The following is a 56,216-nucleotide window of genomic DNA, read 5'->3' as shown; positions in this document are numbered from 1 at the left end:
GCGGCAAGACGGTCTTCGTGATCGCGAACCACTTCGCGTCCAAGGGCGGCGACCAGTCGCTGCACGCGCAGTTCCAGCCGCCGGCGCGCAGCTCGGAGACCCAGCGGCACCTCCAGGCGACCGCCGTGAACACGTTCGTCAAGGAGATCCTGGCGACCCAGAAGAACGCGGATGTCATCGCCCTCGGCGACATCAACGACTTCGAGTTCTCCGACACCGCGAAGCTGCTCGAGGACGACGGCGTGCTGTGGTCGGCGGTCAAGTCGCTGCCGAAGAGCGAGCGTTACTCGTACGTCTACCAGGGCAACGCCCAGGTCCTGGACCAGATCCTGGTCAGCCCGTCGATCCGGCGCTCCTGCGAGTTCACGTACGACAGCGTGCACATCAACGCGGAGTTCAACGACCAGATCAGCGACCACGACCCGTCGGTCCTGCGGTTCCGCCCGTAACACCTGATCACGACCGGGCCCGGCCCTCCCCCGGAAGGCCGGGCCCGGTCGTGCGTCCCCTTGCCGGGCTCAGTCGGGAACTAGGCCGAGGGCGTAGTCGTACCGGCTGCCCGTGAAGGCCTTCAGCCCGGGGAAGGCCTTGACGCGCTCCCAAGCTGGTGTCGGCGTCTGATCGGCGATGGCCACGTCGTACGACTCCGGGCTCTCCCACTCGGCGTAGTTCAGGACGTGGGTGCCGTCCTTGCCGAGATGGAAGTGCGCGGAGATGAGGCCGCGGTCGCTCTCCACGTCCTCGGTACCGGCGTCCATCACGAGATCGACCCACTCCCGCCGCCGGTCGGCGGCGCCGCCCTCGAAGTCGACCCGGACGGTGACGATCAGCCCGGGCACCCGCTCGTCACCGGCGGCCCGCTCACGGCTGCGGTAACGCGTGTAGTGATCGAGCGCCACCCGCTCGATGCCCGGCACGGCGATGTCGATCTCGTCGACACGCTCCTGCCGCCGGGTCTTCACGAACGCCGCGTAGTCCTGCTCACCGGCCCACTGGGCATGATGCAGCAGGGTCGTTCCGTCATGTCCCGTGTAGACGTAGTAGCCGAGGCCGCCGGCCGCGGGCCAGTCCCGACGCTGCCACACGCCGGCGATGGCCTCGACGGCCGCCCGCTGCCGCTCGGGCGTACCGACCCGCCACGTGCTGAAGGAGGGTGCCCGGACCTCGGCCCGGGTGAGGTCGGGGTGGATATCCGTACGACGGGTCATCAGTTCCTCCGGGGTTGGCGGTGGTTGCGAACGACCCAACCCTCCAACCTCAACCAAACTTCAGGTCAACCCGCGCACCCCACACCGCCAACCTCGTAGCAAAGCTCACGCATACCTCGTAGAAAATTTAAGTGGAGCTTCACCATCGGCCGGTCGAGACTACCCCCATGACGACATACGCACCGCCCCGCCCCGCCCCCTTCGGCCGTGCCCTCTGCGCGATGATCACCCCCTTCACCGACTCCGGCGCCCTCGACCTCGACGGCGCCCAGCGGCTGGCCGACCGGCTGGTGACGGAGGGCTGCGACGGGCTGGTGCTGTCGGGGACGACGGGCGAGTCGCCCACGACCTCGGACGCGGAGAAGGCGGAACTGATCCGCGCGGTCCGGGCGGCGGTCGGCGAGCGGGCCGTGATCGTGGCGGGCGTGGGCACCGCCGACACCCTGCACACCGTGCGGCTGGCGCTCGCGGCGGAGAAGGCGGGCGCGGACGGGCTGCTGGCGGTCACGCCGTACTACAGCAGGCCTCCGCAGGACGCGGTCGAGGCGCACTTCCGCGAACTGGCCGACGCCTGCGGACTGCCGATCGCCCTGTACGACATCCCGGGCCGCACCGGCACCCGCATCGAACCGGACACGATGATCCGCCTCGCCGAGCATCCCCGGATCGTCGCGGTCAAGGACTGCTCCTACGACTTCCTCGCGGCCCAGAAGGTGCTCGCCCGCACGGACCTGGCGTACTACGCGGGCTGCGACGAACACATTCTCGCCCTGTACGCGGTGGGCGGCGCCGGTTACGTGAGCACGGTCGCGAACGTCGTCCCCGCGCGACTCCGGGCGGTCCTGGACGCGTTCGAGGCGGGCGACACCCCCGTGTCCGCCCGCCTCCAGCAACGCGCCACCCCGCTCATCGAGTCGATGACGGCCGCGGGGCTGCCCGGTACGGTCACCGCCAAGGCCCTCCTCAACAGGCTCGGCCTGCCCGCGGGCCCGGTCCGCGCCCCGCTGCGGCCCGCCGACCGTGAGACGACCGACGGGCTGCTGAGGGCTTACGAGGAACTGGTCGGCTCCTGCGTCCGGCCGGAGGGGGCGGTCAGCTCCAGCGTTGGGTGAACACCGGGTTCCAGCGACCGGGGTACTCGGCCGAGGCCTTACGGAACCCGCTGAGCTGGATGACCTTGTCGCTGCCGACGGTGAGGAGGATGAGCTGGTTGTGGAACTCACCCTTGCCACTGCACCTCTTGGGGTCGCAGCCCCAGGCGATGATCCGCTCGTCGTCCGCCCAGGCGAGGAGTTGCTGGCCCGGCACGGTCGTGACCCTCTCGCCGGTGCGCGAGTCGACGATCTCGGAGGAGACCTTGCCACCGTGACCGGAGAAGTCGCCCCCGATCAGCTTCCCGTCGGGTGACAGACCGGCTTCCGCATTGCTGACGTACTTCTCGGACGCAGGGATGTCGATCTTGTCGCCGTTCAGGTCGTAGTACTGCCGGAACGGCTCGTCCCCGATGTCCGAGGAGACGGACCGGCCGTCCTTGCTCCACTCCAGGTCGTCCCGGCTGTTGAAGAGGAAGCCCGACTCGTCCTTCCACTGCGGTGCCTTGTGCCAGTTCTCCTCGCCCGAGCCCAGGTCCACGACGGAGAACCCGGTCCTGCTGGGGACGGGGCCCGGCACCACCTTGCCATTGACGTTCTGCGGGTGATCGGCGAAGTCCCGATCGGGGTTCTTGGAGTAGGTCGTCGCGAGGAGCTTGGTGCCGTCCGGGGAGAACTCGACGGACGCGACGCCGTGGTCCACCGGGATCCAGCGCTCCACCTTGCCCGTGATCATGTCGAGCAAGCCGATTCGCTTGGCGGGCAGGTCGCCCTCCAGCACGGCCGCGGTGCGCATACCTGGTGCGACGTCCAGGAACGCCCACTTGGTCTTGCGGTACGCGGCCGTCTTCTGGTCGAGAAGGCCGTAGACGCGGGTGTTGACGATGTCCCCGCCCGGCTGCTTGACCGCCTTGCGCACAAAGAACGCGGAGAGCGCGGTGTCACCCGCGGCGATCATGTTCCTCGGCGGTGACTGGTCGGGGTGCGCGATGATGTCGCTCTTGTTCATCTCGCTGGCGGGCCGCACCTCGTCCCCGCCGCCGGTCAGTGCGGGCACGCCCACCGCGACAGCCACGACCGCAGCCGTGGCGGCGGCGGTGCACGCGATCGTGCGGTTCCTGCGGCCCCGCCGGACCGCCAGCACCCGGTCCGCGAAGCCCGGCTCCAGGGGCGTCTGTTCGGCGGCCTGCTCCCGCAGGGAGTCACGCACCAGTTCATCGACGTTCACGGACGCACCTCCACGGGCGAGAAGTCACGGGACGGAGCATGTTCGGCGGCGGCGGGACCGAGCGTGGCCAGCTCGGGCGCGAGTTCGCGCAGGCGGGCCAGCGAGCGGTGGGTCGTGGACCGGACGGTCCCGACGGAGCACCCGAGGATCCGGGCCACCTCGCCCTCGGGCAGATCCTCGAAGTAGCGGAGCACCAGCACGGTTCGCTGCCGGGCGGTGAGCCGGGCCAGCGCCCCGCGCATCACCAGCCGCAGCTCCACCCCGGCCGCCCCGTCGGCGGCGCCGCTCTCGGGCGGCTCGGCGACGGTCAGCTCCCGGCGCCGCCACTTCAGCCGCCACCGGCTGACCTGCTGCCGGTAGAGGATCCGCCGTACGTACGCCTCCGGCTCGTCGATCCGCTGCCAACGGCCGGCGACCTTGATCAGCGCGTTCTGCAGCAGATCCTCGGCGGCGTGCCGGTCCCCGCCGCTCAGCAGCACGGCGGTCTTCAGCAGCGCCGACGACCGTCCGGCCACGAATTCCCGGAAGCTCTCCTGCCCCGCGGCATCCATCGTCACCTTCTCTTCCCTGGCGGGCCCTGTGTCCCGCCCCTGTGCTCTGTGTGACGCGCGGACCCGCGCCCGGCTATGTCACCCCGGAGAAGAAAGTCGTGGGAGGGGACCGTGGACGGGCGGAGAAAGGTGCGGGCCCGTACGCGCGTGTGCGCGTACGGGCCCAAATTCCCGACGACGGCCGGGTCAGCCCCAGCGGTACCCGTCACCGAACAGCAGCGTGTGCTCCAGCACGTCCTCCATCGGGTCGTCGACCTGGCCGACGTTGACGAGCCCGATGCGGGGGCCGTTGTGCGAGGAGGTGTTGGTCTCGTCCGCGTACGCGGCCCCGGCCGGAAGCCAGCACAGCGTCGCCCCGGCCAGCACCCCCGTGACCACGCGCGCCACGCCCCTCGCCCGGTCGTTCCTCATCCCTCGGCCCCTCATCTCGTCGGCCCCTCATTTCGTCGGCTCGGCAGCTGATCGGACTCCGTGTCCGCCCGTTCATCTGCCTGGACCGCGCGAAGGTCACGCCGAGTAACCCGTACGTGGGGCCTTGATGATCAGTTGTGGCTGTGGAGGATCTCGTTCAGGCCGCCCCAGACCGCGTTGTTCGGGCGGGCCTCGACGACGCCGGTGACCGAGTTGCGGCGGAAGAGGATGTTCGAGGCGCCGGAGAGGTCGCGGGCCTTGACGACCTGGCCGTCGGGCATGGTGACCCGGGTGCCGGCGGTGACGTAGAGGCCGGCCTCGACGACGCACTCGTCGCCCAGCGCGATGCCGACGCCCGCCTCGGCGCCGATCAGGCAGCGCTCGCCGATGGAGATGATGACGTTGCCGCCGCCGGAGAGCGTGCCCATCGTGGAGGCGCCGCCACCGATGTCCGAGCCGTCGCCGACGACGACGCCGGCGGAGATCCGGCCCTCGACCATGGACGTGCCGAGGGTGCCCGCGTTGAAGTTGACGAAGCCCTCGTGCATGACCGTGGTGCCCTCGGCGAGGTGCGCGCCGAGGCGGACGCGGTCGGCGTCGGCGATCCGGACGCCCTTGGGGGCGACGTAGTCCGTCATGCGCGGGAACTTGTCGATCGAGGTGACCTGGAGGTGCAGGCCCTCGGCGCGGGCGTTGAGGCGCACCTTCTCGATGTCGTCGACGGCGACGGGGCCGAGGGAGGTCCAGGCGACGTTGGCGAGGAGGCCGAAGACGCCGTCCAGGCTCTGGCCGTGCGGCTTGACCAGGCGGTGGGAGAGCAGGTGGAGGCGGAGGTAGGCGTCGTGCGTGTCGCTCGGCTTCTCGTCGAGCGAGGAGATGACCGTGCGGACCGCGACGACCTCGACGCCCCGGCGCGAGTCCTGACCGAGCGCGGCGGTCGCGCCACCGCCCAGCAGCTCCGCGGCCCGCTCGGCGGACAGCCGCTCGGTGCCGGCCGGGCCGGGCTCGGCGACCAGCTCGGGCGCGGGGAACCAGGTGTCGAGAACGGTGCCGTCGGCGGCGATCGTGGCGAGGCCGGCGGCCACGGCGCCGGTGGTGCGAGGAGCAGTCGTGTCGGTCATGAGGGCAACCTAACTGTCCGGGGGCTGTGCGGGCCAACCCGCGCCGGGGGCGTCTCAGGGGCCGGGCACTTTACGGACATACGGTGCCGGGCGGCCCGCCCACCCCCGTGGGACGGGCCGCCCGGCGTCAGGGGCCGAGGTCAGTCGCGCTCGCCCGCCTTGTCCACGACGGCTCTGCTGATGAGCGAGTTGCCGCCGATCACCTTGCCGCCCCGGATGTGCTGCGTACCGAGAACGTCGTACGTCTCCGGGTCGATCAGCCAGTACCGGTCGGCGGCCGTGCCCTCGCTCAACGCGATGACCCGCCGCCCCGTGGCGTCCTTGACGAGGTGGTCGACCAGGGAGAGGTCGGGCAGGGTGGCCAGGGCCCGGTAGAGGCCGGCCAGGCCTTTGGACGGCTTGATGTCGGCGTCGAGGAGGGCGGAGATCTCGACGGCGTCCTGCTCGGCCTGTGTGCTCCCCTCCTCCGCGGGGATGGCGTCCTCCTCGCGGATGGCCTCCAGCGCTCCCTCGCCGTCGGACGGCAGGGTGGTCAGGAAGCGGTACAGCTCCTGCGGGGAACGGTCGTCACCCTCGGCAGGGCTCCCCGGCTTCGTCTCCGTGATGCGGAGCTTGATATCGCCGTCCTTCGTGGAACGCCACCCGTGGGCCGTCGCCCCACCGTCGTAGCGCGTCCAGATCTCCTGCGCGAACGGCGCCGTACCGACGACTTGCACCTCCTCCTCGTCCGGTGCCTCCAGCGTCGACTTGGTGTAGATCCACTGCTTGGCCCTCGGCTCCGGAACCGTCGGCTGCCCCTCCACCGCCTTCGCCGCCCGCTCCAGCAGCTCGGCCGCGCTCATCCCCGACAGGTCGGCATTGGTCAGCGCCGCAGGTGACACCTGCTCTCGGGTGTGGTCCCCTCCCGCCAGAAGCGACGCGGTCACCGCCACCGCGGTCACCGTCGCCACGACCCCGACGATCGCCAGCTGGGGCCGCGCCCACACCCGACGCCGTCGCTCCCCGGCCCGCACCGCGTCCAGCAGCAGGGTGCGGCCGGGCGCCAGCCGGGCCCGGTCGGGGGTCTGTGCCCCGGAGCGCAACTGCCGTACCTCGGTCAACTCGTCCACGTCAGACCACCTCCGCAGTGTTACCGACGAACGCCGGGTCGGCTCCCAGCGCCGTACGCACCTTGCGCCGCGCGCGGTTGAGCCGCGAGCGGACCGTCCCGACCGGGATGTCCAGGGCCTGGGCGACCTCCTGGTAGCCGAGGTCGGCCCAGGCGACGAGCAACAGCACGTGCCGGTCCCCCGACGACAGCGCCGCCAGCGCTCCGGCGAGCGGTCCCTGCGCGGCCACCCTGCTGTCGGTCTGCTCGACCCAGGTCTCGCTCCAGGACGCCGCGACCGGGTCGTGGCCGGTGCGCGCCAGCGCCTTGAGGGCCCGCACCTCGGTACGGCGGTGCTTGCCGATGAGGTTGCCCGCGATGCCGTACAGCCAGGGGCGGGCGTTGGCGTGGTTCCGGTCGTAGCGGCCGCGGATGCGGAACGCCGTGAGGAAGGTGTCGGCGGTGATGTCGTCGGCCATGCCGTCGCCGAGTCGCCGGGCCACGTAGCGGTGGATGTCCGGCGCGTAGCGGTCGTAGAGCCGTGCGAACAGCTCCGGCTGTTCCAGCGACTGGGCGACGACCTCTGCGTCGTCCTCTAACTGCGCCTGCGGTGGTCCGCTCACCAGGTTCTCCCCCTGCTCGTCACAAGCCCGCCCTCTGCTTTCGCCGTGTTCCTGTCACCCCCTGTTCCCCGATGGGCGGAAGAAGGTTCACGACTCGCGCCGAGGGGTTCCTCGGGGAATCACCCGCGCCAGTACCTCCCGCGCGTACTCCTCGTCGTAGGGCGCCCCCGTCAGCAGCACCTGCAGACAGATGCCGTCGATCAGCGCGACCAGCGCCCGCGCGGTCACCGGGTCGGTGCGGCGGGCGAGCGAGTCGGCGAAGGCCCGGCCCCACTCGTCGGCCACGGGCCGCAGGGCGGGCCTGCGCAGAGCGGCGAGGTAGAGCTCGTACTCCACCTCCAGGCCCGTGCGGTCACCGGCGAACCATTCACCGCCCAGTGCGGCCAGTTCGGCGGCGAGGTCGGTGCCGGGGTCCCGCAGGGCGTCGCGCGCTGCGACGGATTTCGCGAAACCCTCGTTGGCCTGTCGCAGCGCGGCGACCATGAGCTCGTCCAGGGTGGTGAAGTGGTACGTCGTCGAGCCGAGCGGTACGTCCGCCTCGGCCGCGACAGCGCGGTGGCTCAGCCCGGCGATGCCCTTCTCGCCCACCACCCGGATCGCCGCGTCGATGATCCGCTGTCGCCGCTCGGGGTCGTACCGACGGGCCATCAGTGGGCACCTCCCAGGTTCAGCACCACCACTCCGGCGATGATCAGCGCTATTCCGGCGACCTTGGCGAGGCCCAGGGACTCACCGAAGAGCACCAGCCCGATCACGGCGACGGTCGCGGTGCCGGCGCCGGACCAGATGGCGTAGGCCGTGCCGATCGACATGGACTTCAGCGCCTGGGCGAGCAGCACGAACGAGACGAGGTAGCCGAGGCCGGTCACCACCGAGGGCCACAGCCGGCTGAAGCCCTCGCTGTACTTCATGGCGGTGGTGGCGGCGACCTCGGCGGCGATGGCTCCGGCGAGCAGTAGATATCCCATGTGTACGATCGTACACATCGATGCGTACGTCCGTACACATGACGCGCGTAGGCCGCGTACGCGACCACGTCCGCACGGATCGCGCCGTAACGCCACATTCGGACGCGGCGGTCCGTACCAAGACCCCCTCCAGGCCCCAAGAGCCCCTGCTTTCGGGGCCGTTCCGTTATGGAAGCACTCACTCAAAGACCACTTGGTCCACTACTGTTTCAACGGTCAATCTTCCGGATCTGTGACGACCGCCAAGGTCTCGCATACCGGTGACACCGCTCATCCCCTGTCGAACCCGCAGGACGAATTCGCGCCCGCCCCGAGCGGCGCCAAGGGAACCGCGCATGCCACCAAAGAAATCCGGACCTGCTCCGGACCAGTCAACTCCCCAGCTCCCCGCGCCCAGACCCGCGAAGGTCTGGGAGACCGGCGAGGCTCCGGACGAAGGCCGAATACCCGGCACCCGTCGGCTCTGGCTGGCCGGTGCGCTGGCCCTGGCTGTCGTCTCCTCCTGTGTGACCGCGCTCGTCATGCAGAACAGCGAGAGCGACGACAAGTCAAGGGAGCGCACGGGCCGGACCACTTCGGCCGGTGACGCCGTGACCCCCGGCATCACGCTGCCCGCGTCCCCGACGTCGGCGCCGGACGGCAAGAGTGGTCTGTCGAAGCCGCAGAGCGAGAAGGAGTCCTCGAAGGGCAAGTCGGACGACGCCAAGGGCTCGGACGACGACTCGGACTCCTCGTCCGAGAGCCAAGAGGGCGGCAGCAAGCCGGACCCGAAGCCGTCGAAGTCCTCAGGGTCGTCGGGGTCCTCGGGCTCGAACAAGCCGCCCTCCTCCTCGACGTCCTCGTCGCGGAAATCCGTACAGGCCGTCAATTACCCGGACCGGTACTGGCACTTGAGCGGCGGAGCGATCCGGCTCGACCAGGTGAGCTCCCACAGCGGGAGCGAGACCAGGGAGGACTCGTCCTTCGCGGTGGTCTCCGGGCTCGCGGACTCCTCCTGCTACTCCTTCCGCATGGAGGACGGCCGTTACGTCCGCCACCAGAACTTCCGCCTTCGCGTCAGTGGCAACGACGGTTCGAACCTCTTCAAGCAGGACGCCACGTTCTGCCCGATGCGGTCGCCGTACTCGGACGCCGTCATGCTCAAGTCGGTGAACTATCCCGACCGCTTCCTGCGGCACGAGAACTTCGAGCTGGTCCTGGACCCGTACGGCTACAACACGACCGGCCGTCAGGACTTCTTCTTCCGTCTTGTGAAGGGTTTCGGCTGAGCGGCGTCGCCCCGGTAGTACGCAGTGTGGCCCCCCGGCTTCTGCCGGGGGGCCACACGTGTCAGTTCCTCAGACGTTGAACCCGAGCGCCCGGAGCTGCTCGCGGCCGTCGTCCGTGATCTTGTCGGGGCCCCACGGGGGCATCCAGACCCAGTTGATACGGAGTTCGTTGACGAGGCCGTCCGTGGCGGACTTGGCCTGGTCCTCGATGACATCCGTCAGCGGGCAGGCCGCCGAGGTCAGAGTCATGTCGATCGTCGCGATGTTCGCGTCGTCGATGTGAATGCCGTAGATGAGGCCGAGGTTGACGACGTCGATGCCCAACTCGGGGTCGACGACGTCGTACAGGGCTTCCCGGAGTTCTTCCTCCGAGGCCGGCTTCATCTCCACGGTCTCGCTCATGCCGTCTTCCTTTCGGCGTCGGCTCCGCCCAGGGCCTGGGCCGTCGCGTCCTTCCACGCCATCCAGCTCAGGAGGGCGCACTTGACCCGTGCCGGGTACTTGGAGACACCGGCGAACGCGACCGCGTCCTCCAGCACCTCCTCCATCGCGTCGTCCGGTTCGATCTTCCCCTTGGACTGCATCAGCTCCAGGAAGGTCTCCTGGATCTTCTGCGCCTCGGCGAGGTCCTTGCCGACCAGGAGATCGTTCAGCACGGAGGCCGAGGCCTGGCTGATCGAGCAGCCCTGGCCCTCGTACGAGACGTCCTCGATCTTCGTGCCGTCGTACTTCACGCGCAGAGTGATCTCGTCACCGCAGGTCGGGTTGACGTGGTGCACCTCGGCGTCGCCGTCCCGAAGACCACGCCCGTGCGGGTGCTTGTAGTGGTCCAGGATGACTTCCTGGTACATCGAATCCAGCTTCACGGTCTCAGCTCACGTCCCTCAGCCGAAGAAGTTCCGAACGTGCTCCAGGCCGTCGACCAGAGCGTCGATCTCGGCCGGCGTGGAGTACAGATAGAACGACGCTCGCGTGGTCGCGGGAATTCCGTACCGCAGGCACACGGGGCGGGCGCAGTGGTGGCCGACCCGGACCGCGATGCCCTGCTCGTCCAGTACCTGGCCCACGTCGTGCGGGTGGATGTCACCGAGCGTGAAGGAGATCGCCGCGCCCCGGTCCTCGGCCGTCGTCGGGCCGATGATCCGCAGGTCGGGGACCTCCGCCAGCCGCTTCACCGCGTACTCGGTGAGCGCGTGCTCATGGGCGAGGATCTTGTCCATGCCGATCGCGTTCAGGTAGTCGATCGCCGCGCCCAGACCGACCGCCTGCGCGATCGGCGGGGTGCCCGCCTCGAACTTGTGCGGGGCGGGGGCGTACGTCGACGAGTGCATCGACACCGTCTCGATCATCTCGCCGCCGCCCAGGAACGGAGGCAGGTCCTCCAGCAGCTCCTGGCGGCCCCAGAGGACACCGATGCCCGTCGGGCCACACATCTTGTGGCCGGTGAAGGCCACGAAGTCGGCCTGGAGGGCCTGCACGTCCAGCGGCATGTGCGGCGCGGCCTGCGAGGCGTCGATGCAGACCAGGGCGCCTACCTCCTGCGCCCGGCGCACTATCGCCTCGACCGGGTTCACCGTGCCGAGGATGTTCGACACCAGCACGAAGGAGACGATCTTCGTCTTCTCCGTGATGATCTCGTCGATGTTCGAGAGGTCGAGACGGCCGTCGTCCGTCAGGCCGAACCACTTCAGCTTCGCGCCCGTGCGCTGCGAGAGCAGCTGCCACGGCACGATGTTGGAGTGGTGCTCCATCTCAGTGATCACGATCTCGGTCTCGGAGTCCACGCGGTAGGGCTCGTCGGCCCAGCCCAGCATGTTCGCCACGAGGTTGAGCGACTCGGAGGCGTTCTTGGTGAATATCACCTCGTCGCGGCTCGGCGCGTTGATGAACGCGGCGACCTTGTCGCGCGCACCCTCGTACAGCGCCGTGGCCTCCTCCGCGAGCACATGCACACCGCGGTGGACGTTGGCGTTGTAGCACTCGTAGTACTCGTTCAGGGCGTCCAGGACCTGGCGCGGCTTCTGCGAGGTCGCCGCGTTGTCCAGGTAGACGAGCTTCTTGCCGTCGTGGATCACTCGGTCCAGGACGGGGAAGTCCTTGCGGAGCGCCTCGGTGTCGAGGAGGCCCGGCAGCTGTGTCACGCGGATGCGCCACCCTTCGTGTAAGCCTCGTAGCCCTCGTTCTCCAGCTTGTCGGCGAGCTCGGGGCCACCCGACTCGACGATCCGGCCGCCGGAGAAGACGTGCACGTGGTCGGGCTTGATGTAGCGCAGGATGCGCGTGTAGTGGGTGATCAGCAGGGTGCCGACCTCGCCCGTCTCACGGACCCGGTTCACACCCTCCGACACGATCCGGAGGGCGTCGACGTCCAGACCGGAGTCCGTCTCGTCGAGGATCGCGACCTTCGGCTTGAGCAGTTCGAGCTGGAGGATCTCGTGGCGCTTCTTCTCACCGCCGGAGAAGCCCTCGTTGACGTTGCGCTCGGCGAAGGAGGGGTCCATGTTGAGGCGCTGCATGGCCTCCTTGACCTCCTTCACCCAGGTGCGCAGCTTGGGGGCCTCGCCGCGGATGGCGGTGGCGGAGGTGCGCAGGAAGTTGGAGACCGAGACACCGGGGACCTCGACCGGGTACTGCATCGCGAGGAACAGGCCGGCACGGGCGCGCTCGTCGACGGACATCTCCAGGACGTCCTCGCCGTCGAGCAGCACGGTGCCGCCGGTGATCGTGTACTTCGGGTGACCCGCGAGGGAGTAGGCGAGGGTCGACTTGCCGGAGCCGTTGGGGCCCATGATGGCGTGCGTCTCGCCCTGCTTCACGGTGAGGTCGACGCCCTTGAGGATCTCCTTCGTGGCGTTGTCGGCCTCGACGGTGACGTGCAGGTCGTGGATTTCAAGCGTTGCCATGGGTTCCTCAGGACTCCTGGGTGAGGGAGACGAGCACGTCGTCCCCTTCGATCTTTACGGGGTATACGGGGACGGGGCGCGTCGCGGGAAGGCCGGACGGCTTGCCGGTGCGGAGGTCGAAGCTGGAGCCGTGCAGCCAGCACTCGATCTGACAGTCCTCCACCTCGCCCTCGGAGAGCGAGACGTTCGCGTGCGAGCAGATGTCGTGGATGGCGAACACCTCCCCCTCGGTCTGCACGACCGAGACCGGCGTGCCGTCGAGTTCCACCCGCTTCGGGGTGTCCTCCTCCAGCTCGCTCAGCCCACAGGCCCGGACGAAACGGGCACGGTCGAAGGTGGTCATCAGACCGACGCCTCCAGCTCCTCGTCGATCTTCACGAGAAGGCGCTCTTCGATGTCGTCGACGCCGATCTGCTGGACGAGCTCGGCGAAGAAGCCGCGGACCACCAGGCGACGGGCCTCGTCGGCCGGGATGCCGCGGGCCATCAGGTAGAAAAGCTGCTCGTCGTCGAAGCGGCCGGTGGCGCTGGCGTGCCCGGCGCCGACGATCTCGCCGGTCTCGATCTCCAGGTTCGGCACCGAGTCGACCCGGGCGCCGTCCGTGAGGACGAGGTTCCGGTTCATCTCGTAGGTGTCGGTGCCCTCGGCCTTGGCCTCGATCAGCACGTCGCCGATCCACACCGCGTGGGCGCCGTCACCCTGGAGCGCGCCCTTGTACATGACGTTGGACTTGCAGTGCGGGGTGTTGTGGTCGACGAGGAGGCGGTGCTCCTGGTGCTGGCCCGCGTCCGTGAAGTACAGGCCGAACAGCTCGGCCTCGCCGCCGGTGCCGGCGTAGGCGACGCGCGGGTGGAGGCGTACGACGTCGCCGCCGAAGGTGACCACGAACGACTTGAAGGTGGCGTCCCGGCCGATCAGCGCGTTGTGCTGGGCCACGTGCACGGCCTTGTCGTCCCAGTCCTGGACCGAGACGACGGTCAGCTTGGCGCCGTCGCCCAGGATGTAGTCGATGTTGGCGGCGAGCACCGCGTCACCGGTGTGGTCGATGACGACGACGGCCTCGGCGAAGGCGCCCAGCTCGATCACCTGGTGGCCGAAGGCGACCCCGCCCTCGCCCTGCACCGCGATCCGGATGGGCTCGGTGAGCACCGTCTCCTTGGGGACGGTGACCACGCCGGCCTTCTCGAACGCGGAGTACGCCTGGGCGGCGATGCGGTCCACCGGGGTGCCGGCCTTGCCGAGGCGCGCGTCGTCACGGCCGACGGCCTCGACGATGACGCCCTCGGGGGCCTGGACGTCGACCTTCACGCCCTCGCCGGTGGCGACGGCGGTGCCGTCGTGCAGCCCGCGCAGCCGCTCCAGCGGGGTGAACCGCCATTCCTCCTCGCGGCCGTGCGGGACCGGGAAGTCCGCCACGTCGAACGAGGGGGGCGCGCTCATGCGCGTGGCGACGGTCGACTCGGCGGCCACCGCGATCGAGCCGGCGGTGGTGGACCCCACCGGGATGTTCTGAGCCTCAGCCATGGCTGTCGGTCTGCTCTCTTTCCTGCGTCAGATTTCGCTAGCTGTTGTCCGGAGTGCGGGTCTTAACCGACCGCGCCTTCCATCTGCAGCTCGATCAGCCGGTTGAGCTCGAGGGCGTACTCCATGGGCAGCTCCTTCGCGATGGGCTCGACGAAGCCGCGCACGATCATGGCCATCGCCTCGAACTCGCTCAGACCACGGCTCATCAGGTAGAAGAGCTGGTCCTCGGAGACCTTGGAGACGGTCGCCTCGTGGCCCATGGACACGTCGTCCTCGCGGACGTCCACGTAGGGGTACGTGTCGGAGCGGGAGATGGTGTCGACGAGCAGCGCGTCGCACAGCACGTTCGACTTGGAGCCGTGGGCGCCCTCGCCGATCTCGACGAGACCGCGGTAGGACGTACGACCGCCACCGCGCGCCACCGACTTGGAGACGATGTTGGAGGAGGTGTTCGGTGCCATGTGGACCATCTTGGAGCCGGCGTCCTGGTGCTGCCCCTCGCCCGCGAAGGCGATGGAGAGGGTCTCGCCCTTGGCGTGCTCGCCCATCAGGTAGACGGCCGGGTACTTCATGGTGACCTTGGAGCCGATGTTGCCGTCGATCCACTCCATGGTCGCGCCCTCGTACGCCACGGCGCGCTTGGTGACCAGGTTGTAGACGTTGTTCGACCAGTTCTGGATGGTCGTGTAACGGCAGCGGGCGTTCTTCTTGACGATGATCTCGACCACGGCGCTGTGCAGCGAGTCCGACTTGTAGATCGGAGCCGTACAGCCCTCGACGTAGTGCACGTAGGCACCCTCGTCGACGATGATCAGGGTCCGCTCGAACTGGCCCATGTTCTCCGTGTTGATACGGAAGTAGGCCTGGAGCGGGATCTCGACGTGCACGCCCTTCGGCACGTAGATGAAGGAGCCGCCCGACCACACCGCGGTGTTCAGCGACGCGAACTTGTTGTCGCCGACCGGGATGACGGTGCCGAAGTACTCCTTGAAGAGCTCCGGGTGCTCCTTCAGCGCGGTGTCGGTGTCGAGGAAGATGACGCCCTGCTCCTCCAGGTCCTCACGGATCTGGTGGTAGACGACCTCGGACTCGTACTGGGCCGCGACACCGGCGACGAGGCGCTGCTTCTCCGCCTCCGGGATGCCGAGCTTGTCGTACGTGTTCTTGATGTCCTCGGGCAAGTCCTCCCAGGACTCCGCCTGCTTCTCCGTGGAGCGCACGAAGTACTTGATGTTGTCGAAGTCGATGCCCGACAGGTCCGAGCCCCAGTTCGGCATGGGCTTCTTCTCGAACAGGCGCAGGCCCTTGAGACGGAGCTTGGTCATCCACTCCGGCTCGTTCTTCTTCCCGGAGATGTCGCGGACGACGTCCTCGTTGATCCCGCGCTTGGCAGAGGCACCGGCCTCGTCGGAGTCCGCCCAGCCGTATTCGTACTTACCCAGGCCCTCGAGCTCGGGGTGGGCAGTCTCCTCGATGGGGAGAGTCATGCGGGGTTCCTCCCGGCCGTGCTTGCAGATGCGTGATGTGTGGTGTGGGAAATCTTTGGGATGAACGTCGTGCAGACGCCGTCACCGTGCGCGATGGTCGCCAGTCGCTGGACGTGCGTCCCGAGCAGTTGGGAGAAGATCTCGGTCTCCGCCTCACAGAGCTGCGGGAACTTCTCCGCGACATGGGCGACGGGGCAGTGGTGCTGACACAGCTGCTCACCCTTTTGCGGGAGGGGCGCACTGCGCGCCGTAGCAGCGTACCCGTCGGCACTCAGGGCCTTGGCCAGGGCCTCCGTACGCTCTTCGGGGGCGGCGGCCTCGATCGCCGCGCGGTAGGCGGCGGCCTGCTCGGCGATCCTCGCGCGTGCGAAGGCGACGACCGCCTCGTCACCGCCGAACCGCTCCTGGATCCAGCGCAGGGCGTCCGCGGCGAGCTTGTCGTAGGACTGGTCGAAGGCGTCCCGGCCGCAGTCGGTGAGCACGAAGACCTTGGCGGGCCGGCCGCGCGTACGCGCCCCGTACACCCGCTGCTCACGGGCCTCGACGACGTCGTCACCGACCAGGGCGTCGAGGTGGCGCCGTACGGCCGCCTGGGTGAGGCCCAGTCGGCCGGCCAGCTCGGCGACGGTCGACGGACCGTGGTCCAGGATGGACCGCGCGACCCGGTTGCGCGTCGAGCGCTCCCCGGTCGCGAGCTCCTCCTGAGGGGCCCCGGTGGGGGTCACCCGAGTCTCGCCGACGTTTTTCACAACGCCATTGTTGCGTAATTCCTCGGGACCGGGCAAGCCGGGCCCGAACCGCCCGGCGGTGCCGTGCATCACTTAGGCATACCTAAGATGACCTGCGGAAACGATCATTGATCGATCAAATGGGTGGCGGGCCGAAGGCCCGTCCAGGACACTGACGAACCATGCCCACACCCCCTCCGACCGGCCCTCTTGTCACCCGGGACACCGTCGCCACGCAGCTCCGCGAGCTGGGTGTCCACAGCGGCGAGACCCTCCTCGTCCACTCCTCCCTCAGCTCGCTCGGCTGGGTGTGCGGAGGTGCCGTCGCGGTGGTCCAGGGACTGCTCGACGCCCTCGGCGCGGACGGCACGCTGGTCGTCCCCACCCAGTCCGGCGACCTCTCCGACCCGGCCGACTGGGGACGTCCACCGGTGCCCGAGGAGTGGTGGGAGACGATCCGCGCCACGATGCCCGTGTACGACCCCCTCGTCACGCCCTCGCGCGGGATGGGGGTGATCCCGGAGACGGTACGGACCTGGCCGGGCGCCCTGCGCAGCGCGCATCCGCAGACCTCGTTCGCCGCGGTCGGCCCGCGCGCGGCGGAGGTGACCGAGGGGCACGCCCTCGACTGCGGCCTCGGCGAGCACAGCCCGCTCGCCCGTCTGGAGGGGCTCCGCGCGCGCGTGCTCCTGCTCGGCGCCGGTTACGACAGCTGCACCGGCTTCCATCTGGCCGAGTACCGGATTCCGTCGCCCCTGGCGAAGGTGGGTCGGCCGGGACCGGCGGGCTGGGAGGTGGTGACGGAGGTGTCGATCACCTCGGACCGCTTCGACGAACTGGGCCACGACTTCGAACGCGACCGTCCCGTCGTACGGGGCCGGGTGGGCGCTGCCGACGTACGGCTCTTCCCATTGGCGGACGCGGTGGCGTACGCGGAGCGGTGGCTGGCGCTGCACCGCCCCCGTGAGGAGGAGTTTCAGCACCCGCCCGCCTGAGCCTCCGGCCGCGTACCTAGACTTGGCGACCATGCGAAGTGACCCCGTGGTCCAGGTCCAGGCCCTGGTGAAGCGGTACGGCGAGAAGACCGCGGTGAACGGCCTCGACCTGGTGGCCCGGGCGGGCACAACCGCCGTGCTCGGCCCCAACGGCGCGGGCAAGACCACCACCGTCGAGACCTGCGAGGGGTACCGCAAGCCCGACGACGGCACGGTCCGCGTCCTCGGCCTCGACCCGGTCCGCGAGGCCTCGGCCCTGCGCCCCCGGATCGGCGTGATGCTCCAGTCCGGTGGCGTCTACTCCGGCGCCCGCGCCGACGAGATGCTCCGCCATGTGGCCAAGCTGCACGCCCACCCCCTCGACGTGGACGCCCTCATCGAGCGCCTGGGGCTCGGCAGTTGCGGCCGGACGACGTACCGTCGGCTCTCCGGCGGCCAGCAGCAGCGGCTCGCCCTCGCGATGGCCGTGGTGGGGCGCCCCGAGCTGGTGTTCCTGGACGAGCCGACCGCGGGCCTCGACCCACAGGCCCGCCGGGCGACCTGGGACCTCGTACGGGACCTGCGGGCGGACGGGGTCTCCGTCATCCTGACCACGCACTACATGGACGAGGCCGAGCAGCTGGCCGACGACGTGGCGATCATCGACGCGGGCCGGGTCATAGCCCAGGGCTCCCCCGAGGAGCTGTGCCGCGGCGGGGCCGAGAACACCCTGCGCTTCACCGGCCGCCCGGCCCTCGACGTCGCCTCCCTGCTCAAGGCCCTCCCCGCGGACTGCACCGCCGACGAGCTGACCCCGGGCGTCTACCGCGTGGGCGGCAAAATCAACCCGCAGCTCCTCGCGACCGTCACGTCGTGGTGCGCCCAGCACGGGGTGATGCCGGACAGGATCTCGGTGGAACGGCACACCCTCGAAGACGTTTTTCTGGAGCTGACGGGCAAGGAGCTGCGTTCATGATTCCGGCCACGACCACCCTCTGCCGGGGGTCCGGGGGTCGTCCCCCGGGAAGACACAGCCTGGAGCTGACGGGCAAGGAGCTGCGTTCATGATTCCGGCCACGACCACCCTCTGCCGGGGGTCCGGGGGGCGTCCCCCGGGAAGACACAGCCTGGAGCTGACCGGCAAGGAGCTGCGTTCATGATTCCGGCCACGACCACCCTCTGCCGGAGGTCCGGGGGGCGTCCCCCGGGAAGACACAGCCTGGAGCTGACCGGCAAGGAGCTGCGTTCATGAGCACGGGTACGTACGCGCCGAAGCCGGGCGCCGCCCCCCTCCCCCGCATGATCGCGGCGCAGGCGGTCCTGGAGACGAAGATGCTGCTGCGCAACGGCGAGCAGCTGCTTCTGACCGTCGTCATCCCGACCCTGCTGCTGGTGCTGTTCGGCTCGGTGGACATCGTCGACACGGGCAAGGGCAAGGCGGTCGACTTCCTGGCGCCGGGCATCCTCGCGCTCGCCGTGATGTCGACCGCGTTCACCGGCCAGGCCATCGCCACCGGCTTCGAGCGCCGCTACGGCGTGCTGAAGCGGCTCGCGGTCTCGCCGCTGCCCCGCTGGGGCCTGATGACCGCGAAGACGCTGTCCGTGCTGGTCACCGAGGTCCTCCAGGTCGTGCTGCTCACGGTGATCGCCTTCGCGATGGGCTGGTCGCCGCACGGCAACCCCCTGGCCGTACTCCTGCTCCTGGTTTTCGGCACGGCGGCCTTCTCGGGGCTCGGGCTCCTGATGGCCGGGACCCTCAAGGCCGAGGCGACGCTGGCCGCCGCGAACCTGGTCTTCCTGCTGCTGCTCGTGGGCGGCGGGGTCGTGGTGCCGCTGGACAAGTTCCCGGACGCGGCGCAGAGCGTGCTCGGGCTGCTGCCGATCGCCGCCCTGTCGGACGGTCTGCGGGATGTGCTCCAGCACGGCGCGGGCATGCCGTGGGGCGACCTCGGCATCCTGGCCGGCTGGGCCGTGCTCGGGCTCGGCGCCGCCGCGCGCCTCTTCCGCTGGGAGTAGGCGGGAGCGGGCTCGGGCCACAGTACGCGCAGGTCACAGGCGGGGCACGGCCGAGGCCGCCCCCTCGTGAATACGTGCACAAGCGGTCCGCCTACCATGGTGCGCGTGCCAAACGTGACCCGCGCCGACGTCGTATCCGCTGCGCGCAACCCGCTCGCCTTCATCGCCGAACGCTGGACCCCGGACCCCAGAACGGTCCGGCGGGCGGCCCTCGCCGCGCTCGTCATGGCGGTGGTCATCGTGGTCACCGGCGGTGCCGTACGGCTGACGGGGTCCGGCCTCGGCTGCCCGACCTGGCCCAAGTGCACCGACGACTCGCTCACCGCGACCCGTGCGATGGGCGTCCACGGCTACATCGAGTTCGGCAACCGCATGCTGACGTACGTGCTGTGCGCGGCGGTCGGCTGGGCGATCATCGCCGCGCGCTCGGAGAAGCCGTACCGGCGGGGCCTGACCCGGCTCGGCTGGGCGCAGTTCTGGGTGGTCATGGGCAACGCGGTGCTCGGCGGGATCGTCGTGCTCGTCGGCCTCAACCCGTACACGGTGGCCGCGCACTTCCTGCTCTCCACCGCGCTGATCGCCGTCGCCACGGTGATGTGGCAGCGGACCCGCGAGGGCGACACCGAGCCGCGTCCGCTGGTCGGCAAGGCGGTGCAGCAGCTGGTGTGGTTCCTGGTGGGCGCGACCGTCCTGCTGATCGCGGTGGGTACGGTCGTCACCGGCGCGGGCCCGCACGCCGGCGACTCCAGCGAGGTCGAGCGCATCCCGCTGGACTGGGAGAGCGTCACCAAGCTGCACGCCGTGCTGGCCTGGATCGTGGTGACGCTGACGTTCGCCCTGTGGTTCGTCCTCAAGGCGGTCGACGCCCCGCGCGGCCCCCTGAGCCGCACCCGCGACCTGTTCCTGGTTCTCCTCGCCCAGGGCGCCGTGGGCTACGTCCAGTACTTCACCGATCTCCCCGAGGTGCTGGTCGGCGCCCATATGCTCGGCTCCTGCCTGGTGTGGATCGCGACCCTCCGGGTGCTGCTCTCCCTGCGGGAGCGGCCGGGGGCCGAGGCGTCGGAGGTCCCCGCCCCGGCGGCGGCCGAGACGCCGGTCGCCACCAACGCCTGAGCCGCCGCGCGTACCCGCCTCAGCCGTACGTCCGTACGAGGGCGTCGATCGCCGGGCCGAGGTACTCCCTGGTCAGGGCGCTCCGCCGGGCGGTCCACTCCTCGCTCGGCGGCCGGTCGCCCGGGCCCTCGTACCGTCGCCGCTCGATGTCCTCGACCACCTCGACGGGCGCGCCCAGCGTGGGCAGCAGGTCCAGGGCCTCCCGCTTCGTGATCAGCCGTCCTTCGGAGAGGGTGACCAGGGCGCGGGCGTGGGTGAGCAGGCCGAGGTCCACCCAGAGGTCGTTGTGCCAGCGGGCGGCCTCGGCGAGTTCGAGCCGCCACTCCCACTGCTCCTGGACGACGGACTCGGCGAGGTCACCGTCCGAGACCGGCGGCAGCAGCTCCTTGACTGCCTCGCCGTGCAGGACCAGCCCGAAGGTGTGCAGCTCGCGCCGGGCGACCGGACCGACCGGCCGTTTGAACAGCTGCTTGCGCGCCCGGGTGAGGTGCCGGCGTTCGACGTCCGCCGCCGTGCCGGGGGTCAGATAGGTGCAGTGCAGCTTGTCGGCCAGCGGATCGGCACGCAGGCGGGCGTGCAGGGATGCCACCCGCCAGACCGTGCTCGGGGTGATCGGGCCCCTGAGGACCGCGATCAGATCGAGGTCGCTGCGGCCCTGCTGGTAGTCGCCGCCGCCGAGTGAGCCGTGTGCCCATACGGCGACGGGGGCCAGGTCGTGCAGCTCGTCGAGGAAGCGGTCGAGTAAGGCGACGGTCGCGTCACTGTGGGTCATGAACTGAGTCTGGACATCTACTCCAGCCCGTACACCCGCCGTGCGTTCCCCGCCGCGATGAGTCCCGCCACGCGTTGCGCGTCCGCGAGGGACCAGGCGCCCTCCGCCACCCAGGTGCCCAGCACCCGTGCCAGCGCCTCACGGAACAGCCGGGCCCCGACCACGTGCAGCTCGGGCAGACCGCCGGCGCCGCTGGAGAAGAGGAGCTTGCCGAAGGGGGCCAGTTCCAGGACCTCGGCGAGTACGCCGGTGGCCCGGGCGCCGGTGCGGACCAGTTCGGCGCCCAGGTCGGCGTAGACGTGCGGGAAGGCTGCGGCGAGGTGGGCGGCGTGGCGGTGGTACGGGTAGCCGTGCAGCAGGACCAGGTCGGTGCCGAGACCGGCGGTGGCACGGGCGAAGTCGGTGAGCAGGACGGGGTCGGTGTGGTCGATGCGCGGGGTGGGGGCGTCCAGGGCGTATCGCGGAAGTCCCGTCGTCCACCCGGAGTGCGGGCCCTGCGGCGTCATGGGGGTCTCCCCGCTCGAGGGCAGCCGAGAGTGGGGGAGCGTGCTCCCGGTGTGCCGGGCGGAAGCCCCCGTACGGGACGTACTTGGGCTTTCGCCCGGTCCGGCGGCGGGGATCCCTCCCGCTCGGGCGAAGCCGAGAGCGGGGGAGTGTGCCAGGCGTCGTGGGGCAGGCGGGACTTTCGCAACACGCCCCAGGCCCGCGTGGAGCTGCAGGGGGCGCCCGGAGGCGACGGCGATCCACAGCAGATGCCGTAGGAGGACCGGGTCGGTGAGGCTGCCGCCGACCGGGCGGTGCGCCAGCCAGCGGCCGGCGGCGCCGCGCACCTCCCCCGGGCCCGGCGGTTCGGGCGCGAGCGCCAGACCGTGCCGTACGCCCGCCACGGATGCGAAGGCCACGGCGCCGGCGGCGGCCGCGTGCACCGACTCGGCGAGGTTGGCGAGGAAGGACTCGACGGTGCCGGAGGTGTCGGCGACCTGTTCGGCGAGGAGTTCGAGGCGGACGATCTCGTGGGCGTCGGCGTTCCCCGTGGAGGCCATCTCGTCCGGTCCGGTGAGGTCGCCGGGCAGTCCGGTGTCGACGAGATAGGTGGTGATGCCGCTGCCCCGCAGCAGTCTGCGGCCCGACTCCAGGACGCCCAGTTCGCGGCGGCGGGCGAGATAGCGGGCGGGCGTGCAGTGGGGTTCAAGACCGAGCAGGGGCGGGCACCAGCGGCGTACCGCGAAGCCGGTCTGGGTGTCGAAGAAGGTCGTACCGGCCGCCGGAGGTCCCTCCGAGCGGGCGAGCTGGGCCTCGAAGGTGCCGAGACCCAGCTCCGTACGGAGAACGCCATGGCAGTACTGGTCCACCAGGGACGGCGTTTCGATCATGACCGGGCTCCCGCGACTGGACGCTGCGCTTGTCGTCAGGTCCTAACGGGAGAACGGGCCTCAGGTGTTGCTGGGGCCGCCGACCTGGATGCCGGCCATGCGCGACCACTCGTAGGGGCCGGTCTTCACCTTCGCCGCGAACTCACCGTCGAAGTCCTCGTGCACGGTGACGCCGGCTTTCCGCACGGCCTGCTCGGCGATGGCGTGGGTCGGGGCCACGAGGTCGCCCCAGCCGCCGTCCTCGCCGACGAGCACGATGCGGGTGCCGCGCTCGCCGATGTAGGCGACCTGGGCCTCGGCGCCGCCGTGGGCCTTGGCGAAGGCGGCGATCTGCTTGGCGAGTCTGGCCGCCTTGCGCTCGGCCTTCGCGGCCGCCTTCGGGTCCGCCTTGGCGTCCGTGGCCTCGTCTACCTGCTTGGTGTCTGCCATGGTCAGGATGCTACCGATGGGTATGCCGTGCGGCGACGGGCGGGTGAGTGGGGTTGGCCACTCACCGTTTCGCCTTGCTGTGGCCGGGCGTGTGCGGGTTGTTCGTGGTTGCTCGCGCCCGCGCGGCGGAGCCACGGATCGACACAGCCCCGCGCCCTTGAAGGGCGCGGGGCTGTGTGCTCGGCCTCAGCGGAGGAAGGGGTCGACCGCCACGGCCACGAACAGGAGCGACACGTACGTGATCGACCAGTGGAACAGGCGCATTTCCTTGAGCTTCCCGCCGGTCACGCCCCCCTTCGCGCGGTTCTGGAGCGCGTGCGCCTCCCAGAGCCACCAGCCGCCGGTCACCAGGGCGACCGAGGTGTAGAACCAGCCGGTGTAGCCGAGGGGGGTCAGCAGCAGGGAGACGGCGACCATCACCCAGCTGTAGAGGACGATCTGCCGGGCGACCACCTTGTTGGAGGCGACCACCGGGAGCATGGGGACGCCGACGCGGGCGTAGTCGTCCTTCACCTTCATCGACAGCGGCCAGTAGTGCGGCGGGGTCCAGAAGAAGATGACGAGGAAGAGGATGACGGCGGCCCAGGACATCGAGTTCGTGACGGCGGACCAGCCGATGAGGACCGGCATGCAGCCGGCGATGCCGCCCCAGACGATGTTCTGTGACGTACGCCGTTTGAGGATCATCGTGTAGACGACGACGTAGAAGAGGAGCGCTCCGAGCGACAGCCAGGCCGACAGCCAGTTGACGAGGACGCCGAACCAGAGGGTGGAGACGACGGCGAGGGTGATGCCGAAGACCAGACCCTCACGCGGGGTGACCATCCCGGTCACCAGCGGGCGCTGCGAGGTGCGCTCCATCAGGGCGTCGATGTCGCGGTCGATGTACATGTTGAGCGCGTTGGCGCCGCCCGCCGAGAGGTAGCCGCCGACGCAGGTGGCGATCACCAGCCAGAGGTCCGGGACGCCCTGTTCGGCCAGGAACATCACCGGAACGGTGGTGATCAGCAGCAGTTCGATGATCCGCGGCTTCGTCAGCGCCACGAACGCCTTGACGCGGGCCCCGATCGGCCGCTGACCCCGGCTGTTGCTCGTGCTGCTCGCCCCGAGCACTCCCGGTGGACGGGATTCGACGGCCGTCACGCACACCCCTGACAGAGACTCCTCAGCAAGCCTCCGGTTGTGAACTCCCCGTGACGGCTCGCGCGTACCACGCCACTGTAGACGTTGCCCAGAGCCAGCCTTTCAAGGGGGTGGGGTCGTGTTGGGAGGCACCGCGCGGTGAGCCGAACACACTTCGGTTGAGCAGTCGGATGAGCGGCTCCGTATTCAGATGTCGAACCAACGGAACCCCCTGGTCTCACCATGCGGAATCACCGTCGGGAGGCGGATCGGGGACCGTCCCGGCAGTCTGGAATGACTCGAAAAAATGCGCGTTGTCACAGGGGTAGGCTCGACTGCGGTCGGCGCCCCGAAGAGCGCCGGCACCAAACATGTGGAGAGGAGCCCTGACCCAGGGTGAGCACCAAGCCGACCACTACAGACCTCGCGTGGACCGAGTTGGACCAGCGGGCCGTCGACACCGCCCGAGTCCTGGCCGCCGACGCCGTACAGAAGGTCGGCAACGGCCATCCGGGTACGGCGATGAGCCTCGCACCCGCCGCGTACACCCTCTTCCAGAAGGTGATGCGCCACGACCCCGCCGACCCCGACTGGGTGGGCCGTGACCGGTTCGTCCTGTCCGCGGGCCACTCCTCCCTGACCCTGTACGTCCAGCTGTACCTGGGCGGCTTCGGGCTGGAGCTGGAGGACCTGGAGTCCTTCCGCACCTGGGGCTCGAAGACCCCGGGCCACCCCGAGTACGGGCACACCAAGGCCGTCGAGACGACGACCGGGCCGCTCGGCCAGGGTGTCGCCAACGCCGTGGGCATGGCCATGGCCGCCCGCTACGAGCGCGGTCTGTTCGACCCGGAGGCCGCCGTCGGCGAGTCCCCGTTCGACCACCACATCTTCGTGATCGCCGGTGACGGCTGCCTCCAGGAGGGCATCTCCGCCGAGGCGTCCTCGCTGGCCGGTCACCAGAAGCTCGGCAACCTCGTGCTGCTGTGGGACGACAACCACATCTCGATCGAGGGCGACACGGAGACGGCCGTCTCCGAGGACGTCACCAAGCGGTACGAGGCGTACGGCTGGCATGTGCAGCGCGTCGAGCCCAAGGAGAACGGCGACCTCGACCCGGTCGCGCTGTACGAGGCGGTCGAGGCCGCGAAGGCGGTCACGGACAGGCCGTCGTTCATCGCGATGCGTTCGATCATCGCCTGGCCCGCCCCGAACGCGCAGAACACCGAGGCCGCGCACGGCTCGGCGCTCGGCGAGGACGAGGTCGCGGCCACCAAGCGGGTCCTCGGCTTCGACCCCGAGAAGCACTTCGAGGTCTCCGAGGCCGTCATCGGTCACACGCGCGCCCTCGGCGAGCGGGGCCGTGAGGCCCGGGCCGCCTGGGAGAAGCAGCTCCAGGAGTGGCGCGACGGCAACGCCGAGCGGGCCGCCGAGTTCGACCGGATCAGCGCGGGCGAGCTGCCCGAGGGCTGGGAGTCGCGGCTGCCGGTGTTCGAGGCGGGCAAGGGTGTCGCCACCCGTGCCGCGTCCGGCAAGGTGCTGCAGGCGCTGGGTGCCGTCATCCCCGAGCTGTGGGGCGGCTCCGCCGACCTCGCGGGCTCGAACAACACGACGATCGACAAGACGTCGTCGTTCCTCCCCGCGGACAACCCGCTGCCGGAGGCGAACCCGTACGGCCGCACGATCCACTTCGGTATCCGCGAGCACGCCATGGCCGCGGAGATGAACGGCATCACGCTGCACGGCAACACCCGTGTCTTCGGCGGCACGTTCCTCGTGTTCTCCGACTACATGCGCAACGCGGTCCGTCTGTCGGCCCTGATGCACCTGCCGGTGACGTACGTGTGGACGCACGACTCCATCGGTCTCGGCGAGGACGGCCCGACGCACCAGCCGGTCGAGCACCTGGCCTCGCTGCGCGCGATCCCGGGCCTGAACGTGGTCCGCCCGGCCGACGCCAACGAGACGGCGATCGCCTGGCGCGAGATCCTCAGGCGCTGGACCAAGGAGTTCGGCAAGGGCGCCCCGCACGGCCTGGCGCTGACCCGTCAGGGGGTGCCGACGTACGAGGCCAACGAGGGTGCCGCCAAGGGTGGTTACGTCCTCTTCGAGGCCGACGGCGGCGACGCCCAGGTGGTGCTGATCGCCACCGGCTCCGAGGTGCATGTGGCCGTGGAGGCGCGCGAGGCGCTCCAGGCGGAGGGCGTGCCCACGCGGGTCGTGTCCATGCCGTCGGTGGAGTGGTTCGAGGAGCAGGACCAGGGGTACCGGGACAGCGTTCTGCCGCCGTCCGTCAAGGCGCGGGTCGCGGTCGAGGCCGGTATCGGTCTGACCTGGCACCGGTACGTCGGTGACGCCGGTCGCATCGTTTCGCTGGAGCACTTCGGCGCTTCGGCCGACGGCAAGGTCCTCTTCCGCGAGTTCGGCTTCACTGCCGAGAACGTGGCCGCCGCCGCGCGGGAATCCCTCGCGGCCACCCAGCGCTGACGCTCGTATATACGACAAGTAGGAGTTTGATTTCCCATGGCAGACGCACTCAAGCGCCTCTCCGAGGAGGGCGTAGCGATCTGGCTGGACGACCTGTCGCGCAAGCGCATCACGTCCGGCAACCTCGCCGAGCTGATCGACCAGCAGCACGTCGTGGGTGTCACCACCAACCCCTCGATCTTCCAGAAGGCGATCAGCAGCGGTGACGGCTACGAGCAGCAGCTCGCCGACCTCGCCGCCCGCAAGGTCACCGTGGACGAGGCGATCCGGATGATCACGACGGCGGACGTCCGTGACGCCGCCGACATCCTGCGCCCGGTCTTCGACGCGACCGGCGGCCAGGACGGCCGGGTCTCCATCGAGGTCGACCCGCGGCTGGCCCACAACACCAAGGCGACGATCGCCGAGGCCAAGCAGCTGGCCTGGCTGGTCGACCGTCCCAACACCCTGATCAAGATCCCGGCGACGAAGGCGGGCCTGCCCGCGATCACCGAGGTCATCGGCCTCGGCATCAGCGTCAACGTCACGCTGATCTTCTCGCTGGAGCGCTACCGCGAGGTCATGGACGCCTACCTGTCCGGTCTGGAGAAGGCGCGCGACCGCGGCCTGGACCTCTCCAAGATCCACTCGGTGGCGTCCTTCTTCGTGTCCCGCGTGGACACCGAGATCGACAAGCGGCTGGACGCGCTGGGCACCGACGAGGCCAAGGCCGCGCGCGGCAAGGCCGGCGTCGCCAACGCGCGCCTCGCCTACCAGGCGTACGAGGAGGTCTTCTCGACCGAGCGCTGGAGCTCGCTGGAGAACGCGGGCGCCAACAAGCAGCGCGCGCTGTGGGCCTCGACCGGTGTGAAGGACCCGGCGTACAAGAGCACGCTGTACGTCGACGAGCTGGTCGCGCCGAACACCGTGAACACCATGCCGGAGGCCACGCTGGAGGCCACCGCCGAGAGCGGCGAGATCAGGGGCAACGCCGTCGCCGGGACCTACGAGCAGTCGCGTGCCGAGCTGGACGCGGTGGAGAAGCTCGGGATCCGGTACGACGACGTGGTCCAGCTGCTGGAGGACGAGGGCGTCGAGAAGTTCGAGGCGTCCTGGAACGACCTGCTCAAGTCGACCGAGGCGGAGCTGGAGCGCCTCGCACCCTCGGAGGGCTGAACACCTTGTCGAGCAGCAATCCGCTGCGTGACGCCGCGGACCGACGGCTCCCGCGTATCGCGGGGCCGTCGGGCCTGGTGATCTTCGGTGTCACAGGCGATCTGTCACGCAAAAAGCTGATGCCTGCCGTGTACGACCTCGCCAACCGCGGACTGCTGCCGCCGGGCTTCTCGCTCGTCGGCTTCGCACGCCGGGAGTGGGCGCACGAGGACTTCGCGCAGGAGGTCCACGACGCGGTCAAGGAGCACGCCCGTACGCCGTTCCGTGAGGAGGTCTGGCAGCAGCTCGTCCAGGGGATGCGCTTCGTCCAGGGCACCTTCGACGACGACGAGGCTTTCAAGCGACTGCGCGACACCATCGAAGAGCTGGACAAGGCGCAGGGTACGGGCGGCAACTTCGCCTTCTACCTCTCCGTGCCGCCGTCCGCGTTCCCCGTCGTCATCCAGCAGCTGAAGAAGCACGGTCTGGCGGACCAGTCGAGCGGGTCCTGGCGCCGCGCGGTCATCGAGAAGCCGTTCGGCCACAACCTGGAGTCCGCGGAGGACCTCAACAAGGTCGTCCACGAGGTCTTCGCCCCGGACCAGGTCTTCCGTATCGACCACTACCTGGGCAAGGAGACCGTCCAGAACATTCTGGCGCTCCGCTTCGCCAACACGATGTTCGAGCCGATCTGGAACCGGTCCTTCGTGGACCACGTTCAGATCACGATGGCCGAGGACATCGGCATCGGCGGCCGGGCCGGTTACTACGACGGCATCGGCGCGGCCCGTGACGTCATCCAGAACCACCTCCTTCAGCTGATGGCGCTGACCGCGATGGAGGAGCCCGCCTCCTTCGACGCGGACGCGCTGGCCGCCGAGAAGACGAAGGTGCTGGGCGCCGTACGGCTGCCGAAGGACCTGGGCCGGGACACCGTGCGCGGGCAGTACGCGGCCGGCTGGCAGGGCGGCGAGAAGGTCATCGGCTACCTCGAAGAGGACGGCATCGACCGCCAGTCGAAGACCGACACGTACGCGGCGATCAAGGTGGAGGTCGACAACCGGCGCTGGGCCGGAGTGCCGTTCTATCTGCGGACGGGCAAGCGCCTCGGCCGCCGGGTGACGGAGATCGCGGTGGTCTTCCAGCGCGCTCCCCACTCCCCCTTCGACCAGACCGCCACCGAGGAACTCGGCCAGAACGCGATCGTCATCCGCGTCCAGCCGGACGAGGGCGTGACGGTCCGCTTCGGCTCCAAGGTGCCGGGCACCTCGATGGAGATCCGGGACGTGTCCATGGACTTCGCCTACGGCGAGTCCTTCACGGAGTCCAGCCCCGAGGCCTACGAACGCCTCATCCTGGACGTCCTCCTCGGCGACTCCAACCTCTTCCCACGCACCGAGGAGGTCGAGCTGTCCTGGAAGATCCTCGACCCGATCGAGGAGTACTGGGACAAGCACGGCACACCCGCCCAGTACGGGGCGGGCACCTGGGGCCCGGTCGAGGCGGACGAAATGCTCGCACGCGAGGGACGGAGCTGGCGCCGGCCATGAAGATAGACCTCACGGACACCACCGCCAGCAAGATCAACAAGGCGCTGGTCAAGGGCCGCCGAGCGATCGGCACCCCGGCCGTCGGCATGGTGCTCACCCTGGTCATCGTGACGGACGAGGAGAACGCCTACGACGCGCTCAAGTCCGCCAACGACGCCTCCCGCGAACACCCCTCCCGCACGATCGTGGTCATCAAGCGCGTCTCCCGCGGGCCCCGCGACCGCACGCAGTCCCGGCTCGACGCCGAGGTGCGGGTGGGCGCGGACGCGAACACCGGCGAGACGGTGATCCTCCGGCTGTACGGCGAGGTCGCGGACCACGCCCAGTCGGTGGTCCTGCCGCTGCTGCTGCCGGACGCGCCGGTCGTGGTGTGGTGGCCGGTCAACGCGCCGCTGGACCCGGCCCGGGACCCGCTGGGCGCGCTCGCCCAGCGCCGGGTGACGGACAGCTACGCGACCGAGAAGCCCGTCGACGAGCTGAAGGCCCGCGCCGACAACTACGAGCCCGGCGACACGGATCTCGCCTGGACCCGGATCACTCCGTGGCGCTCCATGCTGGCCGCCGCGCTCGACCAGGTGAGCTGCGAGGTCATCTCCGCGGAAGTGGAGGGCGAGCAGTACAACCCCAGCGTCGAACTGCTGGCGATGTGGCTGGCGGACCGGCTGCATGTGCATGTGCGGCGGGGAGTGTCGGCCGGTCCGGGCCTCACCGAGGTGCGGATGCGGACGAGCTGCGGGCCCATCACGTTGCGGCGGCCGGACGGTGGCCTCGCCACGCTCACGCTGGAGGACCAGCCGGACCGGGCGGTCGCGCTGAAGCGGCGTGAGACGTCGGAGCTGCTGGCGGAGGAGTTGCGGCGGCTGGACCCCGATGACACGTACGCGTCGGCGTTGCGGTTCGGGGTGGATCGGTTGGGGAGTGCGCTGGGGAGCTCTTCGGTGAGTTCTTCGGGGAGCCCTTCGGTGAGTTCGTCGGGGAGCACCTTGGGGAGCTCTTCGGTGAGTTCGCCGGGGGGCTCGCTGGGCGGGTATCTGGCCAGTGGGCTGACGGATACGGTGCCCGGGTCGGGTGATGACGAGGGGGCGGCTCGGGCGTCGGCGCTCGCGCTGCCGCCTGCGGTGTCGTCGGGCTCTACGTCGGCGTCCTCGGCGTCTTCGTCGGCGTCTTCGTCCGCGTCTTCGTCGGCGTCTTCGTCGGCGTCTTCCAGCGACGGTGACGATGACGGTGACTCCGATCGGCCCACTCCCGCTCAGATGCCTCCCGTGAAGAAGGCGGCCGCGCCGTGAGCACCCCGCAGCTGGTCGTGCATCGCGACAAGGAGCTGATGGCGCAGGCCGCGGCGGCCCGGCTGATCACGAAGATCGTGGACGCGCAGGCCTCGCGCGGCTACGCGTCGGTGGTCCTCACGGGTGGCCGCAACGGCAACGGCCTGCTGGCCGCGCTGGCGGCCGCCCCCGCCCGGGACGCCATCGACTGGGCGCGGCTCGACCTGTGGTGGGGCGACGAGCGGTTCCTGCCCGAGGGCGACCCGGAGCGGAATGTCACGCAGGCCCGTGAGGCGCTGCTGGACTCGGTACCGCTCGACCCGAAGCGGGTGCACGCGATGCCCGCGTCGGACGGTCCGTACGGCAGCGATGTGGACGCGGCGGCCGCGGCGTACGCGGAGGAGCTGGCACGGGCGGCGGGGCCTGAGAACCATGGCTCCGTGCCGACGTTCGACGTGCTGATGCTCGGGGTCGGGCCGGACACCCATGTGGCCTCGCTGTTCCCCGAGTTGCCCGCGGTGCGGGAGACCGAGCGGACGGCGGTCGGGGTGCGTGGTGCGCCGAAGCCGCCACCGAACCGGGTGTCACTGACGTTGCCGGCGATTCGGGCGGCGCGTGAGGTGTGGCTGCTGGCGGCCGGGGCGGACAAGGCGCAGGCCGCGGCGATCGCGCTGTCGGGGGCCGGGGAGATCCAGGCTCCGGCGGCCGGGGCGTACGGCAGGGCGCGGACCCTGTGGCTGCTGGACGCGGCGGCGGCATCGCAGCTGCCGCGGTCGTTGTATCCGCCGGCTTCGCCCTGAGGGAGCTGCGGGCCGGTGAGGGCTTGTCGTGCGGTTCCCCGAGGTCCCTGAAGGGGCCGCGGGGAACCGCACGAGCAACCACGCCGATCCCGCACTCGCCGACCGGACGCACCCCCGAGCTCTTACGCGCAATCGGGGCGAGAACACGACCTCAGCTGTCGAACTCCGCTTCCCGCGTCTCCGGCAGCGCCATCAGGCACAGCAGGCTCAACAGACACAACGCACCCGTGTAGAAGCCCAGCACCAACGGCGACGACCACTGGCTGTTCAGCCACGTCGCCACCAGTGGCGCGAAGCCGCCGCCCAGCGTGTTGGCCAGAATGAACGCGGCGGACGCCCCGGTGTACCGCAGCCGCGCGGGAAACAGCTCCGACAGGAACGCCGCCACCGGCGAGAACATCAACGCGAGCAGCATCAGCCCGACCGTGTACGCCCCGGTGATCACAAAGGCGTTGCGCGAGCTGAGGGACGCGTACATGGGAACCGCCCAGACCACACACCCGACGGCGCCGGTCAGCATCACGGGACGGCGGCCCACCCGGTCGGCCAGCCGCGCCACCGGCAGCGTGATCGCGATCCCGGCCGCGGCCCCCACACTCGCCGCCGTCAGCATCGTGTTCTGCGGGATCCCGAGCGCCTTCGGCCCGTACGACAGGCTGTAGACGATCGTCAGGTAGTACACGGCCGAGCCGCCGATCGCCGCGCCGGTGCCGAGCAGCAGTCGCCCGGGGTACCGCATGACCAGCGTGCCGAGCGGGAAGCGGGACACCGGTGGCCGATTCGTACGGGCCGCCGACTCGGCGAACACCGGTGACTCCTCCACCGTCGTCCGCACCCACAGCCCGATCATGACCAGCACCGCGCTGAGCAGGAACGGAACACGCCACGCCCAGTCGGCGAAGCCGTCGCGGCCGGCGAGGTTGAGCGTCGGCAGGATGACCGCGCTGGAGAGCAGGAAGCCGAGCGAGGGTCCCGTCTGCGGGATGGCCGCGTAGAGCGCGCGGCGCCCGGGCGGGGCGTGCTCGGCGGCGAGGAGCACCGCGCCGCCCCATTCGCCGCCCATGCTCACGCCCTGCAGCAGACGGAGTGTCACGAGCAGGACGGGGGCCAGGAGTCCGGCGGTCTCGTACGTGGGGAGGAGGCCCACGCCGACCGTGGCGAGGCCCATGAGGAGGAGCGAGGCGACCAGGGCCCGTCTGCGGCCGAGGCGGTCGCCGATCGTGCCGAACAGGGCGACGCCGAGCGGGCGGGAGAGGAAGGCCGCGGCGAAGGTGAGGAACGCGGCCAGGGAGGAGACCGTGGCGTTGCCGGAAGGGAAGAAGGCGGGACCGAGGACGAGCGCCGAGGCCGTGCCGTACACGGCGAAGTCGTAGTACTCGATCGTGGTGCCGATCAGGCTCGCCACGGCGATCCGTGACGCCTTGCCGCGCACTTCCAGCGGCGGTAACTCGCCCGGTCTGGGGCCGACGGTCTCGGTCATGGTTTTGGCAGGGAATTCGGGCATGGGGGGCTCACTTCCGGTACGCCCGGATTACGAAGAATCCGAGGCCAGATGGGGACGGCCACGCATGTAACACGAACCGGAGTGCGCCTGTCACCCTAGGCCCGCAAATTCGATTTCCACAAGGAACTCCCGTCGCCACGATTATTCGGACCCGCGCCGGACGGCGAAATACACACAGAGCAGACACACCAACTACCTCGCCACTTTTTGCATAACTTCCCCCGAACACCGCACCCGCAGACCGTCAACCCAGCCTTCCCTGTCAAACAGCTGTCAATATTCATGCGGGTTTCCGTATAAAAATTTGCCCGCCGTCACGCCTTGCCAACTCGTGATCACGCACGGAATGCTGACGCCCCGAGAGAACTTGAAAGTTCTACGACCATCGTTTTTCGGACATGGAGACCGCAACGGGATGCCGCGGTTCGACTTTCTGAAATGCGGCCTCCACGCTGGGAAGGCGCATTACCCGTGCTGAAAACTGGCAAGCCATTACGCTTAAGAAGACTTTCGTTGGCCGGTGACAATCGGCACTTGCTGATCCCGCTGGATCACAGCGTCTCGGACGGCCCCGTGGCCCCGGCCGGCCAATGGGACGACCTGTTGCGCGCACTGGTCGCGGGCGGGGCGGACGGGATCATCGTCCACAAAGGGCGCGCCCGTGGCCTCGCGCCGGACATCCTCAAATCCTGCGCCCTGGTGGTGCACTTGAGCGCCAGTACGGCCTGTGCCACCGACGTCGACGCCAAAGTGCTGGTGGGCGATGTCGAGGAGGCGGTGACGCTCGGCGCGGACGCGGTCAGCGTCCATGTGAACATCGGCTCGGACACCGAGTCCCGGCAGCTCGCCGACCTCGGCGCGGTCGCCCGCTCCTGCGACACGTGGGGCATGCCGCTGATCGCGATGGTCTACCCCCGGGGCCCCCGGATCGACAATCCGCACGACCCCGCGCTCCTCGCGCACATCGTCAACGTCGCCGCGGACCTGGGCGCCGACATGGTGAAGACCTCCGTGGCCCTGCCGCTGGAGCGGATGGCCGAGGTCGTGGCCCACAGCCCCATCCCCGTCCTGGCCGCCGGCGGCCCCCCGGACGGCTCCGACCTCATCGAGTACGGCCGGGCCGTGATGGCCTCCGGCTGCCGGGGACTGGCCGTCGGCCGCCGGATCTTCTCGGCCCCCTCCCCCGCCTCCCTGGTCGCCCGGCTCGCCGCGGTCGTGCACTCCGGCACCGACGGCGACCTGGCCAAGGGCATGGCCGAAGACATGAGCATGACCAACTACTCGACGACGATCGTGGCAGGTGTCGCATGAGGTTCGCATGGATCGATCTCCGTGAAGTCCCCCGTCCGCAGCTCCAGGCGGTGGTGGACGCGGCCGTCCACACCCGGATGGCCGGAGTGCTCTCCGCCGACGCCGAACTCCTCGCGACGCTGCCGCCGACCGTGACCCGGGTGCTGGTCCCCGGCGGCCCGTCCGCGGCCCCCGTGAAGAAGGCCGACAAGGAGGCCAAGGACCCGGCGAAGGACTCCGCCAACGCCAAGGAGGCCAAGCCCGGCACCGGCATCGACCTCCTGCTGCGCAAGTTCACCACCCAGGACGAGCTGGACGCCCTCGCCGCGGAGAACCGCGCGGCCACCGTAACCCCTATGACCGGTTACATCGACGTACGGGACGACCGCACCCTGCGCCTGTCCTGCGCCGGCGCCATGGTGCTGCCGTACACGGTCATCCACTTCGCGGACCCGACGAAGATCCCGCTGGAGATCGTGCTCGCGGCGGCCGAGTCCGCCGAGGGGAAGCTGGTGACCGTCGTCGCCGACCTCGAAGAGGCGGCCATCGTCTTCGACGTCCTGGAGCGCGGCTCGGACGGCATCCTGTTCACGCCCCGTGGAGCCGACGACGTGTTCGCGCTGGCCCGGCTGCTGGAGGCCACCACGCCCCAGCTGGAGATGTCGACGCTGACCGTGGAGAGCATCCGGCACGTCGGGCTCGGCGACCGGGTCTGTGTGGACACCTGCTCGCACTTCGAGGAGGACGAGGGCATCCTCGTGGGCTCGTACTCCTCCGGGTTCGTGCTCTGCTGCAGCGAGACGCATCCGCTGCCGTACATGCCGACGCGGCCGTTCCGGGTCAACGCCGGTGCCCTGCACTCGTACACGCTCGGCCCCGACAACCGCACCAACTACCTCAGCGAGGTCGGCTCCGGCAGCGCCCTGCTCGCGGTGGGCGCCGACGGGCGGACCCGGCGTGTCGTCGTTGGGAGAGCGAAGTTGGAATCCAGGCCGCTCCTGGAGATCCGTACGCACGCCGAGGACGGACGGCTGGTCAGCCTGACCGTGCAGGACGACTGGCACGTACGGGTGCTCGGCCCCGGCGGCAAGGTCCTCAACGTCACCGAACTCCAGGCCGGTGACGAGCTGCTCGGCTATCTGGCCCAGGACAAGCGCCATGTGGGCCTGCCCATCGGCGAGTTCTGCAAGGAGGTCTGAGGGCCGATGGGCGAGCTCGTGGACGAGGAGGGGGAGGAGGGGATGGGCTCCCTGGTCCAGCGGCTGTTCGACGCGCGGGACGACGCCCTCCCCTATCTCACACACCAGCAGGAGACGGTCCGCCGAGGGGAGTTACGGGAGCGGGTGGCCAAACAGGCCGCCGTGTTCGCCGGGTACGGCATCGGCCCCGGCAGCACCGTGGGGCTGAGGACCCCGCCCAGTTTCACCCAGGTCGAGGTGCTGCTCGCGCTGTGGCGGCTGGGTGCGCAGGTGCTGCTCTTCGACTTCCGGCTCAAACCGGCCGAGGTGGAGGCGCTCAGTGCCGTCTGCCGGCCGCAGTTCATGGTCGGGGCGGGGACGAACGTCCGGGCCGCGTTCGGTTTCCGGCCCGAGTACGAGGTCACCACCGAAGCTCGCCGAAGCGGACGGCCCGCCGCCACCGAGCACCGGCTCGTCCAGTTCAGCTCCGGGTCCACCGGGCGGCCGAAAGTGATCGGCAGGACCGCGCGGTCGCTCACCGAGGAGATCGAGCGGTTCGCGGCGATCCCCGGGATGCCCGGCGAGGGCGACCGGCTGCTGCTGCTCAGCTCGACCGCGCACAGCTTCGGCCTGGTCGCCGGGCTGCTGCACTCGCTGTGGGCCGGGGTCTCAGTGGTCTTCGCGCCCCGCGTCTCCGCCCGCGACATCCTGCGGACCGCCGTCGAGCACCGGATCACCGCCCTGTTCGGGGTGCCGATGCACTACGAACTCCTCGCCTCCGCGATCGACCCGCCCGGCCTGTCCGAGCTGCGCGTCGCCGTGTCGGGCGGCGAGCTGATGCCCCCGGAGGTCGCCGCGCGGTTCGCCGAGCGGTACGGCGTACGGGTCGGCGAGTCCTACGGCACCACCGAGACCGGTGTGGTCGCCATGGACGCGAGCGGCACACTGCGGCCCGCGGTCGGCCCGGCCGCGCCGGGCGTGGTGGTACGGGCGCACCAGGGCGAGCTGGACGTGGCGCTCGCCCGGTCGCCGTACCTCCACGACTCGGGCGGCGTCCAGTACACGGACGGCTGGCTGCACACCCGGGACCGGGCCGTGATCTCCGCCGACGGGGTGGTGACCGTGGGCGGTCGCGCCGACTCCCTCGTCGTGATCGGCGGCCTCAAGGTGGACCTCACCGAGGTCGAGCACGTGCTTCGTGAGCACCCGGCGGTCGAGCAGGCGGTCCTCGTCCACGAGGGCGTGACCGAGGCGTATGTCGCGCTCTCCGCCGACGCCCTGTCGGCCGGGGCCGAGCCGCCGTCCGCCGAGGAACTGCTGCGCTGGTGCCGGGAGCGGCTGGCCGACTACAAGCTGCCACGCCTGATCCGGCTGCTGGAGGCGCTGCCGCGTACCTCCAACGGCAAGCTCGTACGCCAGGCGGCGACGCTTCAGGCGGCGGCCGGCGGCGGGGCGTAGGGGCTCCGGGCACCTCCCCTTCGCGCGTCCTCTTTCGCACGTCCTCCCTTCTTCCTTCTTCTCTTCCTTCTTTCGCACGTCCTTTCTTCTGGAGATGTTGAGCATGAGCACGTCGACCTTGGAAGACGAGATCCGCGACTTCGTCCTGAGCGCGGTCATCGACGAGATGAACATCCTGACGAGCCGCGACGGCATCACGGACGACAGCCCGGTGACCGTCGGCGGGCTCGAGGTGGACTCGCTGAGCCTGATCGAGCTCACCCTGCGGCTGGAGTCGCGGTTCGGTGTGGAGATCCCGGACACCGACATCGAGCCGCTGGCCTCCCTGACCCTCGGCGGGCTCGTCGCCGAGGTCGTCCGACGCGGTGCGAAGGCATGAGCGCGGAGGCCTCCGCACTGTCCGTCATCACCACCGACACCGTCCGGGACCTGCTGTCGGACCGCAAGATCTTCCCCGGTGTCCCCGAGGACCTCGGCGAGGACGCCGAACTGGTCCTGGACTCCCTGGGGTTGGTGTGGCTGCTGCATGTGGTGGAGGAGCGGTACGGGCTGGTGGTGGAACCCGGCGACGAGGACATCGACCGGCTGACGTCGCTCCGGAGCCTCACCGAGTTCCTGCGGGCCGCGCAGGCGGCGGACCAGGCGGAGGGCGGTGAGCGCGTTGACCGGTGAGGTCACGGTGACCGGCTTCGGCGTGCGCACCGCGTTCGGCACGGGTGCCGAGGCCCTGCGGCGCGGGGTCTTCGCGGGCGTCCCCGCCTTCGCTCCCACGACGAGGTTCGACACCGGCCCGTACCGTACGCCGATGGCGGCCGCGGCCCCGGACGGCCCCGGCGCGGTCGAGGACTGGGCCCTGCGCCACGCGCTCGCCGGGTGCGGGGCCGAGGCCCTGGACATGGCGGGCCTGCCCTCGGGCACGGAGGCGGCGGTGCTGCTGGGCATCGCCGGGGACAGCACGAGCATCACCCGGTACTGGCGGGGCGGCGCGGCTTCCCCGTCGGAGGGCCCGGGCAGTGGGAGTGGGCCGGGCGGAGCGGCTCGGGATGGCTCCGGGACCGCTGCGGCGGACCGTCATCGCCATCCGGCGGACGGGCCGCCCGGCGCGCCCCCGGGCGGCGAGAGCCATGGCGCCGCGTCCGCCGGGCATCCCGGCGGTGACGCGGCCCGGCACACCGCGGGCGAGGCCGCCGAGCGGCTCGCCACGGCCGCGAACGTCCCGGTGGAACGGCTCGCCGACGCCGTCCCCGCCCACCTCGCCGAACTGCTGGCCGGCCGCCTCGGGCTGACCGGCCCCCGCCTCACCTTCACCAACGCGTGCGTCGCCTCGGCCGCCGCGATCATCCACGCCTGCCGGCTGATCTCCTCCGGGCGGATCGACGTGGCGGTGTGCGCCGGGGGCTATCTGGTGGAGGAGGAGACCTTCGGCAAGTTCGACTCCGGCCGGGCGCTGTCCAAGGACGGCGTGGTGCGGCCGTTCAGCGCCGACCGTTCCGGGCTGCTGCTGGGCGACGGCGTCGCGGCCGTCGTACTGGAGTCCGCCGAGCACGCCCGGCGGCGTGGCGCCCGTCCGCTGGCGAGCGTGGTCGGCTGGGGCGCGGCCACCGACGCCCACCACATCGCCCAGCCGCACCCGGAGGGCGTGGGTCTGGCCCGCTCGGCACGCCAGGCGCTGCGGCTCGCCGGGGACCCGGAAGGGGCGGCCCTCGGTTACGTCAACGCGCATGGCACGGGCACCAAGTACAACGACGGCGCCGAGACCAGGGGCCTGCGGGCCGCGTTCCCCGAGCGGGCCGAGTCGATCCCGGTCAGCTCCACCAAGAGCACCACCGGCCACCTCCTGGAGGCCGCGGGCGTCGTGGAGTTCGTGATCACGCTGCTGGCCCTGACGGACGGCGTGATCCCGCCGACCGCCGGGTTCGGCCTGCCCGACCCCGAATGCGACCTCGACTACGTGCCGAACCGGCCCCGCCAGGCCGATCTGCGCCGCGCCCTCACCATCAACGCCGCCTTCGGGGGCGCCAACACCGCGCTCGTGCTGGAGCGGCCATGACGAGCGAGACCATGAACAAGGCCGTACTCCGCTCCCCTCTCGGCATCCTCACCGCCACCGCCGCCACCCATGGCACCGGCCACGCCGACGACATCGCGCTCCCCCGACTGCCCGGCTTCGTCGAGTCGGCGTTCAGCCCGCTCGCCTTCGAGGTCGCCCGGCGCTGTCTGACCGAGCGGGCAGGTGACGGCTCCCGTACGGCCGTGGTGCTGGCCAGTCTGATGGGCGACACCACGACCGCGGACCTGGCGAGCCGACGGGTGGTGTCGGGGCGGGTCCACAACCCCCTGCTGTTCATGCAGGCCACCGCCAACTCCGTGCTGGGGCACACCAGTCGCGAGTTCGGGATCACCGGGCAGATGTTCAGCCTCTCGACGCTCGACGACCCGGTGACGGAACTGCTGGCCATGGCGGATCTGCTCCTGGAGGACCCGGAGCTGGACCGCGTCCTGGTCGTGGGCGTGGAACTGGGCGGCGGCGAACGGCTGGCCGCCGCGTACCGGGACCTCGTCGCGGACGGCGGCCGCCCGGTCCCGGACCTCCCCGAGTCGGCGGCTCTGGGGGCGGCGGTGCTGCTCGGCCGCCCGGGCGCCGAGACCCCGGTCACGATCAGGGCCGAGGCATCGTCCCTGATCGCCGAAGCCCGCCACCCGGGCAGTGTCGAGGGCCTGTTCGACCTGGTCAGCGCCCACCGGCGGCTGCTGGACGAGGGCGGCGAACCCATCCCGGTGCCCCCCGCCTTCGTCCTCACCACGCACGCGCTCCCCGAAAGAAACGAGACCGAACCCCATGCTCATCAGTAGGCAGGAGCGGGCGCGGATCTGCTCCGACACCGAACTCGGCGCCGGCAACGTCCTGGCCCGCCTCAAGGCGTACGACCGCCCGCTCGACGAGCCCGTACTGCGCGCGGACGGCACCTGGCGGGCCCCGGACGGCAGCCACCCCGAGGTGCTGACGCTCGGGCAGCTGTACGAGGTGGTCGAGACGTACGCGGGTTGGTACGCGCAGCAGGGCGTGCGCCCGCGCGACCCCGTGGCCGTGCACTCCTTCTCCAGCGCCGAGTTCGCGGTGAACTTCCTGGCGCTGACGTCCCTCGGCGCGATCCCGTCGTTCGTCAACGGCAACCTCTCCCCGGAGACCGCCCGGGAGTACGTGCGCCGGCAGGGCGCGGTCGGCGCGTTCACGGACGCTGTCCACCACAAGGTGCTCGCGGACTCCGGGCTCGGCTTCTGCGTGACGGCCGCCGACATCCGGCCGGAGCACCGCGAGCTGCTCCCGCCGACGTACCCGTACCGGCACGACCCCACCGACCCGGTGCTCATCTCGCACTCCTCCGGCACCACCGGCATGCCCAAGGGGGTGCCGCACACCCACCGGACGCTGATGTACGCGCAGCTGCACCGGCTGCGCTACTCCACCGGCACCGATATGGAGCGCACGCTGGTCGGGCTGCCGGGCGCGCACAACGCGATGGTGGCGACGCTGCTGTACTGCCTGCTGCTGCGCACCGACATCAAGCTGCTGTCCAGCCAACGCGGCACCGATGTGCTGGACGGCATCGAGGAGTTCCGGCCGACGACCGTGCTGGCCTTCGCCGGGACCTTCGGCGAGATGGCGGCCGAGGAGCTGGGCGCCCGTGATCTGTCCAGCGTGCAGGTGTGGTTCAACACCGGGGACGCGGCGCACGAGGCGCACATCCGGGCGCTCGTCCAGCACGGGAGCCATGTCGAGATCCGCCGGGACCTCAGCCGTACACGGGTCGAGGGCTCGGTCTTCGTGGACGGGCTGGGCTCCTCGGAGGCCGGCTACTCCGTCTTCCACAACCGGCACACCAAGGACACCTCGGCGTACTCGCGCTGCATCGGCAAGCCGATCAGCTTCGCCGAGGCCGCCGTGCTCGCGGAGGACGGCACCCCGCTGCCGCCCGGCGAGATCGGCCGCCTCGGCTTCAAGTCGCCCACGCTGACGCCGGGTTACTGGAACGACTCGCTGACCTGGAACCGGATGAGGCTCGGCGGCTACTGGCTCACCGGCGACCTCGCCCACCAGGACGAGGAAGGCAACTTCTACCACCTGGACCGGGCCCCGGACGCCATCCGCACCCGCCACGGCATCCTCTTCTCCACCCGCACCGAGGAACTCCTGCTGGCCGAACTGCCCGAACTGGCCGACTGCACGGTCGTCGGGGTCGCCCCGGACGGCGTACGGGCCGACTGGGACGGCGACGGGGAGGCCGAGGCGTACGCGCTGCTCCAGCTACCCGACGAAGACGGCGCGGACGGCGCGGACGGTGCGGACGGTGCGGCCGGTGCCGTCGGTGCCGTCGGTGCCGTCGGCGACGAGGAGTGGACCGGGCGCGTCAACGCGGTGCTGACGGCCGCCGGGTTCCCGCCGGTGGACCGGGCCCTGCGGATGAAGCCGGACGACGTGGCCAAGGGCGCCACCGGCAAGGTCCTCAAACGAGTGATGCGCGACAGGTTCGCCGCCAAGGAGCAGCACGCATGAGCACAAGCACAGGCGACGGGGTCAACCACCGCGCCCGGGCCGGTGAGGCGTACCGGCTGTGGTGGCAGCACGACGCCAACTGGTACCAGGGGGTGGCCGCGCGGTTCGGGCAGGAGGTCGCGAACGAGATCAACGCCGAGGCGCTGCGCAAGGTCGCCCTGCACGTCGGCCAGCGCGTCGGCCGTCTCGCCGGTCCGCTCCCCGACACCGGCGACACCCGCAAGGACCTGGAGGAGCTGCGCCGCCGCTACGACGACTGCGGCGACCGGATGTTCCCGCCGGAGCTGCGCAACGCCGCCACCGAGGTCGAGGACGACGACCTGATCGTGCTCACACTCAAGCGGAACTTCGCGATCACCATGGTCCGGATGGCCGGTTCGCTGGACGGCTACCGCTGCCCGTGCACCGACATCCACGCGGGCTGGTCCGAGGGCCTCGGCGTGACCCTCACGGAGAACAGGGCCGAGAGCTGTCTGCGCGACGGCGACAAGGCGTGCCGGCTGCTGATGCGGGTCGCGACGCCGGTCGCCGCGGGCGGGGAGGGCTGAGGCATGCGCATTCTTGTCGCCGGTGCCACGGGAGTGGTCGGCCATCCGCTGGTGGGTGCGCTGCGGGCGCGGGGCCATCAGGTGAGCGCGCTGGTACGTCCGGGGTCGCGGGCCCGGGCCCCGGAGGCGGACGAGGTGGTGGTCGCCGACGCCCTCGACCGCGAGGCCCTGCTGTCGGCGGTGGCGGCGGCCCGGCCCGAGGTGGTCGTCCACCAGATGTCGGCGCTGCGGCTGCTTCGCGACGATCCGCCGGGCGCGTTCGCGCTGACCGCGCGGCTGCGCACCGAGGGCACCGCCCATCTGGTGGAGGCGGCCCGCGCGGCCGGCGCCCGACGCCTGGTCGCCCAGTCCATCGCCTTCGCCGCCGCCCCGGCCGGGGATCCGGTCCTCGACGAGGACGCGCCCCTGTACGTGGACGCCCCCGACGCCGGCTGGTCCTCGACGGTACGAGCCGTCGCCGAGCTGGAACGCCAGGTCACGGGCAGCGGCCTCGCGGGCGTGGTGCTGCGGTACGGCACGCTGTACGGCCCCGGCACGGCGTACGCCCGTACCGGCGGCGGTACGGCCCAGTCGGTCCTCGCCGGACGGCTGCCGCTGCCCGGCGGCGGCTCCGGGATCATGTCGTTCCTGCACGTCGAGGACGCGGTGGGCGCGGCGGTGACGGCCGTCGAGTCGGAGGCGACCGGGATCTTCCATGTGACGGACGACGACCCGGCCCCGGCCGCCCAGTGGCTGCCCCACCTCGCCCGCGTCCTGGCCGCCCCCTCCCCCCGTACGATCCCGGCGGCCCTGGCCCCCCGACTGCTCGGCTGGTTCATGGCCCACCAGCTCACGGCGGCCCACGGCGCGGCCAACGACCGGGCCCGTACGGCGCTGCCCTGGAAGCCGACGCGACCGAGCTGGCGAGACGGGCTGGGCCAGGAGTGACAGGGTCCGGCGACGGGGTCGCGAGGAGTGCGGCGGGGGTGGGGCGTGGTGGCCCGGCGACGGGCGCGGCCACGTTCGAGACGAGCGCGGCCAGGTCCGAGGGTGGGTCGACCGCGAGCACGGGAGGGTTTGAGGGCGGCCCGGCGGCCGGCGCGGCCGGGCCTGTGAGGGGCCCGGCGGAGAGTGCGGCTGAGCCCGTGGACGGCCCGGCGCCGAGTGCGACCGGGCCCCTGGGCGGCCCGACCGCGAGTGCGGCGAGGCCCGTGGACGGCCGGCCCACGCACACGGCAGGGCCCGAAGGCAGTGCGCCCACCGGCCCGGCACGGCCCGAGGGGACTCCGCCCCCGAAGGCGGCCGGTTCCGACGGCGACCACGCCGTGCGGGAGACGAGACCCGACGGCCCCCCAGCCTCACGCGGGACAAGCCCCGACGCCCCCCTCGTCGTCTGCGTGATCGGCGCCGGTCCGCGCGGCCTCTCCGTCCTGGAACGGATCTGTGCGAACGCCGACGGGATCGCGCGGCCGGTCGTGGTCCATCTCGTCGACCCGTACCCGCCCGGCGCGGGCGCGGTGTGGCGCACCGACCAGCCGGTCGAGTTGCTGATGAACACGGTCGCCTCCCAGGTGACGCTGTTCACCGACGACAGCGTCGACTGCGCGGGGCCGTCCGTGCCCGGCCCCAGCCTGTACGAATGGTCCCGCACACTCGGCGGGGCCGCCGACGCCTACCCGGCCCGGGTCCGGGAGGAGGCGCGACGGCTCGGCCCCGACACGTACCCGACCCGTTCGTTCCACGGCCACTACCTGGAGTGGGTCTTCCGCCACCTCTTAGACACCGCGCCCGACCACGACGTCACGGTCCGCGTGCACCGGGCGACCGCGGTGGCGCTGGACGACACCCCGGACGGCCGCCAGACGGTGACGCTGCGGGACGGCCGCCGGCTGTCCGGCATGGACGCCGTGGTGCTGGCCCTCGGCCACGGAGACGTGACCCCGACCCCACAGGAGCGGGAGCTGCGCGCCTTCGCCGACCGGCACGACGGCCTGGCCTACGTGGAGCCCGCCAACCCGGCCGACACCGACCTGAGCACGATCGCGCCGGGCACACCGGTCGCGCTGCGCGGCCTGGGCCTGAACTTCTTCGACTACGTGGCCCTGCTCACCGAGGGCCGCGGCGGCACGTTCAAGGAGGGCCAGTCGGGCCTGGTGTACCTGCCGAGCGGCAACGAGCCGGTGCTGTACGCCGGTTCACGGCGCGGGGTGCCGTACCACGCCCGCGGGGAGAACGAGAAGGGCGCGCTCGGCCGCCACGACCCGCGCTTCCTCACTCCCGAGGTCATAGCGGGTTTTCGGCGCCGGGTGGACGCCGGACGCCCCGTCGACTTCCGCGCCGACCTCTGGCCCCTGATCGACCGGGAGGTCCGGACCGTCTACTACGAGGCATGGATCCGGGCCGCACAAGGCCCTGCGGCCGCCGAGGATTTCATACGCTCGTGCGCCGCCGGAGAGCCGTCCGCCCCGGAGCCGGCCCTCCTCGACCGCTACGCCGTGCCACCCGCCGACCGCTGGGACTGGCAGCGGATCGAACGACCGTACGGCGACCGGGTCTTCACCGACCGGGAAGACTTCCGGCGCTGGCTCCTGACGTATCTGCGGCAGGACGTCGTCGAGGCCCGGCTCGGCAATATGAACGGGCCGCTGAAGGCCGCGCTGGACGCCCTGCGGGATCTGCGCAACGAGATACGGCTGGTCGTCGACCACGGCGGTGTCTCCGGCGAGTCGTACCGCGCCGACCTGGACGGCTGGTACACCCCGCTGAACGCGTACACCTCGATCGGCCCGCCCGCCTTCCGGATCGAGCAGCTGATCGCACTGATCGAGGCCGAGGTGCTGCACATCGTCGGCCCGGGCATGCGGGTACGGCCTGCGGAGCGCGAGGGCGGTTTCCTGGTGGACGCCGAGCCGTCGGCCGAGCCTCCGGTGCTGGTCGGCACCCTGATCGAGGCGCGGCTGCCCGCCGTCGACCTGCGGCGCAGCACCGATCCGCTGCTGCGCGGGCTGTTCACCGCCGACCGGTGCGGCCCCTACCGCCTGGGCGGTCATGAGACGGGCGGCCTCGCGGTGACCGACAGCCCACCCCGGCTGCTGGACGCGACAGGCCGCGCACACCCACACCGATTCGCCTTCGGCGTCCCGACGGAGGGCGTGCGCTGGGTGACAGCGGTAGGCATCAGACCGGGCGTCGGCTCGGTCACGCTCGAGGACTCGGACGCGATAGCCCGGGCGGCCCTCGGCGTGGCCGAGGAAAGCGATGCGGCCGCAGGCCCCGAAACGGACGCCACCGTGGCCCCGGCGGCAGACACCACCGCACAGCCGAGGCCCGACGCGACCGTGGCCCCGGCGGCAGGCGCAGCCCCCGAGACAGACGCGGCCACAAAGCCGGAGGCGGCCCTCGCCGCAGGCCCCCGACCAGCCGTCACCGCGACCCCGAACACAGCACCGACCGTCCAGGCGGGAGCCACAGCAACAGCACGTCAGACATCAGCCGCAGGGAGTGCATGAGCGTGAACGCGATGTCCGTGGGCACCGACGCGGGCCTGCTCGCCCCCACCTGGGCGGGTACGCCGGCGGCGGCCCAGATGACCGACGAGGCCTGGCTGCAGGCCATGCTGGACGCCGAGGTGGCCCTCGCCCGGGCCCAGCACGCGGTGGGGCTGACGCCGGCCGCGGCGGTGGAGGCGATCGCCTCGGCCGCCGACGCGGAACGGCTGGACCTGGTCGCCCTGGCCCACGCGGCCCGGGCCGCGGCGAACCCGGTGGTCGCCCTCGTGCCCGCCTTCACGGAGGTGGTCGCGGCCAAGGACCCGGCCGCCGCCGAGTATGTGCACCGGGGCTCGACCAGCCAGGACATCCTCGACTCGGCGGCCATGCTGGTGGCCCGCCGGGTGCTGGACCTGATCGCCACCGACCTCGAACGCGTCGCTGCCGCCCTGGCCGCGCTGGCCGACACCCACCGCCGTACCGTCCTGGCGGGCCGCACCCTGGCCCAGCACGCGGTGCCCACCACCTTCGGCCTCAAGGCCGCGGGCTGGCTGCGGCTGGTCACCGACGCCCTGACCCGCGTACGCGCGGTTGCGTCCGCGCTCCCGGCCCAACTGGGCGGCGCGGCAGGCACGTTGGCCGCGTACTGCGAGTACGCCGTCCTGGACGGCGGCGTTCGGGCCGACGGCGGTGTCGAACTGCTCGCCCCCTTCGCTTCGGCACTCGGCCTGGCCGAACCGGCACTGCCCTGGCACACCGTACGGACCCCGATCGCCGAACTGGGCTCGGTGCTTCAGCTGGTCACCGGCGCCCTCGGCAAGTTCGCACTCGATGTGGAGACGCTGTCCCGCACCGAGATCGGCGAGGTCTCCGAGCCGGCCGCCGCCGGGCGCGGCGCCTCCTCGGCCATGCCGCAGAAGCGGAACCCGGCGCTCGCCACCCTGATCGTGTCGGCCGCCCGTCAGGTTCCCGCGCACGCCCTCGTCCTGGCCCAGTGTCTGCTCGCCGAGGACGAGCGGCCGGCCGGGGCGTGGCACGCGGAGTGGCAGCCCCTGCGGGAGGCTCTGCGGCTGGCGGGCGGGGCCGCGCACACGGCCGTGGAGCTGGCGGAGGGCCTGCTCGTCCACCCCGAGCGGATGCGCGCCAACCTCGAACTGACCGGCGGCGCGATCGTCACCGAGCGGCTCACGGTGGCGCTCGCCCCGGCGCTCGGCAAGGCCCGCGCGAAGAAGCTGCTGACCGCCGCCTCCGCCGAGGCCGCCGACACCGGACGCCCCCTGCGCGAGGTGCTGTCCGCCCACCCCGACCTGTCCGCCCGCTTCACCCCCGCCCAGCTGTCGGACCTGCTCGACCCGGCCCACTACACGGGCGCGGCGGACGCACTGATCGACCGGGCGCTGCACGCATACGAGTACAAGGCCACGAGCCCGGACGCCGGTGGCCACGCGAACGACGGAGGCACCCGATGAGCACGGCGAGCCGGACGGACGGCAGGGACGGCAGGGAGGACCGGGGCGGCAGGGAAAGCGCACCGGCGTCCCGGTCGTGGCCCGTCCTCCTGGTCGTGGTCTGCGCCCAGATGCTGATCTGGCTGGACACCTCGGTCCTCAACGTCGCCGTCACCACCCTCGCCGACCCGGAACGCGGCCTGGGCGCCACCCCCGCCGAACTGGAGTGGGTGGCCAGCGCCTACACCCTGGTCGTCGCCGGGGCCCTCTTCGCGGGCGGCGCGCTCGCCGACCGGTTCGGCCCCCGGAACACCCTGATCGCCGGTCTGGCCCTGTTCGGCGCGGCCTCCGGCGCGGGCGCGTTCGCCCCCGACCCGGCCTGGCTGATCGTGGCGCGCGCCTTCATGGGCGCGGGCAGCGCCCTGCTGATGCCCGCGACGCTGACCGTCATCGTGCAGAGCACCCCGGAGGAGAAACGCACCCGGGCCATCGCGATCTGGAGCTCGTCCAGCGGTCTCGGCGTGGCCGTCGGCCCGGTCGTGGGCGGGGCGCTGCTCAGCCACTTCTGGTGGGGCTCGGTGTTCCTGGTCAACGTGCCGATCGTGGCCCTGTGCCTGGCCGGAGTGCTGGCCGTCGTCCCCGGCCTGGGCGGTTCCCGCCGCCGGGTCCTCGACCTGCCGGGCCTCGCCTGGTCGGTCCTCGGCCTCGGCGGCCTGGTCTACGGCATCATCGAACTCGGCAACGGCCGCACCTGGTACGGCCCGCACGTCCTGCTCCCGCTGCTGCTGGGCGGCGCGCTCCTCGCCGTCTTCGTCGCCGGCCAGCGCAGGTCGCCGACGCCCAGCCTGGATCTACGGCTGTTCCGGCAGCCGGGGTTCTCGGCCGGCAGCGTGGTCCTGCTGATCGCGTTCATGGCCCTGGCCGGTCACCTGTTCTACGCGGCGTTCTATCTCCAGGGCCCCCGCGGCCTCTCCCCCGCCGACGCCGGAACCGTGATGATCGCCGCCGCGATCGGCATCGTCCTGGGCAGCCAGGCGTCCCCGGCGGCGAGCCGGCTGCTGTCGGCCCGCTGGACGGTCGCAAGCGGAGTCCTGGCCACCGCGGCCACCTACTTCGCCTATCTGTGGCTGGACGGCGACACCCCCCTGTGGATCATCGCCGCACTGCTGTGGATCCAGGGCTTCGGCATGGGCCTGGTCGGCACACCCGTCACGGCCGTGATGATGCGCGGGGTGCCACCACAGCTCGCGGGCGCCGGCTCGGCCGTCAACAGCGTCACCCGCCAGGTCGGCGGCACCCTCGGTGTGGCCATGGTCGGCTCGATCCTCTCCGGCGTCTACCGGGACCGCATGGCCGACGCCGAACTCCCAGGCACTGCACAGTCGTTGACACCGCAGGCCGAGGAACAGGCCCGCACCTCCGCCGAGGCGGCCCGCTCGCTCGCCGACTCACTCGACCTGCCCGCGCTGGCCTCGGCGGCCGACCGCGCCTTTCTCGACGCCATGTACACGGCCACGTTCTGGACCGCCGTCCTGGCCGTCGTCGGCTTCGCCGTGTGCGTCGTCGGCCTGCGCGCACGGGAGGCACGACCGCGGAACACCCCGGCGCGGGAGGCCCGGGACGAGCAGGTGGAAACCGCGTAGGAACCCAAGGACAACAGAGAACACAGAGACAGCAGAGACCACAGAGATCGCAGAGTTCGCAGAGATCGCAGAGACTCAGGAGAGGCGACGCACGATGACGCACGCGACGGCCCGTTCGGTCCTCGTCACCGGAGGAAACAGAGGCATCGGACTGGCCATAGCCCGCCGTTTCGCGGCGGCGGGCGACCGGGTCGCGGTGACCTACCGCGGCACCGAACCCCCGGCCTCCGAAGGCTTCCTCGCCGTACGGTGCGATGTGCGGGACGGCCAACAGGTGGACCAGGCCTTCAAGGAGGCCGAGGAGGCGCACGGCCCGGTCACCGTCCTGGTCGCCAACGCAGGCGCCACCCAGGACCGGCTGCTGGTGCGGATGACCGAGGAGGACTTCACCTCCGTCATCGACACCAACCTCACGGGCGCCTTCCGCGTGGCCCGGCGCGCGGTGCGCGGGATGCTCACCGCGGGCCACGGCCGTATCGTGCTGCTCTCCTCCACGGCCGCCCTGCACGGCGCCCCGGGCCAGACCAACTACGCGGCGGCCAAGGCCGGCCTGATCGGCTTCGCCCGCTCCCTCACCCAGGAACTGGGCCCCCGCGACATCACCTGCAACGTCGTCGCCCCCGGCCTCACCAGAACCGACATGAGCCAGTCCCTCACCGAGGACCAGCGCCGCAAACTCCTCGCCACCACCCCGGCCGGCCGCCTGGGCCACCCCGACGAGGTCGCCGACGCGGTCGCCTTCCTCGCCGGCGCCGGCTATGTGCGCGGCGCGGTGATCCCGGTCGACGGGGGCGCCGGACTGGGCCACTGACGCCCTCTCACCGGCACCGGGACCGGGCGGGGAAGCGGGCGTCGCGCGGCCGCCCGCTTCCCCGCCCTCACCACGCGGCTACCGCCCGCGCAGCTCCCGGTACTTGGCGACCAGCGCCTTCGTCGACGCGTCGAGCCCCGGCACGTCGGCACCCTCCGTCAGCGCGGGCTCGACCTTCTTCGCGAGAACCTTGCCCAGCTCCACACCCCACTGGTCGAACGAGTCGATGTTCCAGACGGCGCCCTGCACGAACACCTTGTGCTCGTAGAGCGCGATCAGCTGCCCCAGCACCGACGGGGTCAGCTCCTTCGCGAGGATCGTCGTCGTCGGGTGGTTCCCCTTGAACGTCTTGTGCGGCACCAGTTCCTCCGGTGCCCCCTCCGCCCGCACCTCGTCCGGCGTCTTGCCGAACGCCAGTGCCTGCGTCTGCGCGAAGAAGTTGGCCATCAGCAGATCGTGCTGGGCGACCAGCCCGGGCAGCAGATCGGCGACCGGCTCGGCGAAGCCGATGAAGTCCGCCGGAATCAGCTTCGTACCCTGGTGGATGAGCTGGTAGTAGGCGTGCTGGCCGTTCGTCCCCGGCGTGCCCCACACCACCGGCCCCGTCTGCCAGTCCACCGGAACGCCGTCCCGGCCCACGTACTTGCCGTTCGACTCCATGTCCAGCTGCTGCAAGTAGGCCGTGAACTTGGACAGGTAGTGGCTGTACGGCAGCACCGCGTGCGACTGCGCGTCATGGAAGTTGCCGTACCAGATGCCCAGCAGGCCCAGCAGCAGAGGGACGTTGGACTCGGCGGGAGCGGTGCGGAAGTGCTCGTCGACCAGGTGGAATCCGTCGAGCATCTCCCGGAAGCGGTCCGGGCCGATCGCGATCATCAGGGACAGACCGATCGCCGAGTCGTACGAGTACCGCCCGCCGACCCAGTCCCAGAACTCGAACATGTTGACCGTGTCGATGCCGAAGTCCGACACCTTCTCCGCGTTCGTCGACAGCGCCACGAAGTGCCTGGCGACCGCCTCGGGGCCGGCCTTCAACTCCGTGAGCAGCCAGTCGCGCGCGGAGGTCGCGTTGGTGATCGTCTCGATGGTCGTGAACGTCTTCGAGGCGATGATGAACAGCGTCTCCGCCGCGTCCAGGTCCCGTACCGCCTCGTGGAGGTCGGCCCCGTCCACGTTCGACACGAAGCGGAGCACCAGGTCGCGGTCGGTGAAGGAGCGCAGCACCTCGTACGCCATCGCCGGGCCCAGGTCGGAGCCGCCGATGCCGACGTTGACGATGTTCTTGATACGGCGACCGGTGTGACCGGTCCACTCGCCGGAGCGGACGCGCTCGGCGAAGCCGGTCATCTTGTCGAGGACCGCGTGCACACCCGGCACCACGTTCTCGCCGTCGACCTCGATCACCACGTCACGCGGGGCGCGCAGCGCGGTGTGCAGCACGGCCCGGTCCTCGGTGGTGTTGATCTTCTCGCCGCGGAACATGGCGTCCCGCAGCCCGAACACACCGGTCGCGGCGGCCAGCTCGCGCAGCAGCCGCAGCGTCTCGTCGGTGATCAGGTGCTTGGAGTAGTCGACGTGCAGATCGCCGACCTCCAGCGTGTACCCGGCGCCGCGCCCGGGGTCGGCCGCGAACAGCTCCCGCAGCTGCACCTCACCCAGCTGCTCCCGATGCTCGGCCAACGCGGTCCACTCGGGCGTCTGGTTGAGCCTGGTACGGCTTTCTGCGTTCATCTCGGACTTCAGCCTTCTTTCCTACCTGGTCCTGCCGCTTGACCCCGCTGCCGGTCCCAACCTAATTGATCACGACGGAACACGAACCGTCGTGTCGTCGTCCGGCTCGACAACAGATACGTCCACCTTGAGCGTCGGTATCAGCGCGGCGACGGACAGGACGAGGAAGGCGGCGGCGAGCAGGGCCGGCGTGTTGAGCCCCCAGGCCATGGCGACCACGCCGCCGAGGAGGGCGCCGAGCGGGGCCCCGGCCACGGCCAGGGTGCGGTAGGCGGAGCTGACGCGGCCGAGCATGTCGGCGGGGGCGCGCTGCTGCATCAGGGTCGTGGAGTTGACGTTCCACACCATGCCCATGGCTCCGAAAACCGCCAGGGCCGCCACGAGTGCCACGACGCTGCGCACCGAGCCCATCACGGCCAGCGCCGCGATCTGCACCACCCCGGCCAGAAGCACGGACCGCACGCGGCCCACCCCGGCCACGAGGCGCCCGTTCAGCGCTCCCCCGGTCAGGCTGCCGACCGTGTACCCGGTCATCGCCGCCGCGTATCCCGCGTTGCCCGCGTCCAGCCAGCCGGTGACCAGCAGCGCCATCGTGGCGATGAGGGCGCCCATGCCGATGTTGCACAGCGCGGTGGCGGCGCACAGTCCGCGCAGGGCCCTGTCACGCCACAGGGTGCGCAGCCCGGCGGCGATCTCCGCGCGCAGGGTGCTGCCGGCGGGGCTGGGCTCACGCGCGGGCGGGGTTGTGCGCAGCGAGGCCACGAGGGCGGCGGCAAGCAGGAAGGTCAGGGCGTCGGCCGCGAAGGGGACCGCCGTCCCGGCGGCCAGCAGCAGCGGGACGACCGGCCCGGCGATCAGGCCGCCCGCGATCTGCTGCCCCGTCATCAGCCGGGCGTTCGCTCTGCCCAGGGCGTCGTGTTCCACCAGAACGGGCAGCAGGGCCGTGGCCGCGTTGTCGAACAGCGTCTGGAGGGTGGTCAGCGCGAAGGCCAGGGCGATCAGCAGGGCGATCGAGGCATGACCGAGCGCCACGGCCACCGCGAAGCCCGCCACCAGCAGTCCGCGCACCACGTCCACGATCCACATGGCGCGCCGCTGGTCCACCCGGTCGGCGACCGCGCCGCCGAACAGACCGAAGACCAGCCAGGGCAGATACCCGCAGGCGGTGACCGACGCGACGAGCAGCGGTGCGTCGGTCAGCGTGACCGCGAGCAGCGGCAGGGCGGCCGTACGCAGTGCGTCTCCGAAGCTGGAGAGCACAGCGGCGCTCCACAGTCGCCCGAAGCCCCCGGTCATGATCACGCGTCCCCCACACGATTCGTCGAAGCACAAACCGTAGAGGGCACCACTGACAATCACTCTGACCAGGGAAAACGCAAGCGGCATGGCTTGATCAGCGGCAGCGAGCGGCACGGCTCGAACCGCGTGCCGGTCACCCGCCCCGAACAAGTCCGGCCAGACACCCCTCGGTGCCCGGCCGGTCTCAACTCCTAGATCTCGCCCCGCAGTTTGGCGAGCGCCTCGGCGAGAATCGCCTCGCCGTCCGCGTCACTGCGCCGCTCACGGACATACGCGAGATGCGTCTTGTAGGGCTCGGTGCGCGGAGGGTCCGGTGGGTTGTCCCGGTCCTGTCCGGCCGGGAATCCGCAGCGCGGGCAGTCCCAGGTGTCGGGGACCTGCGCGTCGCTGGCGAAGCTGGGCTGGGTCTCGTGCCCGTTGGAGCACCAGAAGGAGATGCGCAGCCGGGGGGCGGACTCGCCGCGCTCGGCCTCGCCCATCGGCCCCGCCCCGACCCGGCTTCCTCGGATCGCGTTGCCACTTGCCACGGTCGTAACTCCCTGCGTGATGGTGCGGCGAAGCGAGTCGGCGTTTCGCTTCGCTGCGAGCGCCTCAGTCTACGTAAGGCCCAACGCGCGTCCAGTGAATGGAGTTACATCCCACCCCAGACGCAAGCCCCATGATAGGCCGCGCTCGAAGTCGCGTACCCAGCATGGGGCTTTACGTGCGGATTGGTGCGTCCGTGACGCGGATCAGTTGTTGACCTTCATCAGGATGCCGAGTACGACAATGCACGCGAACCACAGCAGACCGACCACCACGGTGATCCGGTCGAGGTTGCGCTCGGCGACCGAGGAGCCACCGACGGACGACTGCATGCCGCCACCGAACATGTCGGAGAGGCCGCCGCCCTTGCCCTTGTGCATCAGCACCAGCAGCATCATCAGCAGGCTGAAGACGATCAGGGCGATCGAGAACCCCATAACCACGGCTGGACCAACTTCCTCGGATCTGGATGGACGACACGGAGGGCCGGGACCGGTCGGCGAGCTCGACACTCGCCTACTGGGCCACCGACCCCCCGCAAGAGTACGACGTTACGCCGTCAAGGCCTACTCACTGGTCCCGAAAGCGCACGATCTTGACGAACTCGTCGGCGTCCAGCGACGCGCCGCCGACGAGGGCGCCGTCGATGTCGGCCTGCGCCATGATCTCGGCGACGTTGCCGGCCTTCACCGAGCCGCCGTACTGGATGCGGATCTGGTCGGCCGTCTCCTGGGAGTACAGCTCGGCGAGCTTGCCGCGGATGGCCGCGCAGACCTCCTGGGCGTCCTCGGCGCCGCAGACCTTGCCGGTGCCGATGGCCCACACGGGCTCGTAGGCGATGACGACGGTCTCGGCGTGCTCGGCGGGGACGTCCTTGAGGCCGCCCTCGACCTGGGCGAGCGTGTGGGAGACGTGGTTGCCCGCCTCGCGGACCTCCAGCTCCTCGCCGACGCACAGGATCGGGGTGAGGCCGTGCTTGTAGGCGGCCTTGACCTTGGCGTTGACGATCTCGTCGGTCTCGTCGTGGTACTGGCGGCGCTCGGAGTGGCCGATGGCCACGAACGCGCACTTCAGCTTGGACAGCATCGGGCCCGAGATCTCGCCGGTGTAGGCACCGCCGTCGTGCGCCGAGATGTCCTGGGCGCCGTACTTGATCTTGAGCTTGTCGCCGTCGACCAGGGTCTGGACCGAGCGCAGGTCGGTGAAGGGCGGCAGGACCGCGACCTCACAGGCCTCGTAGTCCTTGTCGGCCAGGGCGAAGGCGAGCTTCTGGACGTGGGCGATGGCCTCGAGGTGGTTGAGGTTCATCTTCCAGTTGCCCGCCATCAGCGGCGTGCGAGTGGTCATACGGGGTCAGTCCTCCAGTGCGGCGAGACCGGGGAGCGTCTTGCCCTCGAGGTATTCGAGGGAGGCGCCGCCACCGGTCGAGATGTGGCCGAATGCGTTCTCGTCGAAGCCCAGGATGCGCACGGCCGCGGCGGAGTCGCCGCCGCCCACGACCGTGAAGGACTTGGAGTCGAGGAGTGCCTGGGCGACCGCTTTGGTGCCCTCGGCGAAATCGGGGTGTTCGAAGACGCCCATGGGGCCGTTCCAGAAGACGGTGGCGGCGTCGGCGATCTTCGAGGCGTACAGCTTGCGGGACTCCGGCCCGATGTCGAGACCCATCTGGTCGGCCGGCATGGCGTCCGCGGCGACCGCGGTGGCATCGGCCGGAGCCTTGCTCTTCAGGTCCGGGAACGCGGGCGCGACGACGGCGTCGACGGGCAGGACCAGCTCGACACCGGTCCTCTCCGCGCGCTCCACGTACTCGGTGACCGCCGCCAGCTGGTCCTCCTGAAGCAGGGAGCCGCCGATCTCGTAACCCTTGGCCTTCAGGAACGTGTACGCCATGCCGCCGCCGATGAGGATGCGGTCCGCCTTGGCGAGCAGTTGGTCGATGACGGCGAGCTTGTCGGAGACCTTGGCGCCGCCGAGCGCGACCACGTAGGGGCGCTGGACGTCCTCGGTGAGCTTCTTCAGGACGCCGACCTCGGTGGCGATGAGGTGGCCGGCGTAGTGCGGCAGCCGGGCCGGCAGGTCGAAGACCGAGGCGTGCTTGCGGTGGACCGCGCCGAAGCCGTCGCCCACGTACACGTCGGCGAGGCCGGCCAGCAGGTCGGCGAAGGCGGCGCGCTCGGCGTCGTCCTTGGACGTCTCACCGGCGTTGAAGCGGAGGTTCTCGAGGACCGCGACCTGCCCGTCGGCGAGGCCCGACACCGTGGACGTGGCCGACTCGCCGACGGTGTCCGACGCGAACGCCACATCGGCGCCGAGGAGTTCACCGAGGCGCGTGGCGGCCGGGGCGAGGGAGAAGACCGGGTCCGGGGCGCCCTTGGGGCGGCCCAGATGGGAGGCGACGACGACCCGCGCGCCCGCGTCGGCCAGCGCCTTGACGGTGGGCAGCACGGCGCGGATGCGGCCGTCGTCGGTGATGGTGGTGCCGTCGAGCGGCACGTTCAGGTCGGCGCGGACGAAGACCCGCTTGCCGGCGACTCCATCGGCGAGGAGTTCGTCGATCGTCTTCATTGAGAGGGCTCCCGAAGAGGACTTGTGGTGCTCGTGATCGTAAGAGGGCCGCTTTTGTACGTGAGTCAGGGCCCGGGCGGCGCGTCCCTGCGCCGCCCGAGCCCTGCGCTCACATCGATGTGCCTGCTCTGTGGATCAGAGCTGGTTGCCGACGAAGACCGTCAGGTCGACGAGGCGGTTGGAGTAGCCCCACTCGTTGTCGTACCAGCCGAGGATCTTCACCGAGGTGCCCTCCTGGACCATGGTCAGGGAGGCGTCGAAGGTGCAGGAGGCCGGGTCGCTGACGATGTCCGAGGAGACGATCTCGTCCTCGGTGTAGGCCAGGTACCCCTTGAGGTCGCCGTCCTCGGAGGCCTTCTTGAACGCGGCGTTGACCTCGTCCTTGGTGACCTCGCGCTGGAGCGTCACCACCAGGTCGGTGGCCGAGCCGGTCGGGACCGGGACGCGCATCGCGATGCCGTCGAGCTTGCCCTTGAGCTGCGGCAGGACCAGGGCGGTGGCCTTCGCGGCACCCGTGGTGGTCGGGATGATGTTCTCGGCGGCGGCGCGGGCGCGACGCAGGTCCGAGTGCGGGAAGTCCAGGATGCGCTGGTCGTTGGTGTACGCGTGGACCGTCGTCATCAGACCCTTGACGATGCCGAAGTTCTCGTCGAGGACCTTGGCCATCGGCGCCACACAGTTGGTGGTGCAGGAGGCGTTGGAGATGACGTGGTGGTTCGCCGGGTCGTACTTGTCCTGGTTGACGCCCATCACCACGGTGATGTCCTCGTCCTTGGCCGGAGCCGAGATGAGGACCTTCTTGGCGCCGCCGGCGAGGTGCTTCTCGGCGTCGGCCTTCTTGGTGAAGATGCCCGTCGACTCGATGACGATGTCGACGCCCAGCTCGCCCCACGGGATGTCGGCGGGGTTGCGCTCGGACAGGACCTTGATGGTGTGGCCGTCCACGGTGATCGTGTCGGCGGTGT

The 56,216-nt window shown here is 70.7% G+C and carries 55 protein-coding genes (2 of these 55 running past the window's edge); 26 read left to right on the top strand and 29 right to left on the bottom strand.

The features are described 5' to 3' along the window. Positions 1-449, top strand: partial view of an endonuclease/exonuclease/phosphatase family protein gene (locus SGFS_RS42840; protein WP_286257774.1) — the 3' portion only. 1,378 nt of this gene lie to the left of the window's left edge; 449 of the gene's 1,827 nt are visible here — the last part of the coding sequence; its start codon lies beyond the left edge, outside the window; its stop codon occupies positions 447-449. Positions 450-518: 69 nt separating this feature from the next. Here SGFS_RS42840 and SGFS_RS42835 read toward each other — a convergent pair whose 3' ends face one another. After that, complete coding sequence (locus SGFS_RS42835) at positions 519-1,208, bottom strand: antibiotic biosynthesis monooxygenase (RefSeq protein WP_286257773.1); 690 nt, start codon at positions 1,206-1,208, stop codon at positions 519-521. A 167-nt stretch (positions 1,209-1,375) separates the two neighbouring features. Here SGFS_RS42835 and dapA point away from each other — a divergent pair, with 167 nt between their 5' ends. Continuing rightward, entirely contained in the window at positions 1,376-2,320 is a 945-nt protein-coding gene (dapA, locus tag SGFS_RS42830) for a 4-hydroxy-tetrahydrodipicolinate synthase (RefSeq protein WP_286257772.1), read from the top strand. Here dapA and SGFS_RS42825 read toward each other — a convergent pair. The 8 genes from SGFS_RS42825 to SGFS_RS42790 all read right to left on the bottom strand — a co-directional run bounded on the left by SGFS_RS42825 (position 2,301) and on the right by SGFS_RS42790 (position 8,288). Beyond that, positions 2,301-3,527, bottom strand: a complete 1,227-nt coding sequence (locus tag SGFS_RS42825) for a WD40 repeat domain-containing protein (RefSeq protein WP_286257771.1) — start codon at positions 3,525-3,527, stop codon at positions 2,301-2,303. The genes dapA and SGFS_RS42825 overlap by 20 nt on opposite strands. Further along, the gene (locus SGFS_RS42820) at positions 3,524-4,078 is read right to left on the bottom strand and encodes a SigE family RNA polymerase sigma factor (RefSeq protein WP_286260340.1); all 555 of its coding nucleotides are present in this window, start codon (positions 4,076-4,078) and stop codon (positions 3,524-3,526) included. Before SGFS_RS42820 ends, SGFS_RS42825 begins: the two co-directional genes overlap by 4 nt. A 186-nt stretch (positions 4,079-4,264) precedes the next feature. Further along, complete coding sequence (locus SGFS_RS42815; protein WP_005477873.1) at positions 4,265-4,489, bottom strand: hypothetical protein; 225 nt, start codon at positions 4,487-4,489, stop codon at positions 4,265-4,267. 131 nt (positions 4,490-4,620) lie between these two features. Next, a complete protein-coding gene (dapD, locus tag SGFS_RS42810) occupies positions 4,621-5,610 on the bottom strand; it encodes a 2,3,4,5-tetrahydropyridine-2,6-dicarboxylate N-succinyltransferase (protein ID WP_286257769.1) in 990 nt (329 codons plus the stop codon). 140 nt (positions 5,611-5,750) lie between these two features. Continuing rightward, entirely contained in the window at positions 5,751-6,719 is a 969-nt protein-coding gene (locus tag SGFS_RS42805; protein ID WP_286257768.1) for a CU044_5270 family protein, read from the bottom strand. Position 6,720: 1 nt separating this feature from the next. Beyond that, positions 6,721-7,320, bottom strand: coding sequence for an RNA polymerase sigma factor (locus SGFS_RS42800; RefSeq protein WP_286257767.1), 600 nt, complete (start codon positions 7,318-7,320; stop codon positions 6,721-6,723). Positions 7,321-7,407: 87 nt separating this feature from the next. Next, positions 7,408-7,968: a TetR/AcrR family transcriptional regulator gene (locus SGFS_RS42795; protein ID WP_286257766.1), complete on the bottom strand. Its 561-nt coding sequence runs from the start codon at positions 7,966-7,968 to the stop codon at positions 7,408-7,410. Next, positions 7,968-8,288, bottom strand: coding sequence for a DMT family transporter (locus SGFS_RS42790; protein ID WP_286257765.1), 321 nt, complete (start codon positions 8,286-8,288; stop codon positions 7,968-7,970). The genes SGFS_RS42795 and SGFS_RS42790 overlap by 1 nt, the downstream gene beginning before the upstream one ends. 335 nt (positions 8,289-8,623) lie before the next feature. On the opposite strand from SGFS_RS42790, the gene SGFS_RS42785 reads away from it, so the two are divergent. After that, on the top strand, positions 8,624-9,556 hold the full coding sequence (locus SGFS_RS42785; RefSeq protein WP_286257764.1) for an AbfB domain-containing protein: 933 nt from the start codon (positions 8,624-8,626) through the stop codon (positions 9,554-9,556). Between the two features lie 69 nt (positions 9,557-9,625). Here the strand turns inward: SGFS_RS42785 and SGFS_RS42780 are convergent, their stop codons facing one another. From SGFS_RS42780 to SGFS_RS42745, 8 genes are all read right to left on the bottom strand, one after another. Further along, entirely contained in the window at positions 9,626-9,958 is a 333-nt protein-coding gene (locus SGFS_RS42780; protein WP_037743875.1) for a metal-sulfur cluster assembly factor, read from the bottom strand. Continuing rightward, complete coding sequence (gene sufU / locus SGFS_RS42775; protein WP_266395722.1) at positions 9,955-10,422, bottom strand: Fe-S cluster assembly sulfur transfer protein SufU; 468 nt, start codon at positions 10,420-10,422, stop codon at positions 9,955-9,957. The genes SGFS_RS42780 and sufU overlap by 4 nt, the downstream gene beginning before the upstream one ends. 18 nt (positions 10,423-10,440) lie before the next feature. Beyond that, positions 10,441-11,697, bottom strand: coding sequence for a cysteine desulfurase (locus SGFS_RS42770; RefSeq protein WP_286257763.1), 1,257 nt, complete (start codon positions 11,695-11,697; stop codon positions 10,441-10,443). Continuing rightward, positions 11,694-12,458, bottom strand: coding sequence for a Fe-S cluster assembly ATPase SufC (gene sufC / locus SGFS_RS42765; RefSeq protein WP_286257762.1), 765 nt, complete (start codon positions 12,456-12,458; stop codon positions 11,694-11,696). Before sufC ends, SGFS_RS42770 begins: the two co-directional genes overlap by 4 nt. A 7-nt stretch (positions 12,459-12,465) precedes the next feature. Then, positions 12,466-12,801, bottom strand: coding sequence for a non-heme iron oxygenase ferredoxin subunit (locus SGFS_RS42760; protein WP_286257760.1), 336 nt, complete (start codon positions 12,799-12,801; stop codon positions 12,466-12,468). Then, positions 12,801-13,982, bottom strand: a complete 1,182-nt coding sequence (sufD, locus tag SGFS_RS42755) for a Fe-S cluster assembly protein SufD (protein ID WP_286257759.1) — start codon at positions 13,980-13,982, stop codon at positions 12,801-12,803. Before sufD ends, SGFS_RS42760 begins: the two co-directional genes overlap by 1 nt. 62 nt (positions 13,983-14,044) lie before the next feature. Then, positions 14,045-15,469, bottom strand: a complete 1,425-nt coding sequence (gene sufB, locus SGFS_RS42750) for a Fe-S cluster assembly protein SufB (RefSeq protein WP_286257758.1) — start codon at positions 15,467-15,469, stop codon at positions 14,045-14,047. Next, a complete protein-coding gene (locus SGFS_RS42745) occupies positions 15,466-16,218 on the bottom strand; it encodes a helix-turn-helix transcriptional regulator (protein WP_286257757.1) in 753 nt (250 codons plus the stop codon). Before SGFS_RS42745 ends, sufB begins: the two co-directional genes overlap by 4 nt. A 161-nt stretch (positions 16,219-16,379) precedes the next feature. Between SGFS_RS42745 and SGFS_RS42740 the strand changes: the two genes are divergently transcribed. From SGFS_RS42740 to SGFS_RS42725, 4 genes are all read left to right on the top strand, one after another. Next, on the top strand, positions 16,380-17,192 hold the full coding sequence (locus SGFS_RS42740; RefSeq protein ID WP_286257756.1) for an AAC(3) family N-acetyltransferase: 813 nt from the start codon (positions 16,380-16,382) through the stop codon (positions 17,190-17,192). Between the two features lie 31 nt (positions 17,193-17,223). Continuing rightward, on the top strand, positions 17,224-18,147 hold the full coding sequence (locus SGFS_RS42735) for an ABC transporter ATP-binding protein (protein ID WP_286257754.1): 924 nt from the start codon (positions 17,224-17,226) through the stop codon (positions 18,145-18,147). 272 nt (positions 18,148-18,419) lie between these two features. After that, positions 18,420-19,187 (top strand): ABC transporter permease, encoded by a 768-nt coding sequence (locus SGFS_RS42730; protein WP_286257753.1) that lies wholly within the window; start codon positions 18,420-18,422, stop codon positions 19,185-19,187. 96 nt (positions 19,188-19,283) lie between these two features. After that, complete coding sequence (locus tag SGFS_RS42725) at positions 19,284-20,300, top strand: COX15/CtaA family protein (protein WP_286257752.1); 1,017 nt, start codon at positions 19,284-19,286, stop codon at positions 20,298-20,300. Between the two features lie 19 nt (positions 20,301-20,319). Here the strand turns inward: SGFS_RS42725 and SGFS_RS42720 are convergent, their stop codons facing one another. The 4 genes from SGFS_RS42720 to SGFS_RS42705 form a co-directional block, all read right to left on the bottom strand. Beyond that, complete coding sequence (locus SGFS_RS42720; protein WP_286257751.1) at positions 20,320-21,072, bottom strand: DUF4111 domain-containing protein; 753 nt, start codon at positions 21,070-21,072, stop codon at positions 20,320-20,322. A gap of 17 nt (positions 21,073-21,089) precedes the next feature. Continuing rightward, positions 21,090-22,445: an amidohydrolase family protein gene (locus tag SGFS_RS42715; RefSeq protein WP_286257749.1), complete on the bottom strand. Its 1,356-nt coding sequence runs from the start codon at positions 22,443-22,445 to the stop codon at positions 21,090-21,092. Between the two features lie 60 nt (positions 22,446-22,505). Further along, positions 22,506-22,874, bottom strand: coding sequence for a hypothetical protein (locus SGFS_RS42710; protein WP_286257748.1), 369 nt, complete (start codon positions 22,872-22,874; stop codon positions 22,506-22,508). Between the two features lie 186 nt (positions 22,875-23,060). Then, on the bottom strand, positions 23,061-24,017 hold the full coding sequence (locus tag SGFS_RS42705; RefSeq protein WP_286257746.1) for a heme o synthase: 957 nt from the start codon (positions 24,015-24,017) through the stop codon (positions 23,061-23,063). Between the two features lie 375 nt (positions 24,018-24,392). Here SGFS_RS42705 and tkt point away from each other — a divergent pair, with 375 nt between their 5' ends. From tkt to pgl, 5 genes are read left to right on the top strand one after another with little or no spacing between them, the layout of a single operon-like run. Beyond that, complete coding sequence (tkt, locus tag SGFS_RS42700; protein WP_286257745.1) at positions 24,393-26,480, top strand: transketolase; 2,088 nt, start codon at positions 24,393-24,395, stop codon at positions 26,478-26,480. A gap of 36 nt (positions 26,481-26,516) precedes the next feature. Next, the gene (tal, locus tag SGFS_RS42695) at positions 26,517-27,635 is read left to right on the top strand and encodes a transaldolase (RefSeq protein ID WP_286257743.1); all 1,119 of its coding nucleotides are present in this window, start codon (positions 26,517-26,519) and stop codon (positions 27,633-27,635) included. A gap of 5 nt (positions 27,636-27,640) precedes the next feature. Next, the gene (gene zwf / locus SGFS_RS42690) at positions 27,641-29,164 is read left to right on the top strand and encodes a glucose-6-phosphate dehydrogenase (protein ID WP_286257741.1); all 1,524 of its coding nucleotides are present in this window, start codon (positions 27,641-27,643) and stop codon (positions 29,162-29,164) included. Continuing rightward, complete coding sequence (gene opcA / locus SGFS_RS42685) at positions 29,161-30,450, top strand: glucose-6-phosphate dehydrogenase assembly protein OpcA (protein ID WP_286257740.1); 1,290 nt, start codon at positions 29,161-29,163, stop codon at positions 30,448-30,450. The genes zwf and opcA overlap by 4 nt, the downstream gene beginning before the upstream one ends. Further along, positions 30,447-31,229: a 6-phosphogluconolactonase gene (pgl, locus tag SGFS_RS42680; RefSeq protein WP_286257738.1), complete on the top strand. Its 783-nt coding sequence runs from the start codon at positions 30,447-30,449 to the stop codon at positions 31,227-31,229. Before opcA ends, pgl begins: the two co-directional genes overlap by 4 nt. 151 nt (positions 31,230-31,380) lie before the next feature. On the opposite strand, the gene SGFS_RS42675 is transcribed toward pgl, so the two are convergent. Further along, positions 31,381-32,733, bottom strand: a complete 1,353-nt coding sequence (locus tag SGFS_RS42675) for an MFS transporter (RefSeq protein ID WP_286257736.1) — start codon at positions 32,731-32,733, stop codon at positions 31,381-31,383. Positions 32,734-33,204: 471 nt separating this feature from the next. Between SGFS_RS42675 and SGFS_RS42670 the strand changes: the two genes are divergently transcribed. From SGFS_RS42670 to fabG, 14 genes are all read left to right on the top strand, one after another. Then, positions 33,205-34,044, top strand: coding sequence for a 2-amino-3,7-dideoxy-D-threo-hept-6-ulosonate synthase (locus tag SGFS_RS42670; RefSeq protein WP_434028145.1), 840 nt, complete (start codon positions 33,205-33,207; stop codon positions 34,042-34,044). Next, a complete protein-coding gene (locus tag SGFS_RS42665) occupies positions 34,041-35,222 on the top strand; it encodes a 3-dehydroquinate synthase II family protein (RefSeq protein WP_286257733.1) in 1,182 nt (393 codons plus the stop codon). The genes SGFS_RS42670 and SGFS_RS42665 overlap by 4 nt, the downstream gene beginning before the upstream one ends. Positions 35,223-35,228: 6 nt before the next feature. Next, complete coding sequence (locus SGFS_RS42660) at positions 35,229-36,659, top strand: class I adenylate-forming enzyme family protein (protein WP_286257732.1); 1,431 nt, start codon at positions 35,229-35,231, stop codon at positions 36,657-36,659. Positions 36,660-36,753: 94 nt separating this feature from the next. After that, entirely contained in the window at positions 36,754-37,038 is a 285-nt protein-coding gene (locus tag SGFS_RS42655) for an acyl carrier protein (protein WP_286257731.1), read from the top strand. Next, entirely contained in the window at positions 37,035-37,331 is a 297-nt protein-coding gene (locus SGFS_RS42650; protein WP_286257730.1) for an acyl carrier protein, read from the top strand. Before SGFS_RS42655 ends, SGFS_RS42650 begins: the two co-directional genes overlap by 4 nt. Next, positions 37,321-38,709 (top strand): beta-ketoacyl-[acyl-carrier-protein] synthase family protein, encoded by a 1,389-nt coding sequence (locus SGFS_RS42645; protein ID WP_286260338.1) that lies wholly within the window; start codon positions 37,321-37,323, stop codon positions 38,707-38,709. The genes SGFS_RS42650 and SGFS_RS42645 overlap by 11 nt, the downstream gene beginning before the upstream one ends. After that, positions 38,706-39,512 (top strand): beta-ketoacyl-[acyl-carrier-protein] synthase family protein, encoded by an 807-nt coding sequence (locus tag SGFS_RS42640; RefSeq protein ID WP_286257729.1) that lies wholly within the window; start codon positions 38,706-38,708, stop codon positions 39,510-39,512. The genes SGFS_RS42645 and SGFS_RS42640 overlap by 4 nt, the downstream gene beginning before the upstream one ends. After that, entirely contained in the window at positions 39,499-41,214 is a 1,716-nt protein-coding gene (locus tag SGFS_RS42635; RefSeq protein WP_286257727.1) for a class I adenylate-forming enzyme family protein, read from the top strand. The genes SGFS_RS42640 and SGFS_RS42635 overlap by 14 nt, the downstream gene beginning before the upstream one ends. After that, positions 41,211-41,762 carry a hypothetical protein gene (locus SGFS_RS42630; protein WP_286257725.1) on the top strand — a complete coding sequence of 184 codons (552 nt, stop codon included), beginning with the start codon at positions 41,211-41,213 and terminating at the stop codon, positions 41,760-41,762. Before SGFS_RS42635 ends, SGFS_RS42630 begins: the two co-directional genes overlap by 4 nt. A 3-nt stretch (positions 41,763-41,765) precedes the next feature. Further along, a complete protein-coding gene (locus SGFS_RS42625; RefSeq protein ID WP_286257724.1) occupies positions 41,766-42,689 on the top strand; it encodes an NAD-dependent epimerase/dehydratase family protein in 924 nt (307 codons plus the stop codon). A gap of 449 nt (positions 42,690-43,138) precedes the next feature. Then, a complete protein-coding gene (locus SGFS_RS42620) occupies positions 43,139-45,250 on the top strand; it encodes an FAD/NAD(P)-binding protein (RefSeq protein WP_286257723.1) in 2,112 nt (703 codons plus the stop codon). Next, positions 45,247-46,698, top strand: coding sequence for a nitrosuccinate lyase (locus SGFS_RS42615; protein ID WP_286257722.1), 1,452 nt, complete (start codon positions 45,247-45,249; stop codon positions 46,696-46,698). Before SGFS_RS42620 ends, SGFS_RS42615 begins: the two co-directional genes overlap by 4 nt. After that, positions 46,695-48,320, top strand: a complete 1,626-nt coding sequence (locus tag SGFS_RS42610) for an MFS transporter (protein WP_286257721.1) — start codon at positions 46,695-46,697, stop codon at positions 48,318-48,320. The genes SGFS_RS42615 and SGFS_RS42610 overlap by 4 nt, the downstream gene beginning before the upstream one ends. Before the next feature lie 94 nt (positions 48,321-48,414). Beyond that, positions 48,415-49,131: a 3-oxoacyl-ACP reductase FabG gene (fabG, locus tag SGFS_RS42605; protein WP_286257719.1), complete on the top strand. Its 717-nt coding sequence runs from the start codon at positions 48,415-48,417 to the stop codon at positions 49,129-49,131. A gap of 78 nt (positions 49,132-49,209) precedes the next feature. On the opposite strand, the gene pgi is transcribed toward fabG, so the two are convergent. The 7 genes from pgi to gap form a co-directional block, all read right to left on the bottom strand. Then, entirely contained in the window at positions 49,210-50,862 is a 1,653-nt protein-coding gene (pgi, locus tag SGFS_RS42600) for a glucose-6-phosphate isomerase (RefSeq protein WP_286257718.1), read from the bottom strand. 69 nt (positions 50,863-50,931) lie between these two features. Continuing rightward, positions 50,932-52,158, bottom strand: coding sequence for an MFS transporter (locus SGFS_RS42595; protein ID WP_286260336.1), 1,227 nt, complete (start codon positions 52,156-52,158; stop codon positions 50,932-50,934). 194 nt (positions 52,159-52,352) lie between these two features. After that, complete coding sequence (locus SGFS_RS42590) at positions 52,353-52,688, bottom strand: RNA polymerase-binding protein RbpA (RefSeq protein ID WP_003957010.1); 336 nt, start codon at positions 52,686-52,688, stop codon at positions 52,353-52,355. Positions 52,689-52,892: 204 nt separating this feature from the next. Further along, positions 52,893-53,123 (bottom strand): preprotein translocase subunit SecG, encoded by a 231-nt coding sequence (secG, locus tag SGFS_RS42585; protein WP_029181151.1) that lies wholly within the window; start codon positions 53,121-53,123, stop codon positions 52,893-52,895. A 133-nt stretch (positions 53,124-53,256) separates the two neighbouring features. Further along, on the bottom strand, positions 53,257-54,033 hold the full coding sequence (tpiA, locus tag SGFS_RS42580) for a triose-phosphate isomerase (RefSeq protein WP_286257717.1): 777 nt from the start codon (positions 54,031-54,033) through the stop codon (positions 53,257-53,259). Positions 54,034-54,039: 6 nt separating this feature from the next. Further along, positions 54,040-55,251, bottom strand: coding sequence for a phosphoglycerate kinase (locus SGFS_RS42575; RefSeq protein WP_286257716.1), 1,212 nt, complete (start codon positions 55,249-55,251; stop codon positions 54,040-54,042). 135 nt (positions 55,252-55,386) lie between these two features. Then, positions 55,387-56,216: the 3' portion of a type I glyceraldehyde-3-phosphate dehydrogenase gene (gene gap / locus SGFS_RS42570; protein WP_286257715.1), read on the bottom strand. It continues 181 nt past the right edge of the window; the window shows 830 of its 1,011 coding nt (coding positions 182-1,011); its start codon lies beyond the right edge, outside the window; the stop codon is at positions 55,387-55,389.

It is taken from the genome of Streptomyces graminofaciens, from assembly GCF_030294945.1.
GTDB classification, from domain to species: Bacteria; Actinomycetota; Actinomycetes; order Streptomycetales; family Streptomycetaceae; genus Streptomyces; species Streptomyces graminofaciens.
This window is presented reverse-complemented; position numbering and strand designations above follow the sequence as displayed.

Coding starts and splice junctions, on each gene's coding strand:
- dapD (WP_286257769.1), bottom strand. CDS start 5,610: ATGACCGACACGACTGCTCCTCGCACCACCGGCGCCGTGGCCGCCGGC.
- SGFS_RS42760 (WP_286257760.1), bottom strand. CDS start 12,801: ATGACCACCTTCGACCGTGCCCGTTTCGTCCGGGCCTGTGGGCTGAGC.
- SGFS_RS42795 (WP_286257766.1), bottom strand. CDS start 7,968: ATGGCCCGTCGGTACGACCCCGAGCGGCGACAGCGGATCATCGACGCG.
- secG (WP_029181151.1), bottom strand. CDS start 53,123: ATGGGGTTCTCGATCGCCCTGATCGTCTTCAGCCTGCTGATGATGCTG.
- SGFS_RS42595 (WP_286260336.1), bottom strand. CDS start 52,158: ATGACCGGGGGCTTCGGGCGACTGTGGAGCGCCGCTGTGCTCTCCAGC.
- fabG (WP_286257719.1), top strand. CDS start 48,415: ATGACGCACGCGACGGCCCGTTCGGTCCTCGTCACCGGAGGAAACAGA.
- SGFS_RS42820 (WP_286260340.1), bottom strand. CDS start 4,078: ATGGATGCCGCGGGGCAGGAGAGCTTCCGGGAATTCGTGGCCGGACGG.
- SGFS_RS42675 (WP_286257736.1), bottom strand. CDS start 32,733: ATGCCCGAATTCCCTGCCAAAACCATGACCGAGACCGTCGGCCCCAGA.
- tal (WP_286257743.1), top strand. CDS start 26,517: ATGGCAGACGCACTCAAGCGCCTCTCCGAGGAGGGCGTAGCGATCTGG.
- SGFS_RS42730 (WP_286257753.1), top strand. CDS start 18,420: ATGAGCACGGGTACGTACGCGCCGAAGCCGGGCGCCGCCCCCCTCCCC.
- SGFS_RS42780 (WP_037743875.1), bottom strand. CDS start 9,958: ATGAGCGAGACCGTGGAGATGAAGCCGGCCTCGGAGGAAGAACTCCGG.
- SGFS_RS42630 (WP_286257725.1), top strand. CDS start 41,211: ATGAGCACAAGCACAGGCGACGGGGTCAACCACCGCGCCCGGGCCGGT.
- SGFS_RS42625 (WP_286257724.1), top strand. CDS start 41,766: ATGCGCATTCTTGTCGCCGGTGCCACGGGAGTGGTCGGCCATCCGCTG.
- sufB (WP_286257758.1), bottom strand. CDS start 15,469: ATGACTCTCCCCATCGAGGAGACTGCCCACCCCGAGCTCGAGGGCCTG.
- SGFS_RS42835 (WP_286257773.1), bottom strand. CDS start 1,208: ATGACCCGTCGTACGGATATCCACCCCGACCTCACCCGGGCCGAGGTC.
- SGFS_RS42815 (WP_005477873.1), bottom strand. CDS start 4,489: ATGAGGAACGACCGGGCGAGGGGCGTGGCGCGCGTGGTCACGGGGGTG.
- opcA (WP_286257740.1), top strand. CDS start 29,161: ATGAAGATAGACCTCACGGACACCACCGCCAGCAAGATCAACAAGGCG.
- SGFS_RS42650 (WP_286257730.1), top strand. CDS start 37,035: ATGAGCGCGGAGGCCTCCGCACTGTCCGTCATCACCACCGACACCGTC.
- SGFS_RS42660 (WP_286257732.1), top strand. CDS start 35,229: ATGGGCGAGCTCGTGGACGAGGAGGGGGAGGAGGGGATGGGCTCCCTG.
- SGFS_RS42635 (WP_286257727.1), top strand. CDS start 39,499: ATGCTCATCAGTAGGCAGGAGCGGGCGCGGATCTGCTCCGACACCGAA.
- SGFS_RS42640 (WP_286257729.1), top strand. CDS start 38,706: ATGACGAGCGAGACCATGAACAAGGCCGTACTCCGCTCCCCTCTCGGC.
- SGFS_RS42790 (WP_286257765.1), bottom strand. CDS start 8,288: ATGGGATATCTACTGCTCGCCGGAGCCATCGCCGCCGAGGTCGCCGCC.
- sufD (WP_286257759.1), bottom strand. CDS start 13,982: ATGGCTGAGGCTCAGAACATCCCGGTGGGGTCCACCACCGCCGGCTCG.
- SGFS_RS42720 (WP_286257751.1), bottom strand. CDS start 21,072: ATGACCCACAGTGACGCGACCGTCGCCTTACTCGACCGCTTCCTCGAC.
- SGFS_RS42710 (WP_286257748.1), bottom strand. CDS start 22,874: ATGGCAGACACCAAGCAGGTAGACGAGGCCACGGACGCCAAGGCGGAC.
- SGFS_RS42655 (WP_286257731.1), top strand. CDS start 36,754: ATGTTGAGCATGAGCACGTCGACCTTGGAAGACGAGATCCGCGACTTC.
- SGFS_RS42785 (WP_286257764.1), top strand. CDS start 8,624: ATGCCACCAAAGAAATCCGGACCTGCTCCGGACCAGTCAACTCCCCAG.
- SGFS_RS42575 (WP_286257716.1), bottom strand. CDS start 55,251: ATGAAGACGATCGACGAACTCCTCGCCGATGGAGTCGCCGGCAAGCGG.
- SGFS_RS42740 (WP_286257756.1), top strand. CDS start 16,380: ATGCCCACACCCCCTCCGACCGGCCCTCTTGTCACCCGGGACACCGTC.
- SGFS_RS42715 (WP_286257749.1), bottom strand. CDS start 22,445: ATGATCGAAACGCCGTCCCTGGTGGACCAGTACTGCCATGGCGTTCTC.
- SGFS_RS42665 (WP_286257733.1), top strand. CDS start 34,041: ATGAGGTTCGCATGGATCGATCTCCGTGAAGTCCCCCGTCCGCAGCTC.
- dapA (WP_286257772.1), top strand. CDS start 1,376: ATGACGACATACGCACCGCCCCGCCCCGCCCCCTTCGGCCGTGCCCTC.
- pgi (WP_286257718.1), bottom strand. CDS start 50,862: ATGAACGCAGAAAGCCGTACCAGGCTCAACCAGACGCCCGAGTGGACC.
- SGFS_RS42610 (WP_286257721.1), top strand. CDS start 46,695: ATGAGCACGGCGAGCCGGACGGACGGCAGGGACGGCAGGGAGGACCGG.
- sufC (WP_286257762.1), bottom strand. CDS start 12,458: ATGGCAACGCTTGAAATCCACGACCTGCACGTCACCGTCGAGGCCGAC.
- SGFS_RS42735 (WP_286257754.1), top strand. CDS start 17,224: ATGCGAAGTGACCCCGTGGTCCAGGTCCAGGCCCTGGTGAAGCGGTAC.
- SGFS_RS42615 (WP_286257722.1), top strand. CDS start 45,247: ATGAGCGTGAACGCGATGTCCGTGGGCACCGACGCGGGCCTGCTCGCC.
- SGFS_RS42725 (WP_286257752.1), top strand. CDS start 19,284: ATGGTGCGCGTGCCAAACGTGACCCGCGCCGACGTCGTATCCGCTGCG.
- tpiA (WP_286257717.1), bottom strand. CDS start 54,033: ATGACCACTCGCACGCCGCTGATGGCGGGCAACTGGAAGATGAACCTC.